The organism is Bordetella genomosp. 4, assembly GCF_002261185.1.
Classification (GTDB): domain Bacteria; phylum Pseudomonadota; class Gammaproteobacteria; order Burkholderiales; family Burkholderiaceae_B; genus Bordetella_A.
This window is the reverse complement of record NZ_NEVQ01000019.1, coordinates 1-57,252: the sequence shown is the minus strand read 5'-3', so window position 1 is coordinate 57,252 and position 57,252 is coordinate 1. Positions and strand designations below refer to the sequence as shown.

The 57,252-nt window shown below is 60.9% G+C and carries 49 protein-coding genes and 6 tRNA genes (1 of these 55 only partly in view); 31 read left to right on the top strand and 24 right to left on the bottom strand.

Going from position 1 to position 57,252, the window contains the following annotated elements:
- From CAL20_RS18905 to CAL20_RS18895, 3 genes are all read right to left on the bottom strand, one after another.
- A protein-coding gene (locus CAL20_RS18905; protein ID WP_094822559.1) for an HpcH/HpaI aldolase/citrate lyase family protein crosses the window boundary here: on the bottom strand, window positions 1-145 show its beginning. The gene continues 740 nt to the left of window position 1, outside the view; the window shows 145 of its 885 coding nt (coding positions 1-145); the start codon lies at window positions 143-145; the stop codon falls past the left edge of the window.
- Window positions 146-479: 334 nt separating this feature from the next.
- The gene (locus CAL20_RS18900) at window positions 480-1,685 is read right to left on the bottom strand and encodes a CaiB/BaiF CoA transferase family protein (RefSeq protein ID WP_094838639.1); all 1,206 of its coding nucleotides are present in this window, start codon (window positions 1,683-1,685) and stop codon (window positions 480-482) included.
- Window positions 1,686-1,690: 5 nt separating this feature from the next.
- Window positions 1,691-2,662, bottom strand: a complete 972-nt coding sequence (locus tag CAL20_RS18895; RefSeq protein ID WP_094838638.1) for a Bug family tripartite tricarboxylate transporter substrate binding protein — start codon at window positions 2,660-2,662, stop codon at window positions 1,691-1,693.
- Between the two features lie 142 nt (window positions 2,663-2,804).
- Between CAL20_RS18895 and CAL20_RS18890 the strand changes: the two genes are divergently transcribed.
- Complete coding sequence (locus CAL20_RS18890) at window positions 2,805-3,701, top strand: LysR family transcriptional regulator (protein ID WP_094838637.1); 897 nt, start codon at window positions 2,805-2,807, stop codon at window positions 3,699-3,701.
- A 97-nt stretch (window positions 3,702-3,798) separates the two neighbouring features.
- Window positions 3,799-4,563, top strand: coding sequence for a fused MFS/spermidine synthase (locus CAL20_RS18885; RefSeq protein WP_094838698.1), 765 nt, complete (start codon window positions 3,799-3,801; stop codon window positions 4,561-4,563).
- A gap of 133 nt (window positions 4,564-4,696) precedes the next feature.
- Here CAL20_RS18885 and CAL20_RS18880 read toward each other — a convergent pair.
- The 7 genes from CAL20_RS18880 to CAL20_RS18850 form a co-directional block, all read right to left on the bottom strand.
- Window positions 4,697-4,773 (bottom strand) — tRNA-Asp (locus CAL20_RS18880).
- A 40-nt stretch (window positions 4,774-4,813) separates the two neighbouring features.
- Window positions 4,814-4,889: transfer RNA gene (locus CAL20_RS18875), tRNA-Glu, on the bottom strand.
- Between the two features lie 21 nt (window positions 4,890-4,910).
- A tRNA-Ala gene (locus CAL20_RS18870) sits at window positions 4,911-4,986 on the bottom strand.
- 59 nt (window positions 4,987-5,045) lie between these two features.
- Window positions 5,046-5,122, bottom strand: a tRNA-Asp gene (locus tag CAL20_RS18865).
- Between the two features lie 40 nt (window positions 5,123-5,162).
- Window positions 5,163-5,238, bottom strand: a tRNA-Glu gene (locus CAL20_RS18860).
- A gap of 33 nt (window positions 5,239-5,271) precedes the next feature.
- Window positions 5,272-5,347: transfer RNA gene (locus tag CAL20_RS18855), tRNA-Ala, on the bottom strand.
- Between the two features lie 244 nt (window positions 5,348-5,591).
- On the bottom strand, window positions 5,592-6,101 hold the full coding sequence (locus CAL20_RS18850; RefSeq protein ID WP_094838636.1) for a MarR family winged helix-turn-helix transcriptional regulator: 510 nt from the start codon (window positions 6,099-6,101) through the stop codon (window positions 5,592-5,594).
- 390 nt (window positions 6,102-6,491) lie between these two features.
- On the opposite strand from CAL20_RS18850, the gene CAL20_RS18845 reads away from it, so the two are divergent.
- The 11 genes from CAL20_RS18845 to CAL20_RS18795 all read left to right on the top strand — a co-directional run bounded on the left by CAL20_RS18845 (window position 6,492) and on the right by CAL20_RS18795 (window position 18,082).
- Window positions 6,492-7,748: an amidohydrolase/deacetylase family metallohydrolase gene (locus CAL20_RS18845; protein WP_094838697.1), complete on the top strand. Its 1,257-nt coding sequence runs from the start codon at window positions 6,492-6,494 to the stop codon at window positions 7,746-7,748.
- 8 nt (window positions 7,749-7,756) lie between these two features.
- Complete coding sequence (locus CAL20_RS18840) at window positions 7,757-10,135, top strand: xanthine dehydrogenase family protein molybdopterin-binding subunit (protein WP_094838635.1); 2,379 nt, start codon at window positions 7,757-7,759, stop codon at window positions 10,133-10,135.
- The gene (locus tag CAL20_RS18835) at window positions 10,132-10,947 is read left to right on the top strand and encodes an FAD binding domain-containing protein (protein ID WP_094838634.1); all 816 of its coding nucleotides are present in this window, start codon (window positions 10,132-10,134) and stop codon (window positions 10,945-10,947) included. Before CAL20_RS18840 ends, CAL20_RS18835 begins: the two co-directional genes overlap by 4 nt.
- Window positions 10,944-11,465, top strand: coding sequence for a (2Fe-2S)-binding protein (locus CAL20_RS18830; protein ID WP_094822552.1), 522 nt, complete (start codon window positions 10,944-10,946; stop codon window positions 11,463-11,465). Before CAL20_RS18835 ends, CAL20_RS18830 begins: the two co-directional genes overlap by 4 nt.
- Window positions 11,455-12,180 carry an SRPBCC family protein gene (locus tag CAL20_RS18825; RefSeq protein ID WP_094822551.1) on the top strand — a complete coding sequence of 242 codons (726 nt, stop codon included), beginning with the start codon at window positions 11,455-11,457 and terminating at the stop codon, window positions 12,178-12,180. Before CAL20_RS18830 ends, CAL20_RS18825 begins: the two co-directional genes overlap by 11 nt.
- On the top strand, window positions 12,177-13,316 hold the full coding sequence (locus CAL20_RS18820) for an oxamate carbamoyltransferase subunit AllG family protein (protein WP_179266702.1): 1,140 nt from the start codon (window positions 12,177-12,179) through the stop codon (window positions 13,314-13,316). Before CAL20_RS18825 ends, CAL20_RS18820 begins: the two co-directional genes overlap by 4 nt.
- 59 nt (window positions 13,317-13,375) lie before the next feature.
- A complete protein-coding gene (locus CAL20_RS18815; RefSeq protein ID WP_094822549.1) occupies window positions 13,376-14,527 on the top strand; it encodes an ABC transporter substrate-binding protein in 1,152 nt (383 codons plus the stop codon).
- A 68-nt stretch (window positions 14,528-14,595) separates the two neighbouring features.
- Window positions 14,596-15,468, top strand: a complete 873-nt coding sequence (locus tag CAL20_RS18810; RefSeq protein WP_094822548.1) for a branched-chain amino acid ABC transporter permease — start codon at window positions 14,596-14,598, stop codon at window positions 15,466-15,468.
- A gap of 1 nt (window position 15,469) precedes the next feature.
- The gene (locus tag CAL20_RS18805; RefSeq protein ID WP_094822547.1) at window positions 15,470-16,534 is read left to right on the top strand and encodes a branched-chain amino acid ABC transporter permease; all 1,065 of its coding nucleotides are present in this window, start codon (window positions 15,470-15,472) and stop codon (window positions 16,532-16,534) included.
- Window positions 16,531-17,391: an ABC transporter ATP-binding protein gene (locus CAL20_RS18800; RefSeq protein ID WP_254924236.1), complete on the top strand. Its 861-nt coding sequence runs from the start codon at window positions 16,531-16,533 to the stop codon at window positions 17,389-17,391. Before CAL20_RS18805 ends, CAL20_RS18800 begins: the two co-directional genes overlap by 4 nt.
- Window positions 17,378-18,082, top strand: coding sequence for an ABC transporter ATP-binding protein (locus CAL20_RS18795; protein WP_094822546.1), 705 nt, complete (start codon window positions 17,378-17,380; stop codon window positions 18,080-18,082). The genes CAL20_RS18800 and CAL20_RS18795 overlap by 14 nt, the downstream gene beginning before the upstream one ends.
- Before the next feature lie 31 nt (window positions 18,083-18,113).
- Here the strand turns inward: CAL20_RS18795 and lnt are convergent, their stop codons facing one another.
- The 5 genes from lnt to miaB all read right to left on the bottom strand — a co-directional run bounded on the left by lnt (window position 18,114) and on the right by miaB (window position 24,067).
- Window positions 18,114-19,748 carry an apolipoprotein N-acyltransferase gene (gene lnt, locus CAL20_RS18790; RefSeq protein WP_094822545.1) on the bottom strand — a complete coding sequence of 545 codons (1,635 nt, stop codon included), beginning with the start codon at window positions 19,746-19,748 and terminating at the stop codon, window positions 18,114-18,116.
- Between the two features lie 119 nt (window positions 19,749-19,867).
- Entirely contained in the window at window positions 19,868-20,770 is a 903-nt protein-coding gene (locus CAL20_RS18785) for an HlyC/CorC family transporter (RefSeq protein ID WP_094822544.1), read from the bottom strand.
- A 149-nt stretch (window positions 20,771-20,919) separates the two neighbouring features.
- Window positions 20,920-21,402, bottom strand: a complete 483-nt coding sequence (gene ybeY, locus CAL20_RS18780; RefSeq protein WP_094822720.1) for an rRNA maturation RNase YbeY — start codon at window positions 21,400-21,402, stop codon at window positions 20,920-20,922.
- Between the two features lie 134 nt (window positions 21,403-21,536).
- Entirely contained in the window at window positions 21,537-22,559 is a 1,023-nt protein-coding gene (locus CAL20_RS18775) for a PhoH family protein (RefSeq protein WP_094822543.1), read from the bottom strand.
- A gap of 8 nt (window positions 22,560-22,567) precedes the next feature.
- Window positions 22,568-24,067: a tRNA (N6-isopentenyl adenosine(37)-C2)-methylthiotransferase MiaB gene (gene miaB / locus CAL20_RS18770; protein ID WP_094822542.1), complete on the bottom strand. Its 1,500-nt coding sequence runs from the start codon at window positions 24,065-24,067 to the stop codon at window positions 22,568-22,570.
- Between the two features lie 169 nt (window positions 24,068-24,236).
- Here miaB and CAL20_RS18765 point away from each other — a divergent pair, with 169 nt between their 5' ends.
- The 4 genes from CAL20_RS18765 (at window position 24,237) to CAL20_RS18750 (ending at window position 29,121) form a co-directional block, all read left to right on the top strand.
- The gene (locus CAL20_RS18765; protein ID WP_254924233.1) at window positions 24,237-25,016 is read left to right on the top strand and encodes a phosphatase PAP2 family protein; all 780 of its coding nucleotides are present in this window, start codon (window positions 24,237-24,239) and stop codon (window positions 25,014-25,016) included.
- A gap of 264 nt (window positions 25,017-25,280) precedes the next feature.
- Entirely contained in the window at window positions 25,281-25,979 is a 699-nt protein-coding gene (locus CAL20_RS18760) for a gluconate 2-dehydrogenase subunit 3 family protein (protein WP_094822541.1), read from the top strand.
- A 3-nt stretch (window positions 25,980-25,982) separates the two neighbouring features.
- Window positions 25,983-27,752 (top strand): GMC family oxidoreductase, encoded by a 1,770-nt coding sequence (locus CAL20_RS18755; RefSeq protein ID WP_094822540.1) that lies wholly within the window; start codon window positions 25,983-25,985, stop codon window positions 27,750-27,752.
- A 10-nt stretch (window positions 27,753-27,762) separates the two neighbouring features.
- Complete coding sequence (locus CAL20_RS18750) at window positions 27,763-29,121, top strand: c-type cytochrome (protein ID WP_094822539.1); 1,359 nt, start codon at window positions 27,763-27,765, stop codon at window positions 29,119-29,121.
- Between the two features lie 492 nt (window positions 29,122-29,613).
- On the opposite strand, the gene secF is transcribed toward CAL20_RS18750, so the two are convergent.
- The 5 genes from secF to queA form a co-directional block, all read right to left on the bottom strand.
- Window positions 29,614-30,546, bottom strand: a complete 933-nt coding sequence (secF, locus tag CAL20_RS18745; RefSeq protein ID WP_094838632.1) for a protein translocase subunit SecF — start codon at window positions 30,544-30,546, stop codon at window positions 29,614-29,616.
- Window positions 30,547-30,596: 50 nt separating this feature from the next.
- Entirely contained in the window at window positions 30,597-32,477 is a 1,881-nt protein-coding gene (gene secD / locus CAL20_RS18740) for a protein translocase subunit SecD (RefSeq protein ID WP_094822537.1), read from the bottom strand.
- Window positions 32,478-32,614: 137 nt separating this feature from the next.
- Window positions 32,615-32,956: a preprotein translocase subunit YajC gene (gene yajC, locus CAL20_RS18735; RefSeq protein WP_094822536.1), complete on the bottom strand. Its 342-nt coding sequence runs from the start codon at window positions 32,954-32,956 to the stop codon at window positions 32,615-32,617.
- 229 nt (window positions 32,957-33,185) lie between these two features.
- Window positions 33,186-34,322, bottom strand: coding sequence for a tRNA guanosine(34) transglycosylase Tgt (gene tgt / locus CAL20_RS18730; RefSeq protein WP_094822535.1), 1,137 nt, complete (start codon window positions 34,320-34,322; stop codon window positions 33,186-33,188).
- 2 nt (window positions 34,323-34,324) lie between these two features.
- Window positions 34,325-35,419: a tRNA preQ1(34) S-adenosylmethionine ribosyltransferase-isomerase QueA gene (gene queA, locus CAL20_RS18725; RefSeq protein ID WP_094838631.1), complete on the bottom strand. Its 1,095-nt coding sequence runs from the start codon at window positions 35,417-35,419 to the stop codon at window positions 34,325-34,327.
- Window positions 35,420-35,791: 372 nt separating this feature from the next.
- Between queA and dacB the strand changes: the two genes are divergently transcribed.
- Together dacB and upp are read left to right on the top strand one after the other, a co-directional pair.
- Window positions 35,792-37,237 (top strand): D-alanyl-D-alanine carboxypeptidase/D-alanyl-D-alanine endopeptidase, encoded by a 1,446-nt coding sequence (gene dacB / locus CAL20_RS18720; RefSeq protein WP_094822718.1) that lies wholly within the window; start codon window positions 35,792-35,794, stop codon window positions 37,235-37,237.
- Between the two features lie 248 nt (window positions 37,238-37,485).
- Window positions 37,486-38,124, top strand: a complete 639-nt coding sequence (gene upp / locus CAL20_RS18715) for a uracil phosphoribosyltransferase (protein WP_094822533.1) — start codon at window positions 37,486-37,488, stop codon at window positions 38,122-38,124.
- A gap of 39 nt (window positions 38,125-38,163) precedes the next feature.
- Here the strand turns inward: upp and cysG are convergent, their stop codons facing one another.
- Window positions 38,164-39,579 (bottom strand): siroheme synthase CysG, encoded by a 1,416-nt coding sequence (gene cysG / locus CAL20_RS18710; protein WP_094822532.1) that lies wholly within the window; start codon window positions 39,577-39,579, stop codon window positions 38,164-38,166.
- 883 nt (window positions 39,580-40,462) lie between these two features.
- Between cysG and CAL20_RS18705 the strand changes: the two genes are divergently transcribed.
- The 4 genes from CAL20_RS18705 to CAL20_RS18690 all read left to right on the top strand — a co-directional run bounded on the left by CAL20_RS18705 (window position 40,463) and on the right by CAL20_RS18690 (window position 42,548).
- Complete coding sequence (locus CAL20_RS18705; RefSeq protein ID WP_179266701.1) at window positions 40,463-41,191, top strand: hypothetical protein; 729 nt, start codon at window positions 40,463-40,465, stop codon at window positions 41,189-41,191.
- Between the two features lie 128 nt (window positions 41,192-41,319).
- Window positions 41,320-41,637: a DUF883 family protein gene (locus CAL20_RS18700; RefSeq protein ID WP_094822531.1), complete on the top strand. Its 318-nt coding sequence runs from the start codon at window positions 41,320-41,322 to the stop codon at window positions 41,635-41,637.
- Between the two features lie 38 nt (window positions 41,638-41,675).
- Window positions 41,676-42,155, top strand: coding sequence for a phage holin family protein (locus CAL20_RS18695; protein WP_094822530.1), 480 nt, complete (start codon window positions 41,676-41,678; stop codon window positions 42,153-42,155).
- Window positions 42,156-42,158: 3 nt separating this feature from the next.
- Window positions 42,159-42,548, top strand: coding sequence for a hypothetical protein (locus CAL20_RS18690; protein WP_094838630.1), 390 nt, complete (start codon window positions 42,159-42,161; stop codon window positions 42,546-42,548).
- A 112-nt stretch (window positions 42,549-42,660) separates the two neighbouring features.
- On the opposite strand, the gene CAL20_RS18685 is transcribed toward CAL20_RS18690, so the two are convergent.
- Entirely contained in the window at window positions 42,661-44,205 is a 1,545-nt protein-coding gene (locus CAL20_RS18685) for a UbiD family decarboxylase (protein WP_094838629.1), read from the bottom strand.
- A gap of 85 nt (window positions 44,206-44,290) precedes the next feature.
- On the opposite strand from CAL20_RS18685, the gene CAL20_RS18680 reads away from it, so the two are divergent.
- A complete protein-coding gene (locus CAL20_RS18680; protein ID WP_094822527.1) occupies window positions 44,291-45,124 on the top strand; it encodes a lytic transglycosylase domain-containing protein in 834 nt (277 codons plus the stop codon).
- A 182-nt stretch (window positions 45,125-45,306) separates the two neighbouring features.
- Here the strand turns inward: CAL20_RS18680 and CAL20_RS18675 are convergent, their stop codons facing one another.
- Window positions 45,307-46,461, bottom strand: coding sequence for a pyridoxal phosphate-dependent aminotransferase (locus CAL20_RS18675; protein WP_094822526.1), 1,155 nt, complete (start codon window positions 46,459-46,461; stop codon window positions 45,307-45,309).
- Between the two features lie 31 nt (window positions 46,462-46,492).
- Between CAL20_RS18675 and CAL20_RS18670 the strand changes: the two genes are divergently transcribed.
- From CAL20_RS18670 to CAL20_RS18655, 4 genes are all read left to right on the top strand, one after another.
- Window positions 46,493-47,593, top strand: a complete 1,101-nt coding sequence (locus CAL20_RS18670) for a hypothetical protein (RefSeq protein ID WP_094822525.1) — start codon at window positions 46,493-46,495, stop codon at window positions 47,591-47,593.
- Between the two features lie 144 nt (window positions 47,594-47,737).
- Entirely contained in the window at window positions 47,738-50,026 is a 2,289-nt protein-coding gene (locus CAL20_RS18665; protein WP_094822524.1) for an NADP-dependent malic enzyme, read from the top strand.
- Between the two features lie 46 nt (window positions 50,027-50,072).
- On the top strand, window positions 50,073-51,236 hold the full coding sequence (locus CAL20_RS18660; RefSeq protein ID WP_256981635.1) for a patatin-like phospholipase family protein: 1,164 nt from the start codon (window positions 50,073-50,075) through the stop codon (window positions 51,234-51,236).
- Complete coding sequence (locus CAL20_RS18655) at window positions 51,233-51,697, top strand: barstar family protein (RefSeq protein ID WP_094822522.1); 465 nt, start codon at window positions 51,233-51,235, stop codon at window positions 51,695-51,697. The genes CAL20_RS18660 and CAL20_RS18655 overlap by 4 nt, the downstream gene beginning before the upstream one ends.
- Window positions 51,698-51,797: 100 nt before the next feature.
- Here the strand turns inward: CAL20_RS18655 and CAL20_RS18650 are convergent, their stop codons facing one another.
- Window positions 51,798-52,538, bottom strand: a complete 741-nt coding sequence (locus tag CAL20_RS18650) for a 16S rRNA (uracil(1498)-N(3))-methyltransferase (RefSeq protein WP_094838627.1) — start codon at window positions 52,536-52,538, stop codon at window positions 51,798-51,800.
- 228 nt (window positions 52,539-52,766) lie between these two features.
- Between CAL20_RS18650 and tkt the strand changes: the two genes are divergently transcribed.
- The 3 genes from tkt to CAL20_RS18635 are packed head-to-tail and all read left to right on the top strand — an operon-like array spanning window position 52,767 to window position 57,029.
- Window positions 52,767-54,803, top strand: a complete 2,037-nt coding sequence (gene tkt / locus CAL20_RS18645; protein ID WP_094822520.1) for a transketolase — start codon at window positions 52,767-52,769, stop codon at window positions 54,801-54,803.
- 15 nt (window positions 54,804-54,818) lie between these two features.
- The gene (gene gap, locus CAL20_RS18640) at window positions 54,819-55,829 is read left to right on the top strand and encodes a type I glyceraldehyde-3-phosphate dehydrogenase (RefSeq protein WP_094822519.1); all 1,011 of its coding nucleotides are present in this window, start codon (window positions 54,819-54,821) and stop codon (window positions 55,827-55,829) included.
- Window positions 55,830-55,835: 6 nt separating this feature from the next.
- Complete coding sequence (locus CAL20_RS18635; RefSeq protein WP_094822518.1) at window positions 55,836-57,029, top strand: phosphoglycerate kinase; 1,194 nt, start codon at window positions 55,836-55,838, stop codon at window positions 57,027-57,029.
- The last annotated feature ends 223 nt before the right edge of the window (window positions 57,030-57,252 follow it).

The window sequence follows — 57,252 nt, the reverse complement described above, 5'->3', positions numbered from 1 at the left end:
GGGCTTGGTCTTTTTGGTCGAGGGCGATGCTGTCTTCCAGGTCTAGCTGGATGGCGTCGGCGGGTTGCTTCAGGGCGCTTTGGATGAAGCGGTCGTTGACGATGGGGACGAAAAGCATGGAGCGCCAGGTGAAGACTTTGCTCATGGTTAGGCCTCGCTTTTGGTTAGGGATGGGGGGCTTTTTATGTCTGAGGGTGGGTTTCTTAAGTCGCAGGGGGCCGTCATATCAAGGCCGCGCCGGCCCTATCGTCCGGTCTGGCCGCCTGCGCGGCCAGACTTCCCTTCACCAAGCATGCCAGGCGGGGCGGCTGGGCAAACTCGCTCCGCTGCGCTCCACTCAAACATGCCCAGCCGACTTCCCCCCGCCTGGCATGCTTGGTTCGGCGGACTCTACGGGCCGGCGCGGCCTTGATATGACGGCCCCCTGCTGGCATTGTTAGAGCCGCCTCGCTTTGGCTCGCTCTGGTTTTTGGTTTGCGTTAGTTTGATTTAGTTGAGTCTAGCTGGACATGTTCCAGTTCGGCCAGGATGTCTGCTGTGTGTTCGCCTAGGGTGGGGGCGGGGCGGCGGAATACGCCGGGGCTCGCGGATAGGCGCGGGATGATGTTGTGCATGGGGACGCTGCCCATGTCGGCGTCGGGGACGTGGACGATGGCTTCGCGGCCTGTGACGTAGGGATGGTCGATCAGGTCTGCGACGGAATAGACGGGGCCTGCGGTGACGCCGGCTTTTTCGAACAGGGCCAGGTTGTCGTCTTGATCGCGCTGCGCGACGAAGCTTTGGATGATTTCGTCCAACAGGTCTTTGTTTTGTACGCGCACGTCGTTGTTCTCAAAACGTGGATCGGTCTTGAGTTCGGGCATGCCGATGGTGTCGAAGATGCGCATGGCCATGGATTGCATGGAGCCCGACATGGCAATATGTTTGCCGTCTTTGCACACGTAGACGTTGCGCGGCGCGGTGTGCGCGGACTGATTGCCCGAGCGTAGGGTGGGCGTGCCGGTGGCCTGGAATTTTGCGGCTTCGGACGAGATCAGGGAAAAAATCGGCTCGAACAGCGACAGGTCTACGATTTGGCCGACGCCGGTTTTTTCTGCACTGCGCAAGGCGGTCAGGACGCCTGCTGCGCCGTACATGCCGGCGATCATGTCCGCCATGGCCAACGGCGGCAGGGCAGGAGGTTTGTCGGGGAATCCGTTCAGGTAGGCGTAGCCGGACATGGCTTCGACCAATGTGCCAAAGCCCGGTTTGTGGCTGTAGGGACCGGTCTGGCCCCAGCCTGATACGCGCGCGATGACCAATGCTGGGTTCAATGCGTGCAGCACGTCGGGCGATAGGCCCATTTTTTCTAGACCGCCCGGCACGAAGTTTTCGATGAGCACGTGCGAGCATTTGATCAGCTTTTTGAGCTGTGTCAGGCCCTCTTCGGATTTGATATCCAGTGCCAGCGAACGCTTGTTGCGGCCGTAGACTTTCCAGTACACCGCCTGCCCGCCTTCGCGCCAATGACGCAGGTCGTCGCCTTTTTCGGGGCGTTCGACTTTGATGACGTCCGCGCCGAAATCAGCCAGGAATACGGACAGCATATTGCCGGCTACCAGGCGAGACATGTCGACGACTCTGATGTCTGCGAGCGGGCCTTCCTGGTCGGGGGTGAATGCGTGAGTTTGAGCGGTTTGTGTCATGGATGTCAGTTCACTTCTGCGCCGGTTGATTTGACGATGGTGCTCCAGAGTTTCAGGTCGTCGTTCAGGCGTTTCGTGAGTTGTTCGGGGTTGTCGTTCAGCGGTTCAACGCCCAGGTCGGCATATTTTTTCTTGACGTCGGGATCAGCCAATACGCTCTCGGTGGCCTTGTAGAGCGTATCGATGACGTCTTTGGGAGTGTTCTTGGGCACGTACATGGCGATCCACAGTTCGCCGTTGTAGCCGGGGATCTGTTCGCCGATGGCTGGTACGTCCGGCAGTGCGGGGTTGCGTTCTTTGGTGCTGACGCCCAGCGCGCGCAGTTTGCCGGCTTTGATCGTGGCGATCGACGAGGGCAGGCTGGCAAAGATGATGGGCACTTGTCCGCCGAGGACATCGGTCATGCCGGGGGCGACGCCGCGATAGGGGATGTGTTCCAGTTTCAGCCCGCCTTTTTCATCGAGCATGGCGCCGAGCAGGTGATTGAGTGTGCCGTTGCCCGCGGAGGCGTATTGGTATTTGCCGGGGTTGGCTTTTACCAGTGTGATGAATTCAGCCATGGTATTGGCTGGAAACGAGGGGTGAACGCACAGCACGTTGGGTACGCTGCCTACGGCGGCCACGGGCGCAAAGTCTTTGATCGGATCAAAGCCTGGGTCTTTGTAGATGGCGGGATTGATCGCTTGGGCGCTGCTGATCGTGAACAGGACGGTATAGCCGTCGGGTTTTTCACGGGCGGCTTGAGCGGTGCCGATATTGCCGCCTGCGCCGGGCTTGTTTTGTACGACAAAGGGCTGGCCGAGTTTCTGCGCCAGTTTGTCGGAAATCAGGCGCGCCACGATGTCGTTGGTGCCGCCCGGTGATTGCGGGACGATGACGTTGACGGGTTGGCTAGGGTAGGCGGCGTGGGCGCTCGTGCTGGCGACGCCCATGCCAACGGTGATGGCCAAGGCGGCGGCGAGTTGTTTTAGGAACATGATCAATGTCTCCGGAATGTTTTCCTCTATTCTTCATGCAAATCTGATATAGGTAAAATAGTATAAAAATATGGATTGCATATATGTTTATGTATAGGCGAGACGGCGTGATCTATTGCGCCAGCCGTAGACGCGAGCACCTATGACGCTGACCCAATTGCGCTATTTCCTGGCTGTCATCCGTTGTGGCAGCATCTCTGGCGCGGCGACGCAAATCCATGTGGCGCAGCCCGCGATTTCCCAGCGATTGCGGCAACTGGAGCAAGAGCTCGGCCAAGTATTGTTCAATCGGCTGCCACGCGGGATCGAGTTGACACCCGCGGGTCATCATCTGAAAGCCCATGCGTTGGAGATCCTGCGCCGGGTTGATTCTGTGCAGGACGATTTCAAATCCTCCGATGTCAATCCCATCGGTCGCGTTACGCTGGCCATGTCTACGGCGGTCAACACGAAATTCTGTGTCGAGGTGCTGGAGCAGGCGGCTCGCAGTTATCCCAACATCAAGCTCACGCTGACCGAGCATATGAGCGGCACCTTGCTCGAATGGGCGGAAAGCGGCCGAGTCGATCTGGCGGTGGTGTACGACGTGCCGGGTAATACGCCGTTGGCGGTGCATAGCCTGGGGAAAGAGGATCTATACCTGGTCACGGATCCTGCATTCAAACAGCGGTTGCCGGAAACGGTCTCGTTGGCGGACATTGCCGATTTGGGGCTGATTTTGCCGGCCTTTCCACAAACGCTGCGATTGATGATCGAGCGTACGTTCGCCGAACACGTGGGACGGGCACCCAACGTCATGCTGGATGTGGATTCCACCTATGCCATCAAGAAACTCGTCTCGGCAGGAAAGGGCCAGAGCATTTTGTCTGCGCATTCGGTGGGCGACGAGATCAAACACGGTGAGCTCGCGATCACGCCGATCGCGAATCCGTCGGTGAGCCGCACGATCAATCTCGTCACGTATCGTCCGCGCGCGAATGATGCCGCGGTTCGTGCCGTGCATCGCGTGGTCGAGGCGGTGTTGGGGGCGAGTGGGTAGATTCAGGGCGCCCCAGTCAGCCCGGCCTGTGCAGGCATATTGCGTAATGGAAAACCGGTAAGATGCCGTGGTTGCCGTTCGCTTTTTTCAATGCACGATGTCTTTGCCTGAACCTACACCCGTAGATGATGCTTCGGGCCAGCCCCAGTTGCGTCGGACACGTGATGCGCTGACATTGCAGTTCAGCGGCTCCGCCGCCGTGCAAAGCAGTATGTCCCTGCTTAACCCGTACGCGCTCGAGTTCGAGTACACGCGGTTGATGATGGGTTTTCTGCTGTTTGATCCTGATCCTGCGCACATGTTGATGATCGGCTTGGGCGGAGGATCATTGCCGAAGTTTTGCCATCGCTATCTGCCGCAGACGTCGATCGATGTGGTCGAGATCGATCCTGATGTCATCGCGTTGAGAGACGCTTTTCACGTGCCTCCCGACGATGCGCGGTTTCGTGTAATTGCCGCGGACGGAAAAGACTATCTGCATGACGGGCCCACGCCGGTGGATGTGCTGCTGGTCGACGCCTACGACGGGCAGGGCATGCCGGCGGCATTGTGCGAGCAGGCATTCTTCGACGACTGTCATGCCGCGTTGCTGCCTGACGGCATTCTGGTCGTGAATCTGCATCTAGAGAGCGAATCGTATCCGGTTTGCCTCGCATTTCTGCGCGAGGCCTTTGGTACGTCGCTGTTCGAAGTCGTCGACGACGATATGACCAACAGCATTGTGTTCGCATGCAAGGGCGAGCGCTTTGACGATATGGATCTGCGCACGGCATTGCGAAAGCCCGATGGCATGAGCAAGGACGCGTGGCGGCAGTTGCAGCCGACTTTCAAGCTTATCGAGGCGACGCTGATTCTGCGTTGAGCTGTATTGCCTGAAAATAAAAAAAGCCCTTGAATAAGGGCTTTTTTTGCCGCCGGGCCGCCCCAAGGCTAAAAACGCCCCCTTGGGGGGCAGCAAGCCGAAGGCGCAGCGTGGGGGCATTTCCTGAATTCTTTGGCGGAGCGGACGGGACTCGAACCCGCGACCCCCGGCGTGACAGGCCGGTATTCTAACCAACTGAACTACCGCTCCGCAGCGGTGTACTGCTAATACTGCAACCAACTAAAAAAGCTGGCGTCCCCTAGGGGATTCGAACCCCTGTACTCACCGTGAAAGGGTGATGTCCTAGGCCTCTAGACGAAGGGGACTCGGACTGCTGTACTGCAAACTGGTGGAGGTAAGCGGGATCGAACCGCTGACCTCTTGCATGCCATGCAAGCGCTCTCCCAGCTGAGCTATACCCCCAAACATCCTACTTTACTGCGAAGGGCCAGCGGCGTAAGCACGCTGGCCCTTGGAATTTTTGGCGGAGCGGACGGGGCTCGAACCCGCGACCCCCGGCGTGACAGGCCGGTATTCTAACCAACTGAACTACCGCTCCGCAGCGGTGACCTACTGATACTGCAACCAACTAAAAAAGCTGGCGTCCCCTAGGGGATTCGAACCCCTGTACTCACCGTGAAAGGGTGATGTCCTAGGCCTCTAGACGAAGGGGACTTGGACTAACTGTACTGCAACTTCGCTTTCGACTGGTGGAGGTAAGCGGGATCGAACCGCTGACCTCTTGCATGCCATGCAAGCGCTCTCCCAGCTGAGCTATACCCCCGTTTCTCTAAAACAAACTCTGCAATTTTCGGGGGTTTAACCCTGTCGTTGCCGGTTTTGTTTAGTGCCGTTGGCGAAGAAACGAGATTATGCACGAGTTTTTTTTTGTGTGCAAGTCACTGTGCCGGCCCGATAGTCCCGCTCTATTCGGCCCCTATCCCCGCTGTGGGTGAGCATTTGGACTCGCGGTTCACCGGTCGCCGGTTTGTAAAGGCTTCCCGGCATGACGGGGCAGAGGCAGGCATCTAGCGTACCCGCAGCGGTGCCACGGCATGCGAATTATTGGCTTCTACCAACCGGATCATCTGCAGCATGAACAGATCGCGGGCTTCCTCGGGCAATTGCTCGATGGTGCGATCGTGCGCCCTCTGCACGGCAGGCTGCATGCGTTTGACGAGCGTGCGGCCTTCACGAGTCAGACGGACCAGCTTTACCCGGCCGTCTTCCGGGGATTGACGCCGTTCGATCAATCCGCGTGTCTCCAGTCTGGGCAGCACTTCGGCCACGCTGCTGCGTTCCAGTCCGATATCCAAGGCCAGGGAATTCTGGTCCAGCTCACCCCGCTCGCGTAATGCGGTCAGCAGGCTGTATTGCACCGGAGTGATGTTGAATGCGCTGGTTTCTTCGGAAAATAGCCAGCTATGGATTTGATGCAGCCGCCGTATCAAAAAACCCGGCCGGGTATAGAGCAGTGTGCGTTTTTGGTAAGACTGAAGTTCGGCGCGCAGCGCGGCATTCTGATTGAGTTCATTCATTAAGGGACTGAGCGCGGATGCGCTATGCGTCAACGAGCGAATTATTAGTTTAAGTGGTACACCACGAATTTGTCATCGACCATGCAAAATTCCAAGGGAATTTCTGTCTATATCGTGCACCAATATAGGTGGTGTACCACATAAAATGCCTCATGCTGGTGCGAAACATGGCGCAGTAATGATGCTGCTCCGGTAGGCGTGTCCGGTCCGGATGCTCCGAAACTGTTGGGGAAAATACTTAATTAGATGGTGCACCACGTATTTTTATAAAAATATAGTCTTTATGTATCAATGGCTTAAGGGGAATTCGGCTGGGCTGTCAAGCTGATTTGGCATGTATATTGCTTTGTTGTCTCTCAGGGCCGGACAGGTCAGATGGGAGAAACAGTCATGGTTACAACGGTATTGTTGGGCGGGCACATCATGGATCCCGCCAACGGTGTGGATCGCGTCGGCGATCTGGTGATACGGGATGGACGGGTCGCTGGGATAGACGTGGCCTATGGCGCCGATGCGACGACGGTGGATTGCCGGGGAGACCTGGTTTTGCCAGGGCTCATCGATACGCACGCGCATGTCTATCGGTATGTCACGGGCCGCTTCGGGTTGGACGCAGACACGTGCGGGATCAAAAGCGGGGTGACCACCTTGATCGATCAGGGCGGCGCCAGCTGCATCACGATCCCGGGATTCAGGCACTACGTCGCCGAGCAGGCCACGTCGCGTGTGCTGTCCTTTATCTCGGCGTATCTGGTGGGCGGGCTGGAAGGGCATTATTACCCCGAGCTGTATCGCCCGTCCTGTCTGGATGTGGATGCGACAGTCAAGGCGGCGCTGGCCAACAAAGACCTGGTGCGCGGCGTCAAGGCTCATGCCGAACTAGGCGGGTTTCAGCGCTGGGGCATGGATGTCATGCGCATCGCTGCGCAGATCGGCCGCGAGGCGGACTTGCCGGTGTATATCCATTTCGGACAGTTGTGGCCGTCGCCTGAATCTGGCTTGGATATTGATCCCGATTCGATCTTTCGTGATGTGCTGGAGCTGACCAAGCCCGGTGATGTGCTGGCGCATCCATTCAGCAGACACCCGGGCGGATTTGTCGGTAGGGATGGCAAAGTGCATCCCTTGCTGGGCGAAGCGGTGGCGCGCGGGATGAAAATTGACGTGGGTCATGGCTCGCACTTCAGTTTCGACATGGCTCGGCGTGTGTTGGAGGCGGGTTTTCTGCCGGACACGCTGGGTGCGGACATGCATGGCTATAACACCAAGGTGCCGCATCCTCCTGCCACGCCCGATATCCATCCGGACGAGGGCGACCATCTATTCACCAGCGCGATCCGGTTTTCGCTGGTGTCGACGATGACTAGCATGCTGGCGCTCGGCGTGCCGCTGGAGAGGGTTGTGCCGATGGTGACGAGCGAGGCTGCAAAACTGGCGGGCATGGAGGGCGAGATCGGCCATCTCGGCGTTGGGGCGCTGGCCGATGTGTCGGTCCTGTCCGATGAGCGTGGCAAGTGGACGTTGCGCGATAACGAAGGCAATCAGGCGGTGACTTCGCGCATGCTCAACCCGCGCTTCTGCTTGCGCGAAGGCGTGCGCTACGACGCCGACGCGCCTATCCTGCCCGTCCTGCAAGCCGCCGCCTGAGACCCGCCATGACGCAGCAACATCCTCCAATCCTGGGTCAGGGCATCGGCGCGCGCTTGACTCGCAAAGAAGACGAGCGCTTTCTGCGCGGCCAGGGGCAATACGTGGGCGATCTGCGTATGCCGGGTGCGTTGGACGTCGCGTTTGTGCGATCGCCGCTGGCGCATGCGCGCGTAGGGCACATTGAAAAGCCGCAGGGGTATGAGCATCTGGTCTATACGATGCAGGACTTGGCGGGCGTAAAGCCGATCCTGGCGGCGTCGCGTTTGCCGGGTTTTCGTACCTCGGTCCAATATCCCTTGGCGATGGAAAAGGTGCGTCATGTCGGCGAAATGGTCGCCATGTGCATGGCGCCGTCGCGTGCGCGCGCCGAGGATCTGGCCGCGCAGGTCTGGGTCGATTATGAAGAGCTGCCAGTCATTGCCGATATGCATGACGCTGCCAACGGTGTGGCGCCGCAGCGCATCCATGATGAATGGGATGGCAATGTATTTCTGGAAACCCGCGTCGAACGCGGTGACAGGCAAATCAGGAATCCAGGGGCGGTGACGGTATCGCGCAAACTATCTACCTCTCGCCAATGCATGATGCCCATGGAAGGGCGCGGCGTCTTGTGCTGGTGGGATACGCGGATGGATCAGCTCGTGATGGTGAGCGCCGCACAACTGCCGCATATCAATCGCACCGGGCTCGCGGAATGCCTGGGCCTGGACGAAGGCCGCATTCGTGTCGTATCGCCCGACGTGGGCGGTGGATTCGGATACAAGGGCATTCTGCTGCCCGAAGAAATCTGCTGTGCATGGCTGGCCATGCACCTGAAGCGTCCGGTGCGTTGGCTGGAGGATCGCCGCGAGCATTTGAGCGCCAACGCGAATTGCCGCGAGCATGCTTATGACATCAGTGTCACCGTGAATGCCGACGGGCGTCTGGCGGGGATCGAGTGCGATGCGATTGTGGATTCGGGGGCCTATTCCTCGTACCCGTTTTCGGCCTGTCTGGAGGCCGCGCAGATCGGTTCAATTTTGCCAGGGCCATACCGCATGGACGATTTTCTGTGCCGCACTCGCTCGGCCGCGACGAACAAGCCTCCTATCCTGCCGTATCGCGGTGTGGCGCGCACCGGTGTGTGTTTTGCATTAGAAGTCATGATGGATGTGGCGGCGCGTGCGCTGGGCGTGGAGCCTTATGTATTGCGTCAGCAAAGCCTGGTGCGCCCGCAGGACATGCCGTACACCAATATCACGGGCAAGACGTTCGATTCCGGTGATTATCTGTCTTGCTTGAATCGTGCGGTGGAGGGGTTGAACTGGACCCAGTGGCGCGCGCGTCAAGCGCAGTTGCAGCCCGCAGGCGCGCGTCCGCAGCGCCGCATTGGCATCGGCCTGTCGATATTCTGCGAGCAAGGCGCGCACGGGACGTCGGTGTATCACGGCTGGGGCATTCCCATGGTGCCGGGATATGAGCAATGTCATGTGCGCCTGACGCCGGACGGCATCCTGGAGGTCCAGATCGGCGTGCATTCGCATGGGCAGAGCCTGGAAACCACCATGGCGCAGATTGCGAACACGGTGCTGGGCATGGACGCGGAACACGTGCGTGTACTGCATGGGGATACGGCTACGTCGCCGTATTCCACTGGCACCTGGGGATCTCGCTGTGCGGTCATGGCCGGTGGCGCCGTGGGAACGGCATGCGAAGAGCTCGGGATGCGGATGAAGCGCATCGCCGCCAGCCTGCTGGAATGTTCTGAAAACGACGTCGTGTATGTGCAGGGAGGCATCGCGCTCAAGGATGGTTCGCAGCGCGTGAGCTACGCCCAGATTGGCCACACCTGGTATCGCGCGCCACAGAAATTGCCGGCAGATGTGAATCCCGGCGGCCTGGCGCTCACGGCGGGCTATCGCATGCAACCGGATGGCGGCACGTTCAGCTATGCCTGTCATGCTTGTGCGGTCGAGGTCGATACGGCGACGGGCTTTGTCAAATTGCTGGATTACGTAGTGTGCGAAGACGGCGGCGTATTGCTCAACCCCATGGTGGTCGAAGGACAACTGCTGGGAGGGCTGGCTCAAGGTATCGGCACGGCGTTGTATGAGGAAATGCCGTTTGATGAACAAGGCCAGCCGCTGGCATCGACGCTGGCGGATTACATCGTGCCCGGTGCAGGTGAAATGCCGCGGGTGCGTATCGATCATATGCAGACGCCGAGCCCGTTTTCCAAGTTCGGGCAAAAAGGGATAGGCGAGGGCGGCGCGATCGCACCGCCGGCCGCGATTGTGAATGCGATCAATGACGCGTTGGCCGATCTGGGGGCGGAGGTACTGTGCGTGCCCGCCAGCCCGCCTCGTGTGTTGGCTGCCATTGAACGGGCGGAGGCTGCGCGATGAAAGCAGCTGCCTACGAGTTGGAACGCGTGAGCAGCGTGAATGAAGCCCTGTCTGCACTGGCGCGCGACGAGTTCTACAAAGCCATCGCGGGCGGGCAGTCTTTGGGCGCCATGTTGAATCTGCGATTGGCTCAGCCTGAGCGCTTGATCGATCTGCATGGGATTGCCGAACTGCGCGCTGCCACAGTGCAGGGGGATGAGCTCGTTTTGGGATCGATGACGACCCACGCTGCGATCGAAGATGGCCGCGTGCCGGACGTGACACATGGCATGTTGGCCCATGTTGCTCATGGTATTGCCTATCGCGCTGTGCGCAATCGGGGCACGATTGGCGGCAGTTTGTGTCATGCGGACCCCGCTGCAGACTGGATCAGCGCCATGGCGGTCATGGGCGCGACATGTGAGGTTGTAGGGCCGCAAGGTGCGCGCATGGTGCCTGCGGGGCAGTTTGTGCGTTCGGCCTTTGAACCTGATCTCAATCCCGGCGAAGTTCTGGCGCGGATTCGAGTGCCGCGATTCAGTGCGAAGGCGCGCTGGTCCTATCGCAAACATTGCCGCAAAACGGGTGAGTTCGCATTGGCGATCGTGACTGGTGTGGTGGACCCTGATCGTGGCATCGAACGTTTGGTGTTGGGCGCCTTGGACGGGCCGGTAAAGATCCACAGTGGTACGGGTCTGTATGCACGCCTGGCGGATCCTGCGGCACGAGCGGCTTTGTTGGACGCACCGGAGTCCGGTTTGTCGTATGAGCGTCGGGCCTGGCATGGCGATCTGCTGGCTAGCGTGGTAGCTGATTTGGGAGCAAAGCAATGACGATGCCTCTCGATTTTCCCGAGGTGAACGAGGTCGATGTCGCGTTGACGGTCAATGGGGCGTGTTATCGCATTCATTGCGAACCGCGCACGCATCTGGCTGATGCGCTGCGCGAGCATTGCGGGCTGACGGGCACACATATCGGATGTGAGCATGGTGTGTGCGGTGCCTGTACCGTGGAAGTCGACGGCGCACCGCAGCGGTCCTGCCTGCAGGCTGCTGTACGTTTCGAAGGCAAACAAGTTACGACGGTCGAGGCCTTGGATGACGATCCATTGACGGCCGAACTGCGCGCGGCTTTTTCAGCGCATCACGCGCTGCAGTGCGGCTACTGCACGCCCGGCATGCTGATTACGGCACGCGATATTGTCCGTCGCCTGCCGCAGGCAGACGAGGCTCGTGTGCGCGATGAGCTGGCTGGGAATCTATGCCGATGCACCGGGTATCAAGGCATCGTCGATGCTGTGATGCACGTGTTGTCAGCCTATCACACGGGGGAACAGAGACATGCAGATTGAACAGTCTTTTGACGTGGCCATGCCTTTGGCAACGGTATGGGCCGCGTTTCATGAGCCTGCGCTGCTGGTGCAATGTTTGCCAGGAGCTTCGTTGCGCGGCGAGCCAATTGGAGATGAATTGCCCTTGCTCTTCAAGGTGAAGCTGGGGCCGATCGCTGCCGCATTTGCGGGCCTCGGGTCGCTGTCGCTGGATGAGGCGGGGCATTCGGGTGAGATGACCGGTCAGGCCACGGACGGGAAAAGTAATAGCCGTGTGAAGGGAGCCGCCCGATTCGCCGTCGTACCCAAGGATAGCGCCGTCACCACCGTCAATGTCACCGTGGACTTCAGCATCACCGGATCGCTGGCCCAGTTCAGCCGCGAGGGGATTGTTCGTGCATTGGGCGATCAGTTGACGAAGCAGTTTGCGCAGAATTTGCAGGCGATGTTGAGCGCTCAGAGTCATACGGCGCCTGCGGAGGACGTGCGCAGTACGAGCCCGGTCCATGTGATCGCATCCGAGTCAGGTGCTGTGGCGATCCCGGCGGATAAGCCCGGTGCGTCCTTCGAAAGGATGCCAAAGAACGCCGCATCGCAATCAGTGAGCCAGGCAGCCGTGCAGCAACCGTCCGAGGCGCCTGCATTGAATTTGTTTGCTCTCGTGTTGGCCATGATGCGTGATGCCTGGAAAAAATGGATGGGCCGAGGCAAGCACGCCAAACGGGGTACCACATGATGCGGGCCGCCGTTGCACCAACGCGTGATATTGAACACATGCTCGCGCCATTGCAGCAGGCGTATTGGGTAGACGTCGTGCGCCTGCGCGATGCGTTGCCTGATCTGGATCCCCACGTACTGTTGCATGCGGGGCCCGCGTATGCCGCGGATGCCGTTGTTCCTGTGCCGGTGATGCAGGCAGCGGCACAGGCGTTGGTGTTTGAGGGGGCGGCGCCTGATGTCCCTGCCGCTCTACAGCTGTTGGCGTCGGGGACCTATCGTTTTGAGCCTGCGCAAAATCACGGCGTGGTGACGCCGCTGGCCCAGGTCGTATCGTCGCGGATGCCTATGGCGGTGGTTCGGCTGGGGCATACGATCCGGTATGCGCCGCTATTGGAGGCAGGCGTGCCTTCTTTGCGCTTTGGTTCACAGGATCCCTCGTGCGTCGTGGCATTACATGCCATCAGCCGTTTGGGACTGGGGATACTGGCGCCCTGTTTGCGCTCCGCTTCGTTGGCCGTTGCGCCATGGCTGCGCGATGCCTTGCAGCAGGGTGATGAGTGCCATTCACGCACTGGCGTTGCCAACCAATCGATGATTGAGGCATTGGTCACCACGTTTCCTGCGTTGGGCGACGAGCTGCTTTCCACCTTGTCGAGCAATCCCAATTTTGTGCTGACGTTGATCATGGCAGCCTGCGCTTGCGTACTGGAAACGCAGGACGGCGATATCAAGGCAGCCGGTGGCAATGGGATGGAATTCGGCGTCCGGTTGGCGGGCGAGAACCACTGGCGCAAGGTGCCAGCCACTGCACCGACTGGTTGCTTTATTCCCGGCCATGAAAACACGGTGGTTTTAGGGGCAATCGGCGATAGCGCGGTGATCGATTTTTGTGGATTGGGTGGTCAGGCATTAAGCCTGGCACCAGCGCTGTTGAGTTTGTGGCAAGGCCTGTTGCCCGCGGATGCGGCCGATCGTGCCCGATACGTGTTGAACGAACGGACGGGGTTGGTGTGCGCGGCGTCTATCGCGCAGAGCGGAGTGTCGCCCATTGTGCATCTGGCAATGGTCGATGCGCACGGAGTGCAGGGGTTGGCGGGGCGGGGATTCTATGCGCCGTCAGTGTCTTTGTTTTCATCGTTGTTGCAGGGTTAGGGCCACGAACGCACACGTAGGTGGTCATCGTTTCGCAATTGCTCATTTTGGAGTGTTCCATGTTTACGAAATACCGGCTTTATGCCCTGATCGCAGCAAGCACGTTGTTGGCAGCGCCTGCATTGGCGCAGGAAACCATCAAGATTGGCGTGTCGCAGCCGTTGACTGGCCCAGTGGCGGCGGCTGGCACCTATGTCGCCAATGGCGCGAGACTGGCTGCGGAGCAGCTGAACGCGCAAGGCGGCGTGCTCGGCAAGAAAATCGAATTGATTGTCGAAGACAACAAGTCCAATCCGCGTGAGGCAGTGAATACGGCAGAGAAATTGATACTGCGTGACAAGGTGCCCGTGATGATAGGCGCGTGGGGATCGACGTTCACACTGGCCACCATGCCCAAACTGCAGGAATACGGCGTCCCCATGGTCGTCGAGACTGCGTCGTCGTCCAAGATCACGACGGCGGGCAATCCCTGGGTGTTTCGCATCAGTCCCACCTCGCGCATGGAAGCGCTGGCGTTTGCGAAACAACTGCAGTCCTTTTCGCCTGCGATCAAGAAAGTCGATTTTCTGGCGGTGAACAACGATTGGGGATTAGGCGCCACGACGGAATTCAAAAATGTGTTTGCACAACACGGTATCGAGGTTGGTCGCGTGGAAACGATGTCGCCTGATGCAACCGACTTGTCAGCGCAGCTGGCGGCGTTGCGTGAAACGGGCAGCGATACCTTGATCGTGACTTCCGGTGTCGAGCAGTTGACGCTGGCGATCCGGCAAGCGTCTGAGCAACGGTTGAAGCAGCGCATCATCACCACCGGCGGTTCGTTTCCTGAACCTCTGATCGAGAATCCGGGGCCGAAGGGCTACGTCAGCACGCATCTGCTGTTTTTCTCGCCATGGACGGCCGACAAGGCCTTGCACCCGGAAATCGCGAAGGCCTATATGGATGGCTGGAAGCAAAAAGGCTATCCGTTTCCGGGCCTGACGGAGGGGTTTCGCGGTTATGACGCAGTGCTGACGGTCGCCGATGCGATCAAGCGTGCAGGCAAGGCCGAGCCTGAAGCGATCCGCCAAGCGCTGTGGGAAACCAAGGTCGCGGGGGTTAACGGCGATGTCTCGTTTATCAAGGATGGCCCGGCAGGCAAGGAAAGCGGCCAGAACGAACCCAATATCTACATCGTGCAGTTAAAGGATGGCGTCGTGTCGGCGCAGTAAGGATTGGCGCCGTTGCCGCGGCCGTTGCAGGGCCGCGGCGCCGAGAGCAAGCACACAGGAGTTCTGTCTTGGATCAAATCATGCAACACGCCGTCAACGGCCTGGTGCTGGGCGCGACCTACGCGCTGCTGGGTATAGGGTTGACATTGGTGTTCGGCATCATGCGTGTGGTCAATTTCGCGCATGGCGAATTGTATGCCTTAGGCGCCTACGTCGCTTATGCGCTGGTGTCGTTGCTGGGATTGGATTTTTTCAGTGCCTTGCTGTTTTCGGCCGTCGCGGGGTTCCTGATTGGCAGTGTGATCGAGTTCGTCCTGCTGCGCCGCTGCAAACTGGAAAATATCGATGAAGTCATGTTGATCATGATCGGCGTGATGATCATCATGCAGAACGCAGAGCTGATGTTATGGGGCGGTGTGGCAAAGGTCGTGCCCACGCCGTTCTCGCAAGAGCCGTTGATAGTGGGCAATGTGGCATTGTCACCGACACGCCTGTTCGTATTGTGTGCTGCCGCTGTGTTGCTGCTGGTGTTTTATCTGGTGATCGAACGGTCCCGATTGGGGATGGCCATGCGGGCCACGTTCCAGGACAAGGACGCGGCAAAGATCGTGGGCGTAAATGTCTCGAGCATTTATACGCTGACATTCGCGTTGGGCTCGTGCCTGGCGGCGGTGACGGGGGCGTTGTTGGCTCCTATCTTTGTGGTCAGTCCTACGATGGGCGATCTGGCCAGCCTGAAGGCATTTGCGATTGTGATTCTGGGCGGCTTGGGCAATATCGGCGGCGCTGCGTTAGGGGGATTCGCGCTCGCAATGATAGAGGAGTTCGGCGCCAGTTATGTCTCGACCTCGTATCGCGATGCGCTGGGGTTCATCGTGATTCTGATCGTGATGGTCATGCGTCCGCAAGGCCTGTTTGCGGTCAAGGAAAGGGTGGGTTGACGTGAAGCGTATCGTGTTTCTGATTTGTGTAGCGGCGCTCGCGCTGCTGCCTCTGGTGTGGTCCGACCCGTATATGTTGTCGGTCGTCTCGGCGGCGGGCATCATGATTGTGGCGGCCATCAGCCTGAATCTGCTGCTGGGTTTCACGGGCCAGCTCAGCCTGGGACATGCCGCGTTTTTCGGCATAGGCGCCTATACCAGCGCGTTGCTGTCTTTGGGTTTCGATGTGGACCTGGGGTGGGGCCCCGTGGTGGTTGATCCTAAACCCGTATGGCTTGCCTTTGCGATGGGCATTGTGGTTGCCGGCCTGGCTGGATGGCTCGTGGGCAAGCTGGCTTTTCGCGTACGTGGCGCATATTTCGTGATTGTCACGATCAGTTTTGCCCAGGTGATGCGCATGGTGGCGTTGAACTGGGTGGACTTGACCGAGGGGCCCATGGCGTTGACCGCCATTCCCGCGCTGACATTCTGGCTACCGGGGCAGGGCGTGATTGAGCTGGTCAGCAAGGCGGCGACGTATTGGCTGGTGCTTGGCGCCGGTGTGGTGGCGTACGTGCTGGTGGCACGGCTGGTGCACAGCCGCGCGGGGCGGGCAGTGATGGCATTGCGCGAGAACGAAACGCTGGCTAAATCCATCGGCATTCCCGTGACGCGATACCTCGTGATCGCGTCGGTGTTGTCAGCGGCTATTGCCGGCGCAGCGGGCGGACTGTACGCGCATACGGTGCGCATTATCGATCCCGATGTGTTCTTGTTCGTCTATACGATCACCATGGTCATCATGGTGGTGGCTGGCGGTAAAGGAACTCTGGCCGGCCCGGTCGTAGGAGGAGTGATCTTCGGTCTGATGCCCGAGGTCCTGCGCGGTGTGGTGCCGCCAGAAGTCCAATGGATGTTGTACGGCGCGTTGATGATTCTGATTCTGTTGTTCTTGCCTAAAGGCATTGTGCCTGCCGGTGCTCGCGTTGTGCAATGGTTCAAAAGCCGTGGCAGGGCAGAGGCGGTGGTCGATGTAAAGCCTGCGATCGCCGTGCGAACCGCTGTTTCAGAAGGAGGACGAGCATGAGTGTGGTGATGTCGCATAGCGCAGCGCCAGCCAGGCGGATGGATAACATCGCGTCCGGCATGCCGGAGTCGCTTCTGGATCGTCCGGTCTTGTCATTGCATGACATTACTGTGCGCATTTCAGGCCTGGTGGCACTGAACAACGTCAGTTTCGATGTGATGCCGGGACAGATCGTCAGCCTGATTGGGCCCAACGGCGCTGGCAAGACGACGGCGTTCAACGTGATATCGGGTTACATGAAACCGACATCGGGCCGCGTCGTGTTGTTTGGTGACGATATTGTGGGCATGGGCCCGAATCAGATCGCAGCCCGAGGACTGGTGCGTAGTTTTCAACGCACCAGTGTGTTCGGACAATGTTCTGTGGCGGACAATATTTTGATGGCGCTGCACATGCAGGGCCGTGCAGGATTGTTGTCGTCATTGTTGCGCTTGCCGGCTTTCAAGCGCGAGGAACTCGCGTTGCGGGATCGGGTGCATGAAATCCTGACGTTCGTGGGCCTGACACATCGTGCGGCAGACGTCGCCGCGGCTCTGTCGTACGGAGAGCAGCGCCTGTTGGGTGTGGGGATTGCCCTGGCGGCGAGTCCCCGGCTGCTGCTGCTGGATGAGCCGGCAGCGGGATTGAATCCCTCGGAAACGGAAGACTTCAAGACCATGATCCGCCGCATCGGCGACAGCGGCGTCACGATTCTCCTGGTCGAGCATGATATGCATATGGTCATGTCGATCTCGGATTACATCGTGGTGTTGAACCAGGGAGTGCGTATCGCCGATGGCGGACCGCGCGCGATCCAGGAGCATCCCGAAGTCATACGCGCTTATCTAGGATCGGGGCTGAAACGTGCTAAAGGTTGATGACATCGTTGTGCATTATGGCGCTACACGCGCCGTGGACCACGTATCGCTGAGCGTGGAGGAAGGCGAGTTCGTGACCTTGATCGGCTCGAATGGCGCGGGAAAGTCCAGCACCTTGCGGGCGATCAGCGGGTTGGAGCCCGTGGTGTCGGGATCCATCACGTTCGATGGCTATCCGATTGCGCAGGCGAGCGCGCAGAGCATTATCGAGCGCGGCATCGCGCATTGTCCGGAAGGCCGGCGCGTGTTTGCACAGCTGACAGTACGCGAGAACCTGGAAATGGGCGCGTATCGGCGTAACGACCGGCAACGGATCCGTGATGATATCGAACGGATGTTCGACAAGTTTCCGCGATTGCGCGAGCGGATTGCACAGCCTGCCGGGACCTTGTCGGGGGGTGAGCAGCAAATGCTGGCTATCGCGCGTGCGTTGATGTCGCGGCCACGATTGGTGATGTTCGACGAGCCGTCGCTGGGACTGGCGCCGAATTTCGTCGAACAGGTATTCGAGCTCGTTGCGGATATCCGCAAAAGCGGCACCACGGTGTTGATGGTGGAGCAGAATGCCTATGCAGCGTTGGAACTGTGCGACCGGTCGTATTTGCTGGAGACCGGCCGCGTGGTTTTTCACGGCTCTGCACAACAGATGCTGGACAATCCCGATATACGGAAAGCCTATCTGGGCGGCTAGCAGTCAAGCCTTGCCGCCCTCTGCACCGCATTTATTTTCTGCGCCCCAATGCCGCAGCGGCGATGAGGATCAGAGCGATGATGACGAGTATGGGCTTGTCACCGAAACGTGCGTAGGGCGTCAGGCCCGTCATACCTTGAACGGAGACGGGCAAGATGCCGGCTTGGTGTGCCGGCAGTTGGGCGGCAACGGCGCCATGCGCGTCGATGGCTGCGGTGATGCCCGTATTGGTCGCCGCCAGCATCGGACGGGCGGTTTCCAGGGTACGCAAGCGGCCGATCTGCAGATGTTGACGCAATGCCCAGGTATCACCGAACCAGCCCAGATTGCTGACGTTGACCAGAATGGTGGCACCGGGCTCGCCATTGGCGCCGGGATGCAGCGCGGGCAGGAGTTCGACGCCGAACAGGTCTTCGTAGCAGATGTTGAAGGCAACATGCTGGTCGCGTACGTGAAATGGCGCTTGCCGACGTTCGCCGCGATCGAAATCCCCCAGGGGAATGCTGAGCATGTCGACAAACCAATGGAACCCGGGGGGGACGTACTCTCCCCACGGCACGAGATGGTGCTTGTCATAGCGTTGTGCTGTGGTGCCCAGGCGCAGCTGTTCCAATGGGGTGTCGGCGTTAAAGCCGATGACGCTGTTGGTGTAGCTGTCGTTGCCGTCGGTGCCCTTGGTGCGCAGCGGCACGCCCATGGCGATGGTGGCCGAGTTGCGTGCGGCCAGGGTACGCCACGCTTCCCAGACGGCAGGGTCCAGGCGGTCCTGGAAAATGGGCAGCACGGTTTCAGGCAGGATGATCAGTTCTGCGGGCGGGGCAGGCAGCGCAGCCAGTTCGAGGTGACGGCGGATGCCGAGTTCCAGCAATTGAGGGTCGAATTTCTGGGACTGCTCGACGTTGCCTTGTATGAGCCGCACTTGCAGTGGCGCTCCGCTGGGTTGCGACCAGTTGACGCCGCTCATCGGCCAGCCGGCAATGACTAACAAGAGCGCCAGCGCGCAGGCCAGATTGCGGCGTGCATCGCCGGCTTTGATATTCCCGCGAGCCGAGCGCAGGCCTTGCCACAGCCCCGCGAGGGCCGCGGCAGCAAACGCTGACAGCAGGGCCATGCCATGGATGCCCAGCACGGGCGCCCAGCCGGCCAGCGGACTATCGACGTGCGCGTAGCCGATATTCAGCCACGGAAACCCGGTCAGGACAGTGGCCCGGATCCATTCCAGCAAGGCCCACGCCGCGGCCCAGGCCGCAGCCGTGACCAGCAGCCGGCGAGCGGGGGAGGGATTGGGTTCGCCGAGCGCCACTGGCGGGCACAGCCATCGCGCCAGCATGCAAGCCGCGGCGGGAAAGAGGGCGAGAAAGGCCGACAAGGCCAGTACGCCAGCCACGGCCAGGGGCGCGGCCAGGCCACCGTAGTAATGCAGGCTGACGAAAATCCAGTACAACCCCAGCGAGTAGCTGGCAAAGTTGAATAGCCAACCCCTCAGCAGGCTCTGCCGCAGGGTGACCGCCCGCAAGGTGGCGTGCGCTGCGCAGGCCAGCGCGAGGATCTGTACCAGTGCCAGAGACCATGCGGGCAAGGGGCCTGGCGCAAAGGTCAAGGCGTGTACAGCGCCTGCGGCCACCAGGCCCAGTGTTGCCCAGAGAGGGGCGCGGCCGAACGTCATCGGTTGTTGCTCCGAAAAAACCCGGCGTTGACGCCGGGGAGGAAAGTGATACCGCAGCAAGGCTGCACGGGGGCTGATCAAGACCTGTGACAACCCGCGCCAATCATGCCCAGGGGCAATCAAAGGGCCGGTGAGGCCGCGTCAGCGGTGCTGTTCGCATCGGGGCCGGGAACGCGTTTGGCGCGCAGCCATAGCGCACGGCGCGCGTCGGCCCGTATGACCTCGATCATCATGTCGCCGTGCGAGGCGCTGTCGCCTCGGCGCGGGATGCGTCCCAGTTGGCCGCCCAGCCATCCGCCTACGCTGTCGTATTCGTCGTCGGGCAAATCCGTGGCAAAGGCTTCGTTGAAGTGGCTGATTTCCGTCGTGGCCATCAGGCGCCACTGATTTTCGCCTTCGGGGAAAATGCTCTGCTCGTCTTCTTCGTCGAATTCGTCTTCGATGTCGCCGACGATTTGTTCGAGGACGTCTTCCATGGTGACCAGGCCCGAGATCCCGCCGTGTTCGTCGATGACGATGGCCAGGTGGTTGTGGCTGGCGCGGAACTCGCGCAGCAGCACGTTCAGGCGCTTGGCTTCAGGGATAAAGACGGCCGGACGGATGAGCGAACGCAATTCCATGTTCGGGTCCAGCATGCCGCGCAGCAGGTCTTTGGCCAGCAAAATCCCGATGATATTGTCGCGATCGTCTTCGTAGACCGGAAAGCGCGAGTGCGCAGCATCGATGATGAATGCCAGCTGTTGCGGCAGGGGCAACGACACATCGAGCAAATCCATGCGCGAACGCGGCACCATGATGTCGGCGACGGTACGTTCGGATACGGCCAGAGCGCCTTTGATCATGCCGTACGATTCGACGTCCAGCAGGTCTCGATCGTGGGCGGCTTCCAGGACGGCTTTGATGCCCTCGCGGTCCTCGGGCTCGCGCCGGACGAGGGCCAGGATGCGGTCTAGCAGGGATTTCGTTGCGGTTTTGGGCGCGCGGGTGGCGTTCGCCTCGGTAGTAGGGTAAGGGTCGGACATCGTCCTAGCGGACAAGTTATAGAAAGATCAGCATAACCGAATATCGGCTGCAAATTTGTTACGAAGGCAGGGAGGCTAGGGGAAACGAGGACGGTCTGCGGCGTGCAGGGAGCCCTCCTGAGGCCTCGTCCTGGTTCCGGGATCGTGCTTCAGGCGTACGGATCGGCAATGCGCATACCGGCCAGAATCTCGGTTTCGAGGGTTTCCATGCGGCGGGCGTCGCGAGCCTTGATGTGGTCGTAGCCCAGGGCGTGCAGGACGCCATGTATGGTCAGGTGAGCCGCATGATCCAGCAGGGTTTTGCCCTGTTCGCGAGCCTCGCGTACGAGCACGGGGACACAGATGACGATATCGCCGCGGGCCGTGCCGAGCGGGTCCGTGCCGTATTCGAAGGTCAGCACGTTGGTGGCGTAATCTCGTTCGCGATAGGCGTGGTTGAGCTTGCGGCCCTCTGCCTGGCCTACCAGGCGCAGGCTGAATTCTGCCCGGGTGCAGTCGATCAGGCCGTCACGCGCCGCCCCGTCCAGCGCCCGGCGCGCCCAACGGCGCAGGCGCCAGCGCGGCAGGCGCGGCTCGGTGATGCCGTATTGCACGGAGAGGGAGAGTTCGGGCAGAGTCAGCTCGGCGTTCATGGTGGTGGGGTGAGCGGCAGGCGCGGACCGGTTGGCGTTCATGTTCTATTGCGGGTGGCCACAAGGGCCGGATACGTTGGCCGGCCTGTTAATGCGCCGGTTCTTGCCGACGCGTTGCCAGGCTGGCTGGACGCTCAGGATTCCTCTTCGGCCGCTTTGTCGTAGGCGTCCACAATACGGGCGACCAGCGGGTGGCGAACCACGTCGCGGCTCGTAAAGCGCGTGGTCGCGATACCCTGAACGTCTTCCAGTACCCGCACGGCATGCGCGAGGCCGCTTTGCTGGCCACGCGGCAGGTCGACCTGCGACGGGTCGCCGGTAATCACGGCTTTGCTGCCGAACCCGATGCGGGTCAGAAACATTTTCATCTGCTCGGGCGTGGTGTTCTGTGCCTCGTCCAGAATCACAAAGGCGTGATTCAAGGTGCGGCCGCGCATATAGGCCAGCGGAGCGATTTCGATGGTCTGTTTTTCGAACAGGCGCTGGACTTTGTCAAAGCCCATCAGGTCGTACAAGGCATCGTAGAGCGGACGCAGGTACGGGTCGACTTTTTGTGCCAGGTCGCCGGGCAGAAAGCCCAGGCGTTCGCCTGCCTCGACCGCGGGACGGGTCAGCACCAGCCGTTGCACCGAATCGCGCTCCATGGCGTCGATGGCGCAGGCAACGGCCAGCCACGTTTTGCCCGTGCCGGCAGGGCCGATTCCGAACGTGATGTCGTGTTTGAGAATGTTTTCGAGGTATTCACGTTGCCGAGGGGTACGCGGGCGCAGATCGCTGCGCCGCGTCCGCAAGGCAATGCCGCCGTCTTCGCTGGCGGTAGGCAGCGAGGACGGCTCGATGCCGCGCGGGTCTGTCGGCTGCGATTCATTGCGGCCTACGCCCATTTCAACTAAGCCGAGCTGGATATCGTCGACGGACAGGGCGCGATGCACGGCTTGTTCGTGAAAGCGTCGCAGGGCGCGGCCGGCTAGTTCGGCACGTTCACCCTCGAGCGTGACGCGGCTGCCGCGGCGTGCCAGGGTGACACCCATGCCATCGGCGAGCTGACGGAGATTTTCGTCGAGCGGGCCGCAGAGATTGGCCAGATGGGTGTTGTCGCCGTCCAGGTTGACGATGGTCGGCATGGTGCGTCGGGAGCGGCTGCGTGGTGCTGTCATTCGTGGCCTTATGCGGGGCTGTGTGCGGAGTGTTGCGCGGCAGGCGTTGATACGTCGTGATCCTGGCCGTCGACATCCGCGACGCGGGCGCGCAGGGAGTTGGGATAGGCTTCGGTGATGATGACGTCCACCATCTGGCCGATCAGCCGGGCCGGTGCGGGGAAATTGACGATCCGGTTGTTTTCCGTGCGGCCCATCATCTCGTTAGGGTCGCGCCGAGACGGGCTTTCTACCAGGATGCGCTGGCGGGTGCCGACCATGGATTGAGCGATGGCGGCGGCCTGTTTGTTGATCAGGGCTTGCAGCTGTTGCAGACGGCGCAGTTTGACGTCCTGCGGTGTATCGTCGGTCAGGTCGGCCGCCGGCGTGCCAGGGCGGCGCGAATAGACGAATGAGAACGAGGTATCAAAGCCTACGTCCTCGATCAGTTTCATCGTTTTCTGGAAGTCTTCTTCGGTTTCGCCGGGAAAACCCACGATGAAATCCGACGACAGGGTCAAGCCGGGGCGCGCCGCGCGCAGGCGCCGCACCACGGATTTGAATTCCAGTGCGGTATAGCCGCGTTTCATGGCAGCCAGCACGCGGTCGCTGCCGGCTTGCACGGGCAGGTGCAGGAAGGAGACGAGCTTGGGCAGGCGAGCGTAGGCATCGACCATGCGCTGCGTCATTTCCTTGGGGTGCGAGGTGGTGTAGCGGATGCGCTCGATGCCGGGGATTTCGTGCACGTATTCCAGCAGCATCGCGAAGTCGGCGATTTCGCCCGAATCGCCCATGGGGCCGCGGTAGGCGTTGACGTTTTGGCCCAGCAGGGTGACTTCTTTCACACCCTGGTCGGCCAGGTCGGCAACCTCGATCAGCACGTCGTCAAAGGGGCGGGACACCTCGACGCCGCGCGTATAGGGCACCACACAGAAGCTGCAATATTTGCTGCAGCCTTCCATGATGGAAACGAAGGCCGAGGCGCCGTCCACCCGAGGGGGAGGCAGTGCGTCGAACTTTTCGATCTCGGGAAAGCTGATGTCGACCTGCGAGGCACCGGAATCGCGGCGGCGCTTGATGAGCTCCGGCAGGCGGTGCAAGGTCTGCGGGCCGAACACGACGTCGACATAGGGCGCACGCTTGACGATGGCCTCGCCTTCCTGGCTGGCCACGCAGCCGCCCACGCCAATCACCAGATTGGGGTTGGTTCTTTTCAGGTGCTGCACGCGGCCCAGATCGGAGAACACCTTTTCCTGCGCCTTTTCACGTACCGAACAGGTGTTGAACAGGATGACGTCGGCTTCTTCGGGGTTGTTGGTGAGCTCCAACCCCTGGTCGTCACGCAATACGTCGGCCATTTTGTCCGAATCGTACTCGTTCATCTGGCAGCCAAAGGTGCGGATGTAGAGCTTGCGGACGCCGGACGGGGTTGCCGTGATGCCGCTGTCGGACACTGGGGAGTTCAGGGTGGCGGGGCCGGATGCCGCGGGCGCGGGGGCGCCAGCGCGCTTGAGAGTGGTTTCTTGCATGATGTGCGCCGTGACGGGTGTAGATCCCGGGGGCGAAAGGAAAAGAAACAATCATTTTACCGCGTGCGGGTATTTCAGTCTTGGTCTGGAGACAATTGGCGTATACGATGTGGGCCGCGCGGCGCCGCCTTGAGGGGGCGTGAATGTATTGCTATCTACGCTTATTTCCATGACATCTACTCAAGGTTTGCCTCCTGTCTCCCCTGTGGAGGCGATTCCGACGACCGAGGCCGAGGTCGTCGCGGCCCCTCATGTGACTTCTCATGCTATGGCACATTTCCCGCGCAGACCTTTTCGTGGCGTGTTGTTGACCGCGTGTTTTGCTCTGCTGCTGTTGTTGATGAGCCGCTGGGTCGACCAGCCGTTGACCTTGGCTATCGAAAAGCATATGTCGCCGGTGGTCAACGAGATCTTTGACTACATCGGGTATCTGGGCGATAGCGAGATGTATTTGTTCGCGGCGCTGTTCGTCTACGTGGTGTCGCTGGTCGGTATTCGCCGCGGCTGGGTTTGCCCGGTCCGGACGGGTTTTGAGCGGCTCGCTCGCTATGGCATGCTGGTGATCAGCTCGATGGCGGTGGGCGGTTTGATCACTTTGATTCTAAAAAAACTGGTCGCGCGCACCCGGCCCGAGGTATTGCTCGAAGACGGGTGGCACGGCTTGGTCGAGCCGTTTACGCGGGGCAACGACTACAGTTCTTTTCCGTCGAGTCATACGCTGACGGCGTTTGCGGTCGCTGCCGCCATCGGTGAAATCGCGCCGCGCTGGCGGGCGCCTGCACTGTTGTTGGCGGCCTTGGTGGCGATCAGCCGCGTGATCAATCGGGATCACTTTCTGTCGGATGTCACGGCCGCTGCGGCGATTGGCATCATGGTGGCGCATTATCTGGCGCCCTATGTGCTGGATGAGCGCCATCGCTGGATGCTGCGCAAGCCCTGGCGGAAGTAGTTTTTCTGCGAGTTGGCTGAAGGGCCGAAAGGTATTCAAGCTCGGCCGAACCCTTCACCTGTCCACACCGTTTTTAAGCCCCATTACCCCGTCTGCTCAGAGCACGGACGGGGTGCTGCTGCCTGTAACGCTAAAATACGGCCGCTCCTTTGCAGTCTGCCCAAAAGCGTTCTCTGTGGAGCAGTGTGGGTAATCTGACACAAAAAAGCAAAGATTTAAACGGGGGGACCATTTCACGATGGTCTCTGGAAGAAGGAATTCGATATGCCTGACTCGCGTCCTCATAGTCGTAGGACCTTTCTGCTTGCGTCCAGCGCAAGCATGGCGCTCACAGGCTTGGCCATGCCATTGCGTGCCAATGCCAAAGAAGCCGCTGTTCAGCTTGATAAATACAAGCCTGTGTATTTCACACCCGAAGAGTGGAGTTTCGTGCTCGCGGCCACGGCGCGGCTGATCCCCTCGGAAGGCGACGGTCCTGGGGCGCTGGAAGCCCACGTTCCGGTGTTTATCGATCGCGAATTGGCGGGCGAATATGGCAGCGCCAAGGATTGGTATATGCAAGGGCCGCACGATCCGACGGCGAGCCCGGACCGAGGCTGGCAAAGCCCACTGAATCCGGCCGAACTCTACCGTAAGGCGATCCCCGCGTTTAACGCGTGGTGTGAGTCGCGCTGGAGCAAAGATTTCAAGAGCCTGACGCCCGAACAGCAGGACGAGGCGCTCACCGCGTTGCAAAAAGGCGAAGCAAAGCTGGCGCCCGAGCTCAGCTTCTTCTTTGCCACTTTGCTGAGCAATACCAAAGAAGGCTATTTCGCCGATCCCATGTATGGCGGCAACTATGGCATGCAAGCCTGGAGCTATATCGGTTTTCCGGGAGCACGCGCCGGCTTTACAGAGTGGGTGGACCAGCACAACGTGAAGTATCCGCTGGGTCCGGTTTCCATCAAAGGCGAAAGGGCTTGAAGCATGGCACGCATTGAAAAAAAGAAGGACGTAGTAATCGTCGGTTTGGGTTGGACTGGTTCCATCGCAGGCATTGAATTGGCCGCTGAAGGCCTGGAAATCGTGGCACTGGAGCGTGGCCGCGACCAGAACACCGTGCCCGAATTCAAGTATCCCAACCAGATCGATGAGCTGAAGTATGGTGTGCGGCTCAAGAACATGCAGCATCCCAGCCAGCAGACGGTGACTGTTCGCCGTCGCGATTCGGAAATCGCTTTGCCGTACCGCTCCATGGGCTCGTTTTTGCCCGCTAATGGCGTAGGCGGGGCTGGCACGCACTGGAATGGTCTGCTGTGGCGGCCGCAGCCTGAGGAAATCCAGTTGCGCAGCTACGTGAAGGCGAATTGGGGAGAGTCCATCATTCCTGAGGGGATGAACTTGATGGACTACCCGGTGACCTACGATGAGCTGGAGCCGTTTTTCACGCAGTTTGACCGGGTCGCCGGCATCTCCGGCAAGGCAGGTAACCTCAAAGGCAAGATCCAGGAAGGCGGAAATCCGTTTGAGGGCTGGCGCTCGGAGGAATATCCCATGCCGCCCCTGCCGCGCACCTATGACTCGACCAAGTTCGAGGCCGCCTGTAAGGCGATGGGCTATCACCCGTTCCCGGCGCCGGCAGGGGTCGCGTCCACGGCCTACGTGAATCCGTATGGCATGCAGATGGCGCCCTGTAATTTCTGCGGTTTCTGCGAACGCTATGGGTGTTATCAGTATTCGAAGTCGTCGCCGCAGACCGCTATCCTGGACGCGCTCAAGCGCAAGCCGAATTTCACCTATCGCACGCATGCCGAGGTGTTGCGCGTGGAGATCGCGGCCGATGGCAAGACTGCCACTGGCGTGACTTATTTCGATGCCATCAATCAGGAAGAAGTCTTTCAGCCTGCCGACCTCGTGATCCTGTCGGCGTACCAACTGAATAACGTGCACCTGTTGCTGGTGTCGGGCATTGGCAAACCCTATGACCCGGCTACCAATGAAGGTGTGACGGGCAAGAACTACGCCTATCAGATGAATGGCGGCGTGACCATGTTCTTCAAGGATGCCAATTTCAACCCCTTTATCGGGCACGGTTCGAACGGCATCTGCATCGACGACTTCAGCGTCAATCAGAACGATTTTGGCAAGCTGGGCTTTATCGGCGGCGCCTACTGGCGCTCGGGTACGTTCAATGGACAGCCCATTCGCTCCATGAGTCTGCCCAGCGGCACGCCGACCTGGGGCGGCAAATGGAAGGAGGCCATCAAGGAATATTACGGCCGCTCCATGTCGATCGGTTCGCACGGCTCGCATATGTCTTACCGCGCCAACCACTTGGATTTGGACCCGACTTACAAGGACCCGCATGGCCGGCCGTTGATGCGCATGACGTTCAACTGGCAGGAAAACGACCTCAAGATGAACCAGTACATGAAGATCAAGGCTGCAGAGGTGGGACGCGCGATGAAGCCGGACCTGATGCAGCTGGGATTCAAGGATATCGGCGCGCAGTACGACGTGCGGCCCTATCAGACGACGCACAACACGGGCGGCCACATCATGTCCAGCAGTCCGCTCGAAGGTGTGGTGAACCGCTATTGCCAGGCCTGGGACAAGCACAACGTGTTCGTCATGGGTGCAGGCAATTTCGTGCAGAACACGCAGTACAACCCCACCGGCATGGTGGGTGCCTTGGCCTACTGGACGGTGAATGCCATCCGTACGCTGTACCTGCGCAACCCGCGTCCCCTGGTTTGAGGAGAACAAGATGAAAAAAGTGCTCCGCATTCTGGGTGTCTTGGTGGTACTGGCGATCGTCGGTCTGCTGGCCTTTATCTACGTTCCTGTCCAAACCACTCCGCCCAAGGAGATCTTGGCTGCCGATGGGAAAATCGAACCCGGCCGTGGCGAATATGTCATGCGTGCTGGGGACTGTATGGCGTGCCATACTGCGACTGGCGGCTCGCCGCTGGCTGGTGGCCGGGGTATCGAGAGCCCCATGGGCACCATCTGGTCGTCCAACATCACTCCCGACAAGGAAACCGGCATCGGTAACTGGACGCTGGATCAGTTCCGCTCTGCGATGGTCGATGGCGTGGTCAACGGTAAGCACCTGTACCCGGCCATGCCCTACGAGAACTATCGCTTCATGAGCGAGAGCGATATCCAGGCCTTGTACACGTACTTGATGAACGATGTGAAGCCGGTGAAAAACGAGGTGCAAGCCACGGAACTGGCGTTCCCGTTCAACCTGCGCTTTGGTATCCGGGCCTGGAACTGGTTGGCTTTGAGCGGGGATTCGTCCTTCAAGCCGATGGAGGGTGGTAATGAGCAGCAGCTCCGAGGCCAGTATCTGGTCGAAGGCGCCGGTCACTGCGCAGCCTGCCACAGTCCGCGTACGGCGTTCATGGCACAGGATGGCACGCGCTTGGGCGATGCCAATTTCCTGACCGGCGGTGAGCTCGACGGCTGGAGTGTTCCTGCGCTGCGTGGTCCCAACTCGGGCATCGAGAAATGGTCCACCGCGGAGTTGGCGGCGTATCTGGGCACGGGGCGTAATGTGCACGCTATCGCGAACGGGGAAATGGCATTGGCGGTCGAGCATTCGTTGCAGTATCTGAATGATCAAGACTTGAATGCGATGGCGGTATTCCTCAAGTCGGCGGATGGCCAGGCGGTACAAGAGGCGCCCAAGCAGGTGGCCGCGCCTGGTCCTCGCCCGATGCCGGCGGCGCCAGCCGACGAGGCGGGGCAGGCAACTGCCAAGATGCTGACGGCTGCTTCGCCTGATATGCCTCTGGGGGCGCGGCTGTACCTGGATAACTGCGCTGCTTGCCACTTTGTTACCGGCAAGGGGGCTCCGGAGATTTTCCCTGAGCTTCAGGGCAATGCGATGGTTCAGGGCAAGGATCCCAGCCCGCTCCTGTCGGTCATCCTGAACGGGACTTCTGTGCCGTCGACGGATCGCCGCCCTATGCATCTGGTGATGCAGGGGTATTCGGATCGTTTGAATGACGAGGAAGTCGCGGCACTGGCTAGCTTTGTGCGTTCCGGATGGGGCAACAAGGGGGGCGAGGTGTCCGCGGATCAGGTGGCTAAGGTTCGCTCGGTGGCTGTGCAGCATTGAGCGTGAAAGGGTCCGGCTTTGCTGTGTCGGTGAGGTCGGACTGCATGTTTGTGTGAGTTGGGTTCTTTAGCCGTTTGCCGCAGCCGGGTAGGCGTGGCGGACGGGCCTGGTCAGCTGACTCGTCCCCTCAACGGGGACTCGGCCTTCGCCCGTGCACCATCGGCGGGCCGGGGGCCAAACTCGCTTCGCTCAAACATGGCCCCCGGACTTCCCCCGCCGATGATGCACGGGCTCGGCAGCCTCCAACAGGCCCGCCCGCCACGCCTACCCGGCTGCGGCAAACTCACGGTGAATGAGATGCCAATGCCAACAGGTTTGGAAGGGTGCGTTTTACTTTTAAGGGCGTTGAGGCATTAAGGCATTAAGGCATTAAGGCATTAAGGCATCAAGGCATCGACGCTTGGCTGTAAATGTCGCTGTGATTACCAAAAAAAATCGGGCACCTGAGTTCAGGTGCCCGATTTTTTTGCGGGATGAGAGATCAATCAGCGATCAGGCGATCTCTGCGTCGCCTTCTTTTTTGACCGGTTTGACCAGGTCTTCACGCTTGACGCCCATCCACATGGCCAGTGCGGCGGCCACGAAGACTGACGAGTAGATACCGAACCAGATGCCGATTGTCAGCGCCATGGCGAAGTAGTGCAGCGACGGGCCGCCGAAGAACAGCATGGCCAGCACCATCATTTGTGTAGAGCCGTGCGTAATGATGGTCCGGGAGATGGTTTGGGTAATGGCGCTGTTGATCACCTCGTGCACATCCGCTTTACGGTATTTGCGGAAGTTTTCGCGGATCCGATCCATGATCACCACGGATTCGTTCACGGAGTAGCCGAGCACCGCCAACACGCCTGCGAGCACCGATAGGGAAAATTCCCATTGGAAGAACGCGAAAAAGCCGAGGATGATCACCACGTCATGCAGGTTGGCGATCACGCCGGCAACTGCGAATTTCCATTCGAAGCGTATGCCCAGGTAAATCATGATGCCCAGCACGACGAACAGCAATGCCATCAGGCCGTTGTGCAAGAGCTCCTGGCCGACCTGCGGGCCGACGAATTCGACACGGCGCAGGTCTGCCGAGGGGTCGGCTGCCTTGAGGGCGCCCATGACGGTTTCGCTTTGTGTTGCCGAGGTTTGACCTTCGGTCAACGGCAAGCGGATCATGACGTCGTGCGAGGTGCCGAAGTTCTGTACCTGGAAATCGGAGTAGCCGAGTTTGGATACGGCTGTACGCACGCTGTCTAGTTGTGCAGTCTGCGCGTAGTTGACTTCCATGACCGTGCCGCCGGTGAACTCGATCGACAGGTGAAAGCCGCGGGTGATGATAAAGAACACCGCCGCCAGGAACGTCACCAGGCTGATGATGTTCAGCACCAGCGCGTGGCGCATGAACGGGATGGTGCGATGGATACGGAAAAATTCCATGTTTCGCCTTGAGTCTTATCGATGTTGGGCGGCTGGGCCGCCCAACCAGGTCAATTTGCCTTGGGTTTCCAGACGGTGCCGATGGACAGGCTCGCGAGCTTTTTCTTGCGGCCGTACCACAGGTTGGCCAGCGCGCGTACGCCTACGACCGAGGTGAACATCGAGGTCACGATACCCAGGCAGTGCACGACGGCGAAGCCACGGATCGGGCCGGAACCGAAAGCCAGCAATGCCAGACCCACGATCAATGTCGTCAGGTTCGAGTCCAGAATCGTGCCCCAGGCGCGTTCGAAACCGTGGTGAATGGCCTGCTGCGGCGAGGCGCCGTTACGCAGTTCTTCGCGGATCCGTTCGTTGATGAGCACGTTCGAGTCGATGGCCATGCCGAGTGTCAGCGCAATAGCGGCAATACCGGGCAGGGTCAGCGTGGCTTGCAGCATCGACAGCAGCGCCAGCAACAGCAGCACGTTCATCGTCAGACCAATCGTCGAGAAGACCCCGAACAAGTGGTAGTACAGAATGATGAACACGGCGATGGCCAGGAAGCCGTACAGCGTGGAGTGGAAACCCTTGGAGATGTTGTCCGCCCCGAGGCTCGGGCCGATGGTGCGCTCTTCGATGATGGACATCGGTGCGGCCAGGGCGCCGGCGCGCAGCAGCAGGGCGGTATCGGCGGCTTCTTCGGCGGTCATGCTGCCGGAGATCTGTACTTGGCCGCCCGCGATTTCGCTGCGGATGACCGGTGCGGTGACGACTTCGCCTTTGCCGTTTTCGAACAACAGGATAGCCATGCGCTTGCCGACGTTGTCACGCGTGACGTCGCGGAAAATGCGTGCGCCCTTGCCATCGAGGGTCAGGTGCACGGCGGCCTGCTGGGTCTGCGAGTCGCGGCCGGGTTGGGCGTCCTGCAGGTTTTCACCGGTCAGGACGACTTGGCGGCGTACCAGCAGGGGACGGCCATCGCGATCAGTGTAGCGTTCCAGGCCAAAGGGCACCGTGCCGCCCATCAGCGCGGTCTGCGCGGCCGGAGAGTCGTCTACCATGCGGATTTCCAGCGTGGCGGTACGGCCCAGCAGTTCCTTGGCCTTGGCGACGTCTTGTACGCCGGGCAACTGGACAATGATGCGATCCGAGCCCTGCTGTTGAATGACAGGTTCGGCCACGCCCAACTCGTTGATACGGTTGTGCAGCGTGTTGATGTTCTGCTTGAGCGCGGAATCCTGGACGCGGGTGACGGCGGCCGGGCTCAGCATGCCGATCAGCGTGGCGCGATTGCCGTCTTCGCCGGTCGTGAATTCGAGGTCCGGCAGGCGGCTGCGCAGTACGCTCTGGGCGCGGTCACGCTCGTTGGCGTTGCTGAATGTCGCAACCACGGACGAGCCAGAGCGTTCGACACCCTGGGTGGGGATTTTTTCGTCGCGCAGCGAGGTGCGTACGTCGGCGGCCAGTGAGTCATAGCGGGCTTGCAGTGCTCCTTGCATGTCGACTTGCAGCAGAAAGTGCACGCCGCCACGCAGGTCCAGGCCCAGATACATGGGTTTGGGCTCGAACCAGCCCAACGCGCGCATCCAGGGCGGCGAGGCGGGCAACAGGTTCAGCGCCACGGTGTATTGCGGGTCGCCGGGAGTGGTGTTCAGGGACCTGTCGAGCAGGTCGCGTGCTTGCAGTTGCACGTCGGTGGACGGCAGTCGGGCACGGATCGTACCCAGCGTACCGTTTTGCTCGTAGTACACGCTGGAGACGGGAATATTGCCGGCAGTCAGTATTTGTTCGACGCGGCCAAGCATGGCTTCGTCGACTTTGATCGTGGCTTTGGCGCTGGAGACCTGCACGGCGGGAGACTCGCCGTAGAAATTGGGCAGGGTATACAACAGGCCAATAATGACCGCGACCAGCACCGTGATGTACTTCCAGAGGGGATAGCGGTTCATTGGCGGCTAGTTCATGCGAGATAACGGAAAAGGCCCCACGCTGCGTCGTCGGCTTGCGACCCCCACGAGGGAGCGCTTGCCTTGGGGCGGCCCGGTGGCAAAAAGGCCCCCTGATATAAGGGGGCCGGATATGACGCTTACAGGGCCTTGATGGTTCCCTTGGGCAGCACGGTCGAGACCGAGGTCTTCTGCATCAGGACTTCCACGGGCTTGTCGGCCAGGTCGGCGACTTCGAGGGTGATGTAGGTGTCGGTGACCTTGGAGACCTTGCCCAGCATGCCGCCGGCGGTCAGGACTTCGTCGCCCTTGGCGAGGTTGGCCACCAGGTTGCGGTGTTCTTTCTGGCGCTTCATCTGCGGACGGATCATCAGGAAATAGAGGATCACGAACATCAGCACGATGGGCAGCATGCCCATCAGCGCGCTGCCTTCGGGGGCGGCCTGGGCCAGAACGATGCCGGCGGTATCGATAACGGACATAGTAAATCTCCTGAATGAGGGTGTTCGGGTCGAATTATGAAAGGTTTTTGTAGCGCCCGTCCCCGCGCGAGCCTTGGACAGGGCAAGCCGACTATTGTAGCGAGGTTATGTGGTCGGCAGGGTCAGGCGGAAAATCCAGGGTGTTACGGGGCCGTACAAGGCCCGATCTGAGCAGGTCCGAAACGTCCCCGAGGCGGCTTTGGGACAATATTGGAGACGCCACGAATCGCTACTCAATCCCGCGTGCCCGGTCGGCCGCGAACTTGGCGCGCCACGCCTGGAACGTGCCTGCGGCGATGGCTTCGCGCATTTCGCCCATGATGGTCAGGTAGAAATGCAGGTTGTGCAGCGTGTTCAGGCGCGCGCCGGTGATTTCGTTGGCCCGTTGCAAATGATGCAGGTAGGCGCGCGAGAAATGGGCGCAGGTGTGGCACGCGCAGCTCGGGTCCAGTGGGCGAGTGTCGTCGCGGTACTTGGCGTTGCGGATCTTGATATCGCCGTAACGGGTGAAGAGCCAGCCGTTACGGGCGTTGCGCGTGGGCATGACGCAGTCGAACATGTCGACGCCGCGCGACACGCCCTCGACCAGGTCCTCGGGGGTGCCCACGCCCATCAGGTAGCGCGGAGCCTGTGTGGGCAGGCGGGGAGTGACGTGCGCCAGGATGCGCATCATGTCTTCCTTGGGCTCGCCCACCGACAGGCCGCCGATAGCGTAGCCATGAAAACCGATATCCGTCAGGCCGGCCAGGGACTCCTCACGCAGCGATTCGTACATGCCGCCCTGCACAATGCCGAACAGGGCATTGGGATTTTCCAGACGGTCGAATTCCTCGCGCGAACGACGCGCCCAGCGCAGCGACATGCGCATCGAGCGGGCGGCCTCCTCAGAGGTGGCCGGACGGCCATCGATCTGGTAGGGCGTGCACTCGTCGAACACCATGACGATGTCGGAGTTCAGCGAGCGCTGGATCCGCATGGATTCTTCCGGTGTCAGGAACAGCTTGGCGCCATCGATGGGCGATGCGAATTTCACGCCTTCTTCGGTGATCTTGCGCATGCCCTGCAGGCTGAACACCTGAAAACCGCCCGAATCGGTCAGGATCGGTTTGTCCCATTGCATGAATCCGTGCAGGCCGCCGTGGCGATCCAGGATGTCTGTTCCGGGGCGCAGCCACAGGTGAAAGGTGTTGCCCAGCACGATCTGTGCGCCGATTTCCTTGAGCTCGTGCGGCAGCATGGCTTTGACGCTGCCGTAGGTGCCCACCGGCATAAAAATCGGGGTTTCGACCACGCCGTGGTTCAGGGTGACGCGGCCGCGGCGGGCTTGGCCGTCGGTCGCCAGGAGTTCGAAATTCAGTCCAGTCATGGTCAGGCAGAGGGAGATTCGATGAACATTGCGTCGCCATAGCTGAAAAAGCGGTAGCGTTGGGCGACGGCATGGGTATAGGCGCGGCGGATGGGCTCGACGCCGGCCAGCGCGGACACCAGCATGAGCAGTGTCGATTGCGGCAAATGGAAATTGGTGACGAGCGCGTCCACGACCCGATAGCGATAGCCCGGGGTGATGAACAGGCGGGTGTCGCCCTGAATGGAAGTCAATGGCGCGTCCGGGCCCGCGGGATTCTGCGCTGCGGCCGATTCCAGGGCGCGCACGCTGGTGGTGCCCACGGCGATCACACGCCCGCCCTGGGCCCGCGTACGCGCGATGGCATCGATCACGGGTTGGCCGACGGTGTACCACTCGGCATGCATGATGTGATCGGCGATGTTGTCGACTCGCACCGGTTGAAAGGTGCCGGCGCCGACGTGCAAGGTGACAAAGGCGCGTTCGACGCCCAGTTCCGCGACGCGGTCCAGCATGGCCTGGTCAAAGTGCAGACCAGCCGTCGGCGCGGCGACGGCACCCGGTTCGCGGGCGTAGACCGTTTGATAGCGGTCTTCGTCAGTGGCGTCGGCCGCGTGGGTGATGTAAGGTGGCAGGGGCGTCGCGCCGTGGGTATCCAGCAAGTCCAGCACGGGGGCCGGAAATTGCAGGTCAAAGAGCTCGCCGTCCCGGCCCAGCACCGTCACATCAAAGGCATCGGCCAGACGTAGCGTCATGCCCGGCCCAGGCGATTTGCTGGCACGCACGTGGGCCAGCGCACGCTGTGGTTCGACGATGCGCTCGACCAGGACCTCGACTTTGCCGCCGGTGGCTTTCTGGCCGGTCAGGCGGGCCTTGATGACGCGTGTGTCGTTGAACACCAGCAAATCATTGGGGCGCAGCAGGTCGGCCAAATCAGGGAACCGCCGGTCATGCAGTGCGCCTGACGCATCCAGATGCAGCAGGCGGCTGCCGCCGCGCTGTGCCGCAGGTGTCTGCGCAATCAGCTCGGGCGGTAATTCGTAGTCGAAGTCGGAAACAGTGAGGGTCGAGGACACGCGGAACAATTCAAGTAAAAACGCCAGGGATCGCCGCCCCATTGAGCTAGGCGGAGGGCGTGGATTGGGCCATATTGTAAGTGCCTGGCCGGCCATCCTCTAATGGGCCCCTCTCGTCGGCCCTTTCGTGACCTGTGCGCTGCCCGTTGCACACTGATCGCGCGCCCATTGCGCGCTCCTTTTGCGTCGCCGCGCAGCGCTTTGTGTCGTCGAGTGCATCGCCCGTCATGCCGACCGTGCGTCCGCGCTAGACGTTCCATCCGTTATTTCTCGTCGGCGACCGGGTGATTGACTGCCGATTTCGTTGCTGCCATCCCACCAGATCGCGAGGACGCGTTGACGCAACAGCCACTTGTCAATCAGGTTCGGTATGCTTGCGTCTTTGGACATCATTGGTATGGCGGCGGGCACAGCATGACGGCACAGGCGGACAAGCGACACGGGCGACTCAAACGATGGTTCGTGGCGTGCGCGCTGTTGGGGGCTGCCGTCATGGCGCAGGCTCAGGACGTCATGCCCGATGAACTGACGCAGGCCTGGAAGGCATCCGGATTGCCCGGCACATCGCTGTCGCTGGTTGTGCAAGAGCTCGGCGGTCAGCGCATGGTGGCGATCAACGCCAACGAGCCACGCAATCCTGCATCAGTCATGAAACTGGTGACTACCTGGTCCGCCTTGTCGGAGCTGGGACCCAATTATGTCTGGCGTACGGATTTTCTGTTGGAGCCGGGCGCCGGCCCTGATACGCATGGCGCATTACGCGGCCCCTTGTATTTGCGGGCGGGGGGAGACCCGTATTTGCTGATACAGGATATGTGGACTCTGTTGCGGGAGTTGCGCTTGCGCGGCGTCAAGCAGATCGGTGATCTGGTGATCGACCGCAGTATTTTCGGCAATGTTGCGACGGATCCGGGGGCTTTTGACGGTGCGCCGGATCGTGCTTATAACGCCAGTCCCGATGCCTTGATGGTGGGATTTGGCGCCCTGCGCCTGCTGTTTACGCCAGACCAGGCAGCCCAGAAATGGGTGCCGATCATCGATCCGCCACTACCCGGCATACGGCTGGAGGGGCAGGTGGGTTGGAGTACGGCGCGCTGCCCCGGTCCTCCTGTGGTGACGACAGATCCCGTGCTGACACAACAGGGTGTTTCTATCCGGCTCGGCGGCTCGGTCGCGGGGTCTTGCGGGGAATTCAGTTTGTACCGCTTGGCGCTGTCGCAACCGGAGTTCACCGAGTCCCTATTCCGCCAGTTGTGGCGTGAGTTGGGCGGGACGTTCAAGGGGAAAATCCGTGCCGGCCGGGTGCCAGCCGATGCGGTGGTGCTGGCCTCGCACGAGTCTCCCCCGTTAGGCGAGGCCATTCGCCAGATCAATAAACGGAGCAATAACGTGATGGCTCGCACGGTCTTGTTGACCCTGGGAGCAGAGCGCGGCACGCGGCCGGCGACCACGCAGACCAGCGAGGCAGTGGCCAAATCGGTGTTGGCTTCCCAGGGGCTGAATATGCCCGAGCTGGTCATGGACAACGGCTCGGGTCTGTCGCGCGACGCGCGTGTGTCGGCCGAAAGCCTGGCATCTATGTTGACCCTGGCCTGGCAATCGCCGTTGATGCCCGAATATCTGTCTTCGCTGTCTATTGCCGGCGTGGATGGCACGATGCGCCGGCGGTTGAAGGGAGAAGAAACCGTCGGTATGGCCCACCTGAAGACCGGCTCCTTGCGGGATGTGCGGGCCGTGGCGGGCTATGTGCTGGGCGCCAGCGGCAAGCGCTATGTCGTGGTCAGCATCGTCAACGATCCAAACGCGGCGGCGGTGCGCAAGTTCGATGATGCGTTGATTGAGTGGCTGGCAGCTAAATAAATCGATGGAGCCAGCGGTGGCGTCCGGTTGTATCTCTTGACCAGGTTATGCCCATCGAGTCGTCCCGTTGACCGCATGATCGGCAGTGGCGTGAAGGTGGGATAGAAACGAACGGCAGCCCGTTGGCAGCGGCGCCGTCATCGACAAATAGCGCACCCATCGTCGGCAGTGCGACCTTGTAGCGCTAAAATTCATTCTGTTTTGACCTGGCCGCCTCGCTGCCTCATTGTTTTTGGAGACTTCCGCACATGCCCGTGCACGAAATCCGTCATCCGCTGATTCGCCACAAGCTCGGCATCATGCGTCGTGCTGACCTCAGCACCAAGAGCTTTCGTGAGTTGTCTCAAGAAGTCGGCGCTTTGCTGACCTACGAGGCATCCAAAGACCTGCCTTTGGCCACCACCACGGTAGAAGGCTGGTGCGGCACGGTAGAGGTCGAGAAAATTGCCGGCAAAAAAGTGACGGTCGTGCCGATTCTGCGTGCCGGCATCGGCATGCTGGACGGGGTGTTGAGCCTGATCCCCGGCGCCAAGGTCAGTGTGGTCGGAGTCGCCCGCAACGAGGAAACGCTGCAGGCGCATACTTATCTGGAGCGTCTTGTCGGGGAATTGGATCAGCGCCTGGCGCTGATCGTGGATCCCATGTTGGCCACGGGCGGTTCAATGGTGGCGACGATCGATATGCTCAAACGCGCCGGCTGTCGCGAGATTCGCGCCTTGGTTCTGGTCGCCGCACCGACCGGTATTAAAGCGGTCTTGGATCGCCATCCCGATGTGCATATTTACACTGCGTCGATCGACCAGGGATTGAACGAAAACGGCTACATCATGCCGGGCCTGGGCGATGCGGGCGACCGGATCTTTGGTACGAAGCAAAAAGCAGAATAAGAAATTGGCCGCGCCGTCCTCGCACCCGCCGGCGTCATATCAGGCCGCCAACGCCTCTCGCTGGCCTTCTTCGTATCGGCCAAACCAATGCAATTGGCGAGCGAGCCCTGCGACTTCGCCTATCACCAATAACGCGGGCGCGCGCACGTTGTGGCTGCGTGCTACGGCGGCGAGTTCATCCAGGCGTCCTGTGATGACCCGCTGTTCGGGGCGGCTGCCGTTTTCGATCAGGGCGAACGGCGTCGCGGCAGAACGGCCGTGGCTGATGAGCCGGGCAGACAGCGTTCCCAACTGCCCGACGCCCATATAGAACGCCAGCGTCTGGTGTTCGCGGGCCAATCCGGCCCAATCCAGCGTGTCTTCGTCTTCGCGGCAATGTGCCGTGACCAGGCGTACGGATTGCGCATGGTCGCGATGGGTGAGAGGGATGCCGGCATAGGCGGCACAGGCCAGTGCCGCCGTGATGCCGGGTACGACTTCGTAGCGGATATCGTGTGCGCGCAGATATTCCAGTTCCTCGCCGCCACGTCCAAAAATGAAGGCATCGCCGCCTTTGAGGCGTACGACGCGCCGGCCGGCCTGCGCATGTTCGACCAGCAGCGCATGAATACGGGATTGCGTAGCGTTGTGGTCTTCGCCGAGCAGCTTGCCCACGGAGATACGGTCGGCATCGCGACGCGCCAACGCCAGCACTGCGGGGCTGACCAGACGGTCGTACAGGATGACATCGGCCTCGTTGAGGGCGCGTAAGGCCTTGAGGGTCAGCAGGCTAGGGTCGCCCGGGCCCGCGCCGACGAGCACGACGCTGCCTTGACTGGCAGGTTGCGGACTGTCGAGCTCGGCGTTGAGCACGCGTTCGGCTTCGGCGGGTTGTTGTTGGCGCAGCAGGCTCGCGACAGGGCCGTCCAGCAGCCAGTCATAGAACCGCCGGCGTTGTTTCAGGTCAGGGCGGCGTTCGCGGATACGCGGACGATGGAGAGCGGCCAATGCAGCCAGAGATCCCAACGAATGATCGAACAGCGACTCTATCCGTTCGCGCAGGCGGCGCGCCAGCACGGGCGCTACGCCGGACGACGAAATCGCCACGATCAAGGGGGAACGGTCGACGATGGACGGGACTTGAAACGACGATAGCTCCGCATCATCTACGACATTGCTGAAAATGCGCCGGGCTTCGGCAGCCTCGGACACTGCCGCATTGACCGACCGGTCGTCGGTGGCGGCGACGACTAGCCAAGCCTCGTCCAGCCATTCGGGTTGAAACTCGCCTTTGAATACGCGAATGCGGCCTTGGTCGGCCAGCTCGGCCAGTTCCGGCACGAGTTCAGGCGCCCCAACCTGCACATCGGCCGATGCCTCTAACAGCAGTTGGACCTTGCGCGCAGCGACTTCGCCGCCGCCGACTACCAGCACGCGGCGACCCTGTAGATCTGCAAATAAGGGGAAAAGCTTCATCCGTTGCTCCGAGAAACCTCGGTATTCCTGTCGGGGAGGAAAGGGGCGCAGCCGAGGGGCTGCAAGATTGGTCTGATTTGAATTGGTGGCTGGATAAGAATCCAGTTTTCCGGTCTGACGCGTGTAGTGTCTCGGGGATGCAAACCAAACGTACCTATCGATTCCGGTTCTATTCGACGTTCGAGCAAGCACTGCCACGTTTGCGGATAGGCATTACCAAAGCTGCCGTCGAGCGGGGGGCATTCGTGTCCGCAATGCAATGTAGCCCACAACCGCGACGTCAACGCGGCGCATGATGTATTAGCCGCCGGGCTGGCGGTGTTAGCCCATGGAGAAACGGTAAGACCTGAGTGCATGAGGGATAGTGTGCAACGGCTCGGTTCGGTGAAGTGGGAATCCCGTTCCTTTAAGGAAGGGAGCAGTCAAGAAATGATCAGCCTGGCGAGACGGGCCCGTGTACATGGAGAATCATAGGGACCGCAATACATCCCTACAACTTTTGATTTATTGGATTGATATAGCTATAAGTGATTAGTCGACAGTATCAACGCCTCTTAGCCAACCGACGCAAGATTCATGCCATTGAGGCGGGAGTGTGCCGGATTGGCGCTTGCGCTGTTGTGGGGCATGGCTTTCCAGGGAAATGCCCCTTCTTGGGGCAATAAGCACTGCTGTGGTGCCAGGGCCGACGCCATCTGGTATTGGTTTGCCGCCAGCGAGATACTGAGGGCGCAGGATAGCCGCGCGGTACTCGGAGCGGTTCCGGGGCCGGTAGAAGCCTTTCTCTTGTCTTTGCACACAGCGCGAATTAAACACGGCTTGAAACGTGTAAATCAGACAAACGGTGTAGCATCCAGATGTCATATTTCAGTCTGGAGTCCCGGTGGCGGCACGATATCTTTCTTTCCTGATTCTGGCGGGCTGCGCCAGTGTGACGGCTCCCGCGGTGGCTGGCGTGTGCGATGCGCGTTTCATGCACGACGGCGGGGCGGTGCAATTGAAGGGGTCCGGCAATTTACAGCTGGGCGCCGATTTGACGTTTGCCGAGGTGTCCAAGACAGACTCGGCCAATTGCCGCGCGCGGGTGCAAGGCACGGCGATGTTCAGCTATGCCGGTTTGCCGGCGAGCCAGTCCAAACTGGACTATCTGATGACCATCAAACAAGGCCAGGCGAGTTTTGTGCGTTATGCCCAGGCGGGTGAGCAGCCTTCGTCGCAAGGCCAATTCGATCTGCGCATGCTGGGACTGTTTGCCTACGATGGCGCCATCACCGGGCAGGGCCAGCGCATGCCGGGCGCGACCTATCGATTGAATATCGGCAAAGAGGCCCCCGTTGGCGGACAGCCCAGCACGGTCGTGCGCATTGGCGAGAAAACCGTCGGCGCCAAATCCACGCTGGATACCGCATTGGGGCGTCAATCATGCTGGCCGATCCGTTATACGCGGGATACCGATCCCACGATGGCGACGTTCAAGGGGCTGACCTTGCCTATTCCAGGTATGAATACCACGGTCACCGATTGGTTTTGCCCGAGCGTAAACTTAGTCATGCGTCAGGACATTGATCAGGGTGGCGTGAAGTCCGCGGTTGAAATCACGCAGGTCAGATAAGAGTAGGGCTTGTGGAATCCACCACCTGCCTATACATATATATTGCAATGTCATCGTTGCCTGGCTGCGAGAGTCGCAACAGGCTGGTATGATGAACCTGTCATCGACCTTACTCATAGGGAGCTTTTATGCCTACACGACGTTCCGAGGAAGCCGCTAAAGAAAAACTCATCGATAGCGTGAAAAGCAGCCTGAGCGATGCCGAAGACCTGTTGCGCGAGGCCGCGTCCAGCTCTGGCGAAAAGGCCTCCGAATTGCGCGATCGCGCATTGGCGTCGCTGAAACGCACGCGCGAGGCGCTGTACGACGCGCAAGACGCCGTATTGGAACGCGGTCGCAAGGCCGCGCGCGCGACCGATGATTATGTGCACGACAATCCCTGGCAAGCCATCGGCGTTGCAGGCGTGACCGGCCTGCTGCTTGGTTTGCTGATCGCTCGCCGATAAAGGCACGGGCCGGCCTTTGGTGCCGGCCCGGTCTTATTATGGGCTTGCGCACATCTGTATCCAGCGTGGCCAGCAGCCTGGTAGGGATGCTGCGTACGCGCCTGGAATTATTCTCCCTCGAGGCAGCCGAAGAAAAAACGCGGTTGATCAAGCTGTTGGGCTCGGCATTCGCGGCGTTGCTGTTTTTGACGTTGGCGGTGCTGGTGTTCACGGTCACCATCGCGGTGGCGTTCTGGCCTACAGAAAATCGTTATGTAGCGCTGGGACTCCTGGCCGCGATATATGCCTTGATCGGTCTCGTATTGCTGCTGTCGATACGCCGTCAGTTGCTGTTCGGCCCCATGCCTTTTGCTGCGACGGTCGAAGAACTCGGCCGCGATGCCGAGTTGCTGGATCGTGTTCGTGCTGCGCAGGATGAGGCCGAACAAGCCGAGCAAGACGAACGCGACGAAAGAGCCGAGCAAGAGGCGCGCGCCACGCGTGCCCGGCAGGCCGCTGCTCGACGGGCACGGAGCTGACCTATGGCGAAACCCACGACTGCTGTTGACCGTGCCGTTCGCATTGAGCTGCTGCGTGCTCGAGCGGCGCTCGAACGAGAATCGCTGGCGCACGATATTGTGTCGACGACGCGCTCGCTCAGGCCCGGCAATCTCGTCAAGCGTTGGTTGCCCAGTTTAGGGCAGGCCAATCTGTCCAAACTATTATGGCAGGGCTTTACGTTGGCCCGGCGCTATCCTTTTGTCAGCTCTACGCTGTCTGCGCTGGTCATGGGGCGCGGCAAGCGCTCGGGTTTGATCAAGCTGGCCGGTGGCGCGTTATTGGGCTGGCAAGCCTTTAAGGCTTGGCGCGATTCGCGTGGCAGGTCATCGTCCGATGTCGAGGATGATGTCAGCCCGTCACGTGAACGGTGAGGCACGACAATCCACACTGATGCCCGATACCGGAGCGCTTGCGCGCCCGGTTTTGGGCGATGCAGTCCAGGCCAGTGTTCGAGAGCACTGGCACATGCTATTCACGCGGGTGTTATAGCCCCAAATCCCCCCATATTGCATCCACGCGTTGTTTGACGTCTTGGTCCATGGTGATAGGCCGGCCCCATTCGCGGTCCGTTTCACCCGGCCATTTATTGGTGGCGTCCAGTCCCATCTTGCCGCCCAGGCCCGAGACCGGCGAGGCAAAGTCCAGGTAGTCGATCGGTGTGCGCTCGACCATGACGGTATCGCGCACCGGGTCCATGCGTGTGGTGATGGCCCAGATAACCTCTTTCCAGTCACGCACGTCGATGTCTTCGTCCACGACGACAATGAATTTCGTGTACATGAATTGGCGCAGCACGCTCCAGATGCCGAACATGATGCGTTTGGCGTGTCCGGCGTACTGTTTGCGCATCGAGACCACGGCCAACCGATAGCTGCAACCTTCCGGGGGCAGGTAAAAGTCGACGATTTCCGGGAATTGACGGCGCAACAACGGCACAAAAACTTCATTCAGCGCCACCCCCAGAACCGCCGGTTCATCCGGCGGTTTGCCCGTGTAAGTCGAGTGATAGACCGGATTGCGGCGCATGGTGATGCGGTCCACCGTAAAGACGGGGAACCAGTCTTGCTCGTTGTAATAGCCCGTATGGTCGCCATAGGGCCCTTCCAGCGCCATTTCGTAGCCTGTGTCCGGAGGGGGAGGCACCCCGTCGGGAATGGTGGGTGCGATGGCGCGTGGGTCCGTGGCCGGCAGTAAATGGCCTTCCAGGACAATTTCGGCCCAGGCCGGCACCGAGAGCTCGCTGCCAATGGCTTGGGCGACTTCTGTGCGCGAGCCGCGCAGCAGGCCGGCGAATTGATATTCGGACAGGCTGTCCGGGACGGGGGTGACGGCCCCCAGGATCGTGGCCGGGTCTGCCCCCAAGGCAACCGCGACGGGGAAGGGCGTGCCCGGGTGGGCGCGCGCGTGCTCACGAAAATCCAGTGCGCCGCCGCGATGCGACAGCCAGCGCATGATCAATTTGTTTGGCGCGATAGGCTGCTGGCGATAAATCCCGAGATTCTGCCGGCGTGCATTGGGCCCTCGGGTGATGACCAGGCCCCACGTCAGCAACGGCGCTACATCGCCGGGCCAGCAGGTTTGCAGCGGCAGCCGGCTCAGGTCCACGTCCGCGCCCTCCCATACGATCTCCTGGCAGGCCGGGCTGCGCACTCGCTTGGGAGCCATGTCCCAGAGGGCGGATTTCAACATGGCGACTTTACCGAAGGCGTCGCGCAGGCTGCGCGGGGCCTCGGGTTCGCGTAGCGAGGCCAGTAATTCGCCGGTCTCTCGCAGGGCGCTGACGTCCTCGGCGCCCATGCCCCACGCGACGCGCTTGGGCGTGCCAAACAGGTTGGCCAGCACCGGAATTTCGGCCCGCGTGCCATTGTGGACGGCATTTTCGAACAGCAAAGCGGGCCCTTCGGCGCGCAAAACGCGATCGGCGATCTCAGTTATTTCAAGATGTGTCGATACTGGCGTGGCAATGCGTTTGAGCTCACCGCGCTGCTCCAGTTGCTGTAAAAAGTCTCTCAGGTCACGGTATTTCACTACAGATCCAGGTCAATTCGTTACATTTTAAAGTCAGAAGAGAGGTTAACATCCAGGCCTCTTCTTTATCACGCAGGAGGTCACCATGCCCGATGCGTCAGTGGCAGGCCTGTTCCGTCAGTCCGCCCAAGGAGTGCACCACCGTCTTGCTGAATGGTTGCGTATCTGCTGTACCTATCTGGGTATTGCCGTCATTGTCACCATAAGTATGAGCCTCGCTTTGCCCGGTTTGCGCGACCAGGCCCTGCAGGTGCACAAAGCCTTGTTGACCGCTTTAGCGCCTACATCCGTGCCGTCCGGCTCGCTCGCCGATGCCAACGACGATCCTCTCTATGACACCCCTTCAGCGGTAGCCATGGCGATCCCCGCTGCGCCGTCCAGCAATGCCACCGGCTTTCTGGGCCCGTTGCGCAGCGATCTGCCCCCGGCTCCTCCCAAAAAGGTGTTACGTACTGCTGTGTCCGGCCCTCAGGCCGAGGCGCTGCGCAACTATATCTCGCGCAAGTACCGCGTGGCGTATGACGCGACAGGTGTCTTGGTCAATGCGACGTATCGCGTCGCACGCGAAAAAGATCTGGATCCGCTATTGCTGTTGGCGGTCATCGCGATCGAATCCCGCTATAACCCCTTTGCGGAAAGTTCCGTGGGCGCGCAGGGCCTGATGCAGGTCATGACGCGCGTGCACCAGGACAAATTCGACAAATTGGGCGAGGGCGCCAGCGCGCTCGATCCGATTTCGAATATCCGCGTCGGCAGCACCATCCTGAAGGACTGCATCTCGCGCCGTGGATCGGTGGAGGGCGGTTTGGCTTGCTATGTTGGGGCAACAGGTCCCAGCGATGGCGGCTATGGCGCCAAGGTCCAGGCCGAACGTCGCCGGCTGGCCTTGGCGGCCGGGATCGCGTTGGCGCGGGATTGATCTAATCTTGCCAAACCATTGCTGACGGCTTAGAAACAACGAGGCCGGTATTACGGCCGTTTGTACTGTACCGAGGGCGCACGCTTTGAACAGCCCTGTCGCGAAAGGGGCAAGGCCTTCAGAGGCGCCCCGGTTTTCCCGGGCAGCAACGCGCCTCGTCGGCTCGTGTACTCAGTCGCCGTCTACAGCACTGTGCCAATGCGTCGCACAGCTTCTTGCAAACGGTCCAATCCCGTGGCGTACGAGAATCGCATCGTGTGGTGACCATGCGCCGGGCCGAAATCGAGCCCGGGCACTGCCGCAACGCCTGCTTCGTGCAGCAGCCGATGCGCGAACGCGGAGCTGTCAACGCCCATCGCGGCAATGTCCGCATAGATATAAAACGCACCATCCGGCTTGACCGGCACATGCAGGCCCAGCCGTTCGAACTCCGGCAGTAAATAGTCGCGGCGCTGCTTAAAGGCCTCGCGGCGGTGTTCGTAGATTTTGAGCGTGTCGGGCGCAAAGCAGGCCAGGGCGGCATGCTGCGCCAGTGTGGGCGCGCAGATTGCCAGGCTGGCGGCCATTTTTTCGACGGGGCCGGCCAGGCGTTCGGGCACGATCATCCAGCCGAGCCGCCATCCCGTCATGTGGAAGTATTTTGAGAAACTGTTGATGACGATGATGTCATCATCCAGCGTCAGAGCCGAGCGCGCTTCGTTTTCGTAACTGAGTCCCAGATAGATCTCATCGACGATGGCGAAACCCTGGCGCTCGCGCACGGCATGCAGCAAGGCGGCCAACTCGTCGCGCGCGATGCTGGTGCCCGTCGGATTGCTGGGCGAGGCGACCAGCACTCCTCGCGTTGCCGGCGTCCAGTGGTCCCGCACGTCCTGCGCCGAGAGCTGGAATCGCTTTTCCGCCGTACTGGGGATCAAGCGGGGGCGTCCGCCGGCAGCCAGAATGAAATTGCTATTTGCCGGGTACGAGGGGTCGGGCATCAGGACTTCCGCGCCAGTGTCCACCATGGCGGCGCAAGCCAATGACAGGGCGCCGGAAGCGCCAGCGGTGACGATGACGCGCGCGGGGTCGATCTTGGCGCCGAACTCAGTTGCGTAGAATTGGGCAATGGCCTCGCGCAATCCGGCCACGCCGGCGGGGGCGCTATATCCGCTCAGACCTGCTCGCGCGGCGCGATCCAGGGCTTCCACGACTTGGGCGGGCGCGGTAAAGTCCGGCTCGCCTATTCCGAGGCTGACGATGTCACGGCCGGCGGCTTGCAATGCCTGAGCCTCTTTAAAGACTTCGACGGCGTGAAAGGTCAGGAATTCTTGGGCGCGTGAGGCAAGGCGCAACATGGCAGTTCTCGTAACGAAAAAGGAATTGTAGATGCAGCCATCGCGGCGCGCATTTCTCTTTGGCCGGCAAACACCACGTACGCCCTGGGATGCGTTTTTGCAGCGCCTGGGGCGGCTGGTGCAAGGGCGGCTGCTCAACCTGCCGGCTGAGGCGCTCAGGCAAGGGCGGGCACACAGTCCCGGGACGCACGGGCCGGGACCCGCTCTCACGACAGAGACGCCGAATCGCGCTCGCCTGATTCCTGTGCATCGCGACGACGTGCGGCAAGCGCGGGCGCTCTGTGCCGAATACGGCGTGGTGTTGCAACTCGGCGGCCTGGCCGGCGCAGGGTCCGTGGCGGCGAATGCGCCTAAAGCGCCCAATCCCCTTGATCATCGTCCGGTCGATGGGCCTGATTGGGAATATGCAGAGACGCTGACTCTGGGCGATGTACTGGAGGTAGATCCGTCGGGCCTGGACACCTTCATCCACGATCCCAAGACCGGTCGGTGGGTCGCGCAGCCAGGGTGCCGGGTCGGCGAGCTGGCGGCATCCGGGCTGCCGCAGTTTCGCGACGCCCCCCCTGAATGGACCTTGGCCGTCTGGTTGGCGAAATCTCATGCTTGGCCCCCGGGCGCCACTGCCATGAGCGGCGTAATGGAGGCCGAATTGCTGTTTTCCGACGGCACGACCGAGACACTGGGGGCATTTGGCGCCTCCGATGTGAGGCCCTTGCGATCTGCGATGGTGCAGCGCCTGGTGCCCGCGCTGTTTCAGTTGTCGTCGTCTCCAGACGCGGTGACCTGCCGCGAGGCTCCTCGGTGGCCGTGTTGTTATAGACTGGATGCGTTACAGCCAGCGGCGCCTGCAGAGGTCAACCTCGCGCAATTGTTACTGGGGCACGGCGGCGCGTTGGCCTGGGTTGAGTCTGTCACATTGATTCCCGTCGAGCCGGCGACGGTTCAGCAGGCAGTGCTAGAGGGAACCGATGCGAGCGCGCGCACCGTTGCCTCGTCACCTCTGGCCGAAACACTGCCTGGTCCCGCGGCCTTGCGCGGATCGGCATCCTCGGACGATAAAGTAGTCAATGCAGCCCGCCGGCTGCAAATTCGCATCAAAAACGCGTTTGATCCTTTGGATATTTATGGCTGAGCCGCAATGCCTTTCCGCCCGTGCCATTCCTGTCACGCTGGCGACGCCGTTTTTACCGGCTGCACCTGTCATCTGGCAGTAAGATAATCGCCTCTCTAAGCTAGAATTCCCCACTTTCGTCGATCAACCGAGTAAGCCCGCAATATGGATGCCAATTTTCGCAAAGCCGCACTTGATTATCATGAGTCCGGCCGCCCCGGCAAAATCGCTGTCACGCCGACCAAACAGTTGTCGAACCAGCGTGATTTGGCGCTGGCTTACTCCCCCGGTGTGGCGGCAGCCTGTGAAGAAATCGTCAGCGACCCTGTCAATGCGGTGCGGTTCACGGCACGCGGCAACTTGGTCGGCGTGATTACCAACGGGACCGCTGTGCTGGGCCTGGGCAACATCGGTGCGCTGGCTTCCAAGCCCGTCATGGAAGGCAAGGCCGTCTTGTTCAAGAAGTTCGCCGGCCTGGACGTGTTCGATATCGAGATCAACGAGACCGACCCGGACAAACTGGTCGAAATCATCGCGGGCCTGGAGCCGACTTTCGGTGGCATCAACCTCGAGGATATCAAGGCCCCCGAGTGCTTTACGGTCGAGCGCAAGCTGCGCGAGCGCATGAAAATCCCGGTGTTCCACGACGACCAGCATGGCACGGCCATCTGCGTCTCGGCGGCCTTTATCAACGGCCTGAAAGTCGTGGGCAAAGCGATCGATCAGGTCAAGGTCGTGACCTCGGGCGCCGGCGCGGCCGCACTGGCCTGCCTGGACCTGATGGTGGATCTGGGCGTGCCCATTGAAAACATCTGGGTGACCGACATCGAGGGCGTGGTCTACGAAGGGCGCGTCGCGTTGATGGACCCGGACAAGGCCCGTTTTGCCCAAAAGACCGAACAGCGCAAGCTGGCCGAGGTCATCCAGGGCGCAGACGTGTTCCTCGGCCTGTCGGCGGGCGGAGTGCTCAAGCCCGAGATGGTCGCCTCGATGGCGGCTCGCCCCGTGATCCTGGCCTTGGCCAATCCCAATCCCGAGATCCTGCCCGAGGACGCCCACGCGGTGCGCGACGACGTCGTGATGGCGACGGGCCGCTCCGACTATCCGAACCAGGTCAACAACGTTCTGTGCTTTCCCTATATTTTCCGCGGTGCGCTGGATGTCGGCGCCACCACGATTACGCGTGAAATGGAAATGGCGGCGGTGCACGCCATCGCCAAACTTGCCCAGGAAGAGCAAAACGAAGTCGTGGCGGCCGCCTATGGCACGTACGACATCAGCTTTGGCCCTGAATACCTGATTCCCAAGCCGTTCGACCCGCGTTTGATTACCCGCATTGCGCCGGCCGTGGCCAAGGCGGCCATGGAAGGCGGGGTCGCGACGCGCCCGTTGGCGGACCTGGAAGCCTACGTCGAGCAACTGCAGCAATTCGTGTATCACTCCGGCGCATTCATGAAGCCCCTGTACTCGGCCGCCAAGACGCTGGTGCGTGAGGGCGGCAAGGCGCGCATCGTCTTCACCGAGGGCGAAGACGAACGCGTGCTGCGCGCCGTGCAAGTGGTGGTCGACGAGGGGCTGGCCAAACCCATTCTGGTCGGGCGCCCCGCGGTGCTGGCGGCACGTATCGAGAAATATGGCCTGCGTCTGCGCCTGGGCGAGGACGTCGAGGTCACCAACCCCGAGTACGACGAGCGATTCCACCAATACTGGACCACGTACTGGGAAATGATGTGCCGCCGCGGCATCACCAAGGAAATGGCCCGCGTAGAAATGCGCCGCCGCCTGACGCTGATCGGCGCCATGATGCTGCATCGCGGCGAGGCCGACGGCATGATCTGCGGTGTGGTGAGTTCCTACGCAGAGCACCTCCGTTTCATCGACGAAGTGATCGGCAAACGTCCCGGCGCCAACGTTTACGCCGCCATGAACGTCCTGTTGCTCGACGAGCGCGTGGTGGCGTTGGTGGACACCCACGTCAACGACAATCCCACGGCCGAACAGATCGCAGAGATCACGATCGCCGCGGCCGAGCAGATGAAGCGCCTGAATCTGGCGCCCAAGATCGCGCTGCTGTCGCGTTCGAATTTCGGCACGGGCAGTTCGTCTTCGGGTGCGAAAATGCGCGAAGCCCTGGCTCTGGTGCGCGAAGCCGCCCCGGACCTGGAAATCGACGGCGAAATGCACGGTGATTGCGCGTTGGACGAGGCGCTGCGCACCCGCATCCTGCCGTCGTCGACGCTCAAAGGCGCCGCCAACCTGTTGGTTTGCCCCAACGTGGATTCCGGCAACATCGCGTACAACCTGCTCAAGACAGCTGCGGGCGGCAATGTCGCCGTGGGACCGTTCTTGCTGGGGGCCAATGCGCCCGTGCATATCTTGACGTCCAGTTCCACGGTGCGCCGTATCGTCAACATGACCGCCCTGGTCGTGGTTGATGCCAACATCCCCAACTAGCATCGCCCAGGCCACCGGCCAGTCCCGTTCTCCGACGGGGCTGGTGCTGACTGGCGGTGGCGCGCGCGCGGCCTATCAAGTCGGTGCGCTGCGCGCCGTGCTGGACATTCTCGATCCGGAATCCCGTCCGGGATTTCACAATCCCTTTCCCATCATTTGCGGCACCTCAGCGGGCTCCATCAATGCCACCGCTTTGGCCTGCCGTGCCGATCGTCCGCATCTCGCCGTGCGGCGCATTCAGCGCCTCTGGGAATCGTTGCACACCAGTATGGTGTACCGGGCCGATGCGCCGGGCTTGATCAAGACCGGCGTGCGTTGGCTGGGCTTGCTGGCCCTGGGCTGGATGTTTTCCGGTCTGGGCCGTGAGCGGCCCCGGTCATTGCTGGACAACAAGCCGTTGGCCGAGTTGTTGACGCGCGTACTTGATTTCGAGCATTTGCACGCCAACCTGCAGCACAACGCCTTGAGCGCCTTGGCGATTACTGCCTCGGGGTTTACCAGCGGCGAGCATCTGACCTTTTATCAGGCCAACCACGCGATTGATCCCTGGCACCGTTCATTGCGGCGGGCGCTGTCCGTGCGCATCGGTGTCGAGCATTTGATGGCGTCCTCGTCCATTCCGTTTGTTTTTCCGGCACAACCCGTTGACGTGCAGGGCCAGCGCGAGTGGTGCGGTGATGGTTCCATGCGACAGTTGGCACCCATCAGCCCCGCGATCCATTTGGGAGCTGCCCGGGTGTTGGTAATAGGCACCAGTTTTCGTGATGAGACGCATCCCGAAAAACGCGAGGCCTCGCCGCCTTATCCCAGTCTGGCGCAGGTGGGCGGTCATGTGTTGTCCAGCATCTTTTTAGACGGCTTATCGATGGATCTCGAGCGTCTGGAACGGATTAACGCACTGGTCACTTACATTGGCCATGATCCGGCTGTAGGCGGAGGTGCCCGGCGTGTGAACGTCTTGACATTGACTCCTAGTCAATCGTTGGACCTGTTGGCGCTCGATTATTTATCTGAAATGCCCCTCGAAGCCCGTACCCTTTTTCGCGTACTCGGTGTATCGTCCGACCCTGATCGTTCGGGTGGTGGCGCGTTGTTGTCTTATTTATTGTTCGAGGGCGCTTACACACAACGATTGATTGAACTGGGGTATGCCGATACGATGCGGCGTAGCGAGGATGTCGTGGGTTTTTTCAAGGAGGGCCAGGCATGACGCACAATGGCCAGTCTACGTTGCAGCGCCAATTGAGCAGCGGTGGCGCGATCGATCATGGCGATTTGCAAAAAGAGGCCGTGGATGAGGCTGCGCGTGAGCTCGGATTGGCGTTCATGGTGGCCGAATGCGATCGGGCGCGCAGCCGGTCGGCGGTATTGCGGGCGATTGCCAAAGCGGTCGATTTTCCTGAATATTTTGGCGGGAATTTCGATGCGCTGTACGACTGTTTGTGTGACACCGTACTGGATCAAAAAACTGGTGTCGTGTTGTGGTTGGTGAAACTGCATTCTGGGGATCCCGCGTTGGCCGATGACGCAGCGCAGATCGAATCCGTGTGTGCGGATGTGGTGACGTTTGCACAGGAGAATGGGCGGGCGTTCAGTTACATCGTCGAGCATGCGGGCAAGCATCCGGATCCTGAGCCGGGAGTGGCTGCGGCGCGCTACGGAGAAGGGTGAGGTTCCCGATTGCCTGGGGTGTCTCTGTTCAGGCACCCGGCTGGGACTCACAGTAGTGGCATGCGTGGGATAGCAGAAGCCCCCGACAATCCCCGCCTCATCACCAACCCAGTATCGTCGTCACCGCCGAAATCAAGGCAAGCCCTGCCGTTTCGGTACGCAACACACGTGGCCCGAAACGCACAGGCTGGACGCCACATTGAGCAGCCAGAGCCAGCTCGGCCTCTGACCACCCGCCTTCCGGCCCAACGAGCAGGCTGAGCGATTGCAGCGGTTCGCGCTCAGCCGATGTAGCAAGGACATCGGCCAATGTCGCAATAGCATCCGGATGGCAGAGCACACGCAGGCCCGTGGCTGGCTGTTCCAGCCATTCGCGTAATCCCATCGGAGCATCGACGGCCATCAGCCGATTGCGCCCACACTGTTCCGCGGCGGATTGAGCGATGCGAGTCCAATGCGCCACACGCTTTTCCAGCCTGGCACCGCTGAGTTGCAACACGCTGCGTTGCGCGGCAATGGGTGTGACACAGCTCGCGCCAAGTTCGACGGCCTTTTCTATCACCCAGTCCATTTTGTCGCCCGAGGGCAAGCCCTGCACCAGCGTGATACTGCCTGCGAGCTCAGCCTCGCGAGGGTCGTGATCGCCCAATTGCGCCCAGGCCGATTTGCCGTCAATGCCCAGCGTTGCGGGGTATTCGCCGCCCAGGCCGTTAAACAGCACAATGGGCGCCCCGTCGCGCAGACGCAGCACGCGTACGGCATGATGCGCCAACGCATCCGGTAGAGACAGGCGGGCGCCCGGAGAAAGCGGGGTATCGCAGAAAAAACGCGGCAACGGCATGGCGATGAAATAACAGGACGCTCTAGAGCGCGGGCGGGCAAGAATATGCGTAGCCTACCACTCTGATCGGCCAAATTCAGGCGTACCGGCATGGCATGCCGTCGAGATATCGCCCGGGTTCGGCCCGGCGTCGCGTCGGGGTATCCCCGGATGCTAAAATCGTAAGCTTCACAATTCCTGTCACCTGGCCCCATTTTTGGCCGGCCGGAGTCTACGAGCCTTTTCCGCATGAGCCCATCCACTGCCCAACCCTTGGCCCTGGCCGACGCCATCCGCGTTCTAGCCATGGATGCTGTCCAACAAGCAAATTCGGGACACCCCGGCGCACCGATGGGGATGGCAGAAATAGCCCAGGCATTGTGGCTGGGGCATCTGCGCCACAATCCGGCCGATCCGGCCTGGGCCAACCGCGACCGTTTCGTGCTGTCCAACGGGCACGGCTCGATGTTGATCTACGCGCTGCTGCATCTGACTGGCTACGATCTGCCGATCGAGGAGTTGAAACAATTCCGCCAACTGCATTCCCGTACCCCGGGCCACCCCGAGGTGGGAATTACCCCGGGCGTCGAAACCACCACCGGTCCCCTGGGCCAGGGCGTGGCCAACGCCGTGGGGATGGCGCTGGCCGAGGCCCTGCTGGCCGCCGAGTTCAACAAGCCCGGCCTGCCGATCGTTGATCACTACACCTATGCATTTGTGGGCGACGGTTGCCTGATGGAAGGCATTTCCCACGAGGCTTGTTCCTTGGCCGGCACGCTGAAGCTCTCCAAGCTCGTCGTCCTGTACGACGACAACGGCATTTCCATCGACGGCCATGTCGAACACTGGTTTGGCGACGATACCGGCAAGCGTTTCGAGGGCTATGGCTGGAACGTCATCCGTGGCGTCGATGGCCACGATGTGGCCGCCGTCGATGCCGCGATTGCCCAGGCGCGCGCGCAGTCCGACAAGCCCACGCTGATTATTTGCCGCACCATCATCGGCAAGGGCGCACCCACGATGGCGGGCACGCACAACGTGCACGGTGCACCGTTGGGCGCCGAAGAAATCGCGGCGACGCGTGCCGCGTTGGGCTGGACAGCAGCGCCGTTCGAGCTGCCGCAAGCCGTGCGCGAGGGCTGGGATGCCCGCCAGGCCGGTGCCGAGGCGCAAACTGCATGGCAAGCCAGCTTTGATGCCTACGCGGCCAAATATCCCGCCGAAGCGGCTGAGTTCACTCGCCGCATGAAGGGTGAGCTTCCGGCAGACATCACCGAAAAACTTCAAGCCTTCATCCAGGCGACTGACGAAAAAGCCGAGACGGTCGCCACCCGCAAGGCCTCTCAATTCGCGATCGCGGCCCTGGCTGCTGCGTTGCCCGAGCTCCTGGGCGGCTCGGCCGACCTGACCGGTTCGAACTACACCGACTGGAAGGGCGTTGCACCGGTGCGCGCCGGCGAGCAGGGCATCCAGTTTGGCCGTCACATCAACTACGGCGTCCGCGAGTTCGGTATGTCGGCCATCATGAACGGCATTGCGCTGCATGGCGGTTATCTGCCGTTTGGCGGCACGTTCCTGACGTTCTCCGATTACTCGCGCAATGCCATCCGGATGGCTGCGTTGATGAAACAACGTGTGGTGCACGTGTTCACGCACGACTCCATCGGCCTGGGCGAAGACGGCCCCACGCATCAATCGATTGAGCACGCGTCCAGCCTGCGTTTGATTCCGAATCTGTCGGTATGGCGTCCTTGCGATACCACCGAGACAGCCGTGGCCTGGGCTAGCGCCGTGTCGCGTCCGGCCAGCATCGGCATGGACGTGCACGATGGCGGTCCGACCGCGCTGCTGCTGTCGCGCCAGAACCTGCCTTTCGTCCCGCGCGACGCTGACACGCTGAAAGCGATTGTCCGCGGTGGTTACGTTCTGCGAGACGCAGACGGCGCGCGTGCCGTTATCATCGCCACGGGCTCCGAGGTCGCTATCGCGCTGGCTGCACAAGAGCAGTTGGCCGCAGAGGGGATCGCGGTACGTGTGGTGTCCATGCCCAGCACTGACGTGTTCGACCGTCAGGATGCCGAGTGGAAACGCAGCGTATTGCCGCCGGGATTGCCGCGCGTCGCCGTCGAGGCGGGCACCACGGCGCTGTGGCACAAATACGTGGGTCTGGAGGGCGCCGTGGTCGGTATCGACCGTTACGGCGAATCCGCACCTGCGGGAGCCTTGTTCAAGTTCTTCGGTCTGACTGCCGACAAGGTAGCCGAGACTGTCAAGCAAGTTTTGTAAAAGGAGCTCTTAGTCATGACCATTCGCGTCGCCATTAACGGATACGGCCGCATCGGCCGCAACGTCCTGCGTGCCCACTACGAGGGCGGTAAAAAACACGACATCGAGATCGTTGCCATCAACGACCTGGGTGACCCCAAGACCAACGCGCACCTCACGCGCTACGACACCGCCCACGGCAAGTTCCCCGGCACGGTCGAGGTCGAAGGCGATTACATGATCGTCAATGGCGACAAGATCCGCGTCCTGGCTAATCGCAACCCGGCCGAATTGCCGTGGGGCGAGCTGAAAGTCGACGTCGTGATGGAATGCACGGGCTTTTTCACCTCGAAAGAAAAAGCCAGCGCCCACCTGAAAGGCGGCGCCAAGAAAGTCATCATCTCTGCCCCCGGCGGCAAAGACGTGGACGCGACCGTTGTGTACGGCGTAAACCACGGCGTGCTGAAAGCCACCGACACCGTCATCTCGAACGCTTCGTGCACCACCAACTGCCTGGCCCCGCTGGTCAAGCCGCTGCACGATGCACTGGGCCTGGAAAGCGGCCTGATGACCACGGTGCATGCCTACACCAACGACCAGGTTCTGACCGACGTCTACCACGAAGACCTGCGCCGCGCCCGCTCAGCCACCATGAGCATGATCCCCACCAAGACCGGCGCAGCTGCTGCCGTGGGTCTGGTGCTGCCCGAGTTGAATGGCAAGCTCGACGGCTTCGCCATCCGCGTGCCGACCATCAACGTGTCCATCGTTGACCTGTCGTTCATCGCCAAGCGCGAAACCTCCGTCGACGAAGTCAACAGCATCCTCAAGGCTGCCTCCGAAGGCGAGCTCAAAGGCATCCTGAACTACAACACCGAACCCCTGGTTTCGGTCGACTTCAACCACAACCCTGCCTCCAGCACCTACGACTCCACGTTGACCAAGGTCTCGGGCAAGCTGGTCAAGGTCTCGTCGTGGTACGACAACGAGTGGGGCTTCTCGAACCGCATGCTCGACACCACTGTCGCGCTGATGTCGGCCAAGTAACCCGCCATGGCCAAGGTCAATACCCTGTCCGCGCTGGCCAAGGCTGGCGCGCTGCATGGCAAGCGGGTGTTCATCCGTGCCGATCTGAACGTGCCGTTTGACGACGCGGGCCAGATCAGCGAAGACACACGTATCCGCGCTTCGGTGCCGGGCATTCGCCTGGCGCTCGATAGCGGTGCCGCTGTCATGGTGACCTCGCACCTGGGGCGCCCCACTGAGGGCGTACTGACCGACGCCGACTCGCTGGCCCGTGTGGGTCAGCGTTTGTCGCAGCTGCTGGGCATGCCCGTGCAGTTGGTCAAAGACTGGGTCGACGGCGTGACCGTCAACCCGGGCCAGGTTGTGTTGCTGGAAAACTGCCGCGTCAATCCCGGCGAAAAGAAAAACGACGAAACCTTGTCGCGCAAGATGGCGGCATTGTGCGACGTCTACGTCAACGATGCTTTCGGGACGGCACACCGTGCCGAGGCGACGACGCATGGCATCGCGCGTTTTGCGCCGATCGCTTGCGCGGGTCCGTTGCTCGAGGCCGAGCTGGACGCATTGGGCCGTGCTCTGCACGAACCAAAGCGCCCGTTGGTGGCCATCGTCGGCGGCTCCAAGGTCTCGACCAAGCTCTCCATCCTGCAATCGCTGGCCGACAAGGTCGACCAGTTGGTGGTGGGCGGCGGTATCGCCAATACCTTCATGCTGGCTGCTGGTTTGTCCATCGGTAAATCTTTGGCCGAACCCGACCAGGTCGAGCAGGCCCGTGCCGTGATCGACATCATGAAAAAACGCGGCGCAGAAGTCCCCATCCCGACGGATGTGGTGTGCGCCAAGTCGTTTGCAGCGGATGCCGAAGCCACCGTCAAGGCGGCCGATGCGGTTGCGGATGATGATCTGATCTTGGACATCGGCCCGCAGACTGCGCAACGTTTGGCTGGCATTTTGCAGCAGGCAGGCACCATTGTCTGGAACGGCCCCGTGGGCGTGTTCGAGTTCGATGCGTTTGCCAATGGCACCGAAGTCCTCGCGAAAGCGATCGCCGAATCACCTGCGTTTTCGATCGCAGGCGGTGGCGACACGCTGGCTGCCATCGCCAAATACGCGATCGCTGACAAGGTCGGCTATATCTCCACAGGTGGTGGCGCGTTCCTGGAATTCCTGGAAGGCAAATCCTTGCCGGCCGTGGCTATCCTTGAGGAACGTGCGGGCTGATCTTTGATGGGTTGTCGCTGTTGTTGTTAGTTGGAGAAATGCCAGGTGCGGGAGTGCTTGGCATTTTTTTTTGCTGATCGGTGAGTAGGGTTCTGATGGTCGTCGAGCCGAGGCAATCGGCCCGGCCGGGCTTCGCAAAGTCGGTCCGGCGCGCGGGCGCCGGACACCGTGTTCGCTCACCTCGTCCGGCCCGTTCGGGCCTACCTACGGTGTCCGCTCCACT

Excerpts from the sequence above, each read along its gene's own strand:
- CAL20_RS18900 (WP_094838639.1), bottom strand. The coding sequence starts at position 1,685 with ATGACACAAACCGCTCAAACTCACGCATTCACCCCCGACCAGGAAGGC.
- CAL20_RS18895 (WP_094838638.1), bottom strand. The coding sequence starts at position 2,662 with ATGTTCCTAAAACAACTCGCCGCCGCCTTGGCCATCACCGTTGGCATG.
- CAL20_RS18890 (WP_094838637.1), top strand. The coding sequence starts at position 2,805 with ATGACGCTGACCCAATTGCGCTATTTCCTGGCTGTCATCCGTTGTGGC.
- CAL20_RS18885 (WP_094838698.1), top strand. The coding sequence starts at position 3,799 with ATGTCTTTGCCTGAACCTACACCCGTAGATGATGCTTCGGGCCAGCCC.
- CAL20_RS18850 (WP_094838636.1), bottom strand. The coding sequence starts at position 6,101 with ATGAATGAACTCAATCAGAATGCCGCGCTGCGCGCCGAACTTCAGTCT.
- CAL20_RS18845 (WP_094838697.1), top strand. The coding sequence starts at position 6,492 with ATGGTTACAACGGTATTGTTGGGCGGGCACATCATGGATCCCGCCAAC.
- CAL20_RS18840 (WP_094838635.1), top strand. The coding sequence starts at position 7,757 with ATGACGCAGCAACATCCTCCAATCCTGGGTCAGGGCATCGGCGCGCGC.
- CAL20_RS18835 (WP_094838634.1), top strand. The coding sequence starts at position 10,132 with ATGAAAGCAGCTGCCTACGAGTTGGAACGCGTGAGCAGCGTGAATGAA.
- CAL20_RS18830 (WP_094822552.1), top strand. The coding sequence starts at position 10,944 with ATGACGATGCCTCTCGATTTTCCCGAGGTGAACGAGGTCGATGTCGCG.
- CAL20_RS18825 (WP_094822551.1), top strand. The coding sequence starts at position 11,455 with ATGCAGATTGAACAGTCTTTTGACGTGGCCATGCCTTTGGCAACGGTA.
- CAL20_RS18820 (WP_179266702.1), top strand. The coding sequence starts at position 12,177 with ATGATGCGGGCCGCCGTTGCACCAACGCGTGATATTGAACACATGCTC.
- CAL20_RS18815 (WP_094822549.1), top strand. The coding sequence starts at position 13,376 with ATGTTTACGAAATACCGGCTTTATGCCCTGATCGCAGCAAGCACGTTG.
- CAL20_RS18800 (WP_254924236.1), top strand. The coding sequence starts at position 16,531 with ATGAGTGTGGTGATGTCGCATAGCGCAGCGCCAGCCAGGCGGATGGAT.
- lnt (WP_094822545.1), bottom strand. The coding sequence starts at position 19,748 with ATGACGTTCGGCCGCGCCCCTCTCTGGGCAACACTGGGCCTGGTGGCC.
- CAL20_RS18785 (WP_094822544.1), bottom strand. The coding sequence starts at position 20,770 with ATGTCCGACCCTTACCCTACTACCGAGGCGAACGCCACCCGCGCGCCC.
- ybeY (WP_094822720.1), bottom strand. The coding sequence starts at position 21,402 with ATGAACGCCGAGCTGACTCTGCCCGAACTCTCCCTCTCCGTGCAATAC.
- CAL20_RS18775 (WP_094822543.1), bottom strand. The coding sequence starts at position 22,559 with ATGACAGCACCACGCAGCCGCTCCCGACGCACCATGCCGACCATCGTC.
- miaB (WP_094822542.1), bottom strand. The coding sequence starts at position 24,067 with ATGCAAGAAACCACTCTCAAGCGCGCTGGCGCCCCCGCGCCCGCGGCA.
- CAL20_RS18765 (WP_254924233.1), top strand. The coding sequence starts at position 24,237 with ATGACATCTACTCAAGGTTTGCCTCCTGTCTCCCCTGTGGAGGCGATT.
- CAL20_RS18760 (WP_094822541.1), top strand. The coding sequence starts at position 25,281 with ATGCCTGACTCGCGTCCTCATAGTCGTAGGACCTTTCTGCTTGCGTCC.
- CAL20_RS18755 (WP_094822540.1), top strand. The coding sequence starts at position 25,983 with ATGGCACGCATTGAAAAAAAGAAGGACGTAGTAATCGTCGGTTTGGGT.
- CAL20_RS18750 (WP_094822539.1), top strand. The coding sequence starts at position 27,763 with ATGAAAAAAGTGCTCCGCATTCTGGGTGTCTTGGTGGTACTGGCGATC.
- secF (WP_094838632.1), bottom strand. The coding sequence starts at position 30,546 with ATGGAATTTTTCCGTATCCATCGCACCATCCCGTTCATGCGCCACGCG.
- secD (WP_094822537.1), bottom strand. The coding sequence starts at position 32,477 with ATGAACCGCTATCCCCTCTGGAAGTACATCACGGTGCTGGTCGCGGTC.
- yajC (WP_094822536.1), bottom strand. The coding sequence starts at position 32,956 with ATGTCCGTTATCGATACCGCCGGCATCGTTCTGGCCCAGGCCGCCCCC.
- tgt (WP_094822535.1), bottom strand. The coding sequence starts at position 34,322 with ATGACTGGACTGAATTTCGAACTCCTGGCGACCGACGGCCAAGCCCGC.
- queA (WP_094838631.1), bottom strand. The coding sequence starts at position 35,419 with ATGGGGCGGCGATCCCTGGCGTTTTTACTTGAATTGTTCCGCGTGTCC.
- dacB (WP_094822718.1), top strand. The coding sequence starts at position 35,792 with ATGACGGCACAGGCGGACAAGCGACACGGGCGACTCAAACGATGGTTC.
- upp (WP_094822533.1), top strand. The coding sequence starts at position 37,486 with ATGCCCGTGCACGAAATCCGTCATCCGCTGATTCGCCACAAGCTCGGC.
- cysG (WP_094822532.1), bottom strand. The coding sequence starts at position 39,579 with ATGAAGCTTTTCCCCTTATTTGCAGATCTACAGGGTCGCCGCGTGCTG.
- CAL20_RS18700 (WP_094822531.1), top strand. The coding sequence starts at position 41,320 with ATGCCTACACGACGTTCCGAGGAAGCCGCTAAAGAAAAACTCATCGAT.
- CAL20_RS18695 (WP_094822530.1), top strand. The coding sequence starts at position 41,676 with ATGGGCTTGCGCACATCTGTATCCAGCGTGGCCAGCAGCCTGGTAGGG.
- CAL20_RS18690 (WP_094838630.1), top strand. The coding sequence starts at position 42,159 with ATGGCGAAACCCACGACTGCTGTTGACCGTGCCGTTCGCATTGAGCTG.
- CAL20_RS18680 (WP_094822527.1), top strand. The coding sequence starts at position 44,291 with ATGCCCGATGCGTCAGTGGCAGGCCTGTTCCGTCAGTCCGCCCAAGGA.
- CAL20_RS18675 (WP_094822526.1), bottom strand. The coding sequence starts at position 46,461 with ATGTTGCGCCTTGCCTCACGCGCCCAAGAATTCCTGACCTTTCACGCC.
- CAL20_RS18670 (WP_094822525.1), top strand. The coding sequence starts at position 46,493 with ATGCAGCCATCGCGGCGCGCATTTCTCTTTGGCCGGCAAACACCACGT.
- CAL20_RS18665 (WP_094822524.1), top strand. The coding sequence starts at position 47,738 with ATGGATGCCAATTTTCGCAAAGCCGCACTTGATTATCATGAGTCCGGC.
- CAL20_RS18655 (WP_094822522.1), top strand. The coding sequence starts at position 51,233 with ATGACGCACAATGGCCAGTCTACGTTGCAGCGCCAATTGAGCAGCGGT.
- CAL20_RS18650 (WP_094838627.1), bottom strand. The coding sequence starts at position 52,538 with ATGCCGTTGCCGCGTTTTTTCTGCGATACCCCGCTTTCTCCGGGCGCC.
- tkt (WP_094822520.1), top strand. The coding sequence starts at position 52,767 with ATGAGCCCATCCACTGCCCAACCCTTGGCCCTGGCCGACGCCATCCGC.
- gap (WP_094822519.1), top strand. The coding sequence starts at position 54,819 with ATGACCATTCGCGTCGCCATTAACGGATACGGCCGCATCGGCCGCAAC.
- CAL20_RS18635 (WP_094822518.1), top strand. The coding sequence starts at position 55,836 with ATGGCCAAGGTCAATACCCTGTCCGCGCTGGCCAAGGCTGGCGCGCTG.